Below are 57,222 nucleotides of genomic sequence, written 5' to 3' on the forward strand. Positions count from 1 at the left end.
ATGGGCAAGATCAGATCACCGGGGCGGATCACGCCCCCGACCTCGATTGTGCAGTTCAGGCCGGAGCGGTTCAGAAGCCCCTCGTAGAGACCCGGAAGCCCGAGCAACTCCTCGATATACTTGCACGGCACATTCATCCGGGCGGCCCTGAGAATCGTTTCCCCGACCCGGAAGCGTTTGCCGACAAGATGGCTAAGCGGAACGCCTCGTGTCGTCAGATTGCGCCGGTGATCTTCGGGTGCGAGCTTGGCCTTGAAGCCCGGAATTCTGGGTTCGCCCTGCGCGATGGCGTCCAGGACTTCAGCTTCGATCAGCGTCACTTCGCGAACGTCAGGACGCGCGGAATAGGTCCCCGTCCCCAGGTAGTAGCGGTCTCCGACAATGCCTTGGCCGGCAATAAGCTGCGCCTGCGCCAGCTCCTCCATTTCATAGGAGGCGGCAGGCGCGATATGGACGTGAAGCAGCTTTCCTCGCCAGGTCATCATCGCTCTCGGAAATTCGTCTCGTGGAAACCTGCTGCATAACTGGCCTGATCAACAGCGCCAGTTGCATGGCATTTTCCCGGTCCAGTTGGCTGTTTGGAAAGAAATACGGGGGGCCCTCGGACCGTTTTCAGCGCCAGCTTTCGGCGTCGCCCCGTCTCAGTTGTTCCGCGCCGGCATCGCGTCTTGCACCTGCTTGACAACCTCTCGCAGGACCTCAACGCCCTTCCCGATCTGCCGAATGCTCAAGGCGGCATAGCCCATGACAAGTCCGACGCGATCGGTGCGGCCTTCGTCCGATGGCCGTTCGTAGAGCGGCGAGATCAAGTGTAGCCCCAGGCCAGCGTCGCGGGCGGATTCGACCAAGGCCGTTTCCCGCGATCGTGGCAGGTCATTGAACCAAACGGCGACGTGCAGTCCCGCATCAGCTCCCTGGACAGTGATGCGATCCCCGAAGCTGTGCTGCAAGGCACCCAACAACGTTTCCCGACGCTCGCCGTTCAGCCTGCGCACACGGCGCACATGGCTTTCGTAGCCGCCGCTCTCGATCAACGATGCCAGCGCTTCCTGTTCAGCGACCGGCGAATGCCGGTCTGCGAATTGTTTGGCGGTTGCGAAGACCTCCTGCAATTCGGGCGGGAGGACGAGGTAGCCGATGCGCAGCATCGGCGAGAGCGTTTTGGAGATCGTGCCGAGATAGATGACAGCCCCGTGGTCCTCGAGACTGTGCAGCGGAGGGACCGGATTGATGTCGTAGCGATATTCGCTGTCGTAGTCGTCCTCGATCACATAGGCGTTGTTGTGCCGCGCCCATTCCAGAAGCTGATGGCGGCGCGCGATCGGCATGACGCCGCCCAGCGGAAACTGATGCGACGGCGTCACATAAGCCAGTCGTGCTCCGATCCCCGCCAGCAACTCGGTCCTCATCCCGTCTTCGTCGACGATGACCGGGATGGGTGAAGCACCCGTACTGGCAAAGACCTGACGCGCCATCCTGTAGCACGGATCCTCGATGATGAAGCGGTCGGCGGGATCGAGAAGCAGGCGCGCGCACAGATCAAGGCCCTGCTGCGAACCGCTGACGATGATGATCTGGTCGAGGTCGCAGCTCAGGGTCCGGGCGCGCCAGAGATATCCCTGAAGCGCCTGGCGGAGCCGGCGCGAGCCGCGAGGATCGTCATAGGCAAGACGCAGCGGGCGCTGCCCCATCGCCTCGTTCATCGCGCGTTTCCAGACCAATGAAGGGAAATCCGACGGCGCCAGGTCGCCATAGCGGAACTCGACCTTCAGCCCAGTCGGCAGATAATCTGGCCAGGGTGACGTCGCGCGCAGCCGCTCGCCATATGCGGACAGGTGGATCGGGCCGACCCGTTGCGCGTGAGTGCGCCCCGTCCCATGGCCCATCAACGAAGACGCAACGCGAGGTCGTGCGCCTTGACGGACTTCGATGAAACCCTCCGCAGCCAGTTGCTCATAGGCGACCGTCACCGTGGTTCGCGAAACGCCGAGGTCATTTGCCAGGGCCCGGGAGGATGGCAACTGACTGCCGGTTTCGTAGACGCCGCCGAGGATTTGCTCGCGAAGGGCTTCGTATATCTGGCGTGCACCCATCGCGTGCGAGCGCGCTGCAGACCCGGCACTTGAAGACTGGACCATCTCTTTCATCGCCAACTGGATATTTCACATTGGCCAGGTTGCCGTCAATCTTTCGGAACCCCAAGAGAGATCGCAGAGGCCGAATGACCAGCTCCCATCCATCCGAAACCGATGCTCCCACGGGGTCGCTCAACCGCACCAGCCCCGGATTTGCCACCCGGGCGATCCATCATGGCTACGATCCGGCCGGCTTTTCCAATGCCGTCCAGCCGCCAGTGTTCCTGACGTCAACCTATGGGTTCGAAAGCGTGGCAGCAAACGATGCCGCCGCCGCCCTTGGTGGACGGCTCTATGCGCGCGAATACAATCCCACGACCGAGATCCTCGAGCAGCGGCTCGCGAATCTGGAAGGAGCCGAGGCGGGGCTGGTTGTTGCCTCGGGGATGGCGGCCTTCGGCACTCTGATCCTGTCGCTCCTGTCCCAGGGCGATGAACTCATCGTCCACAAGACGCTTTATGCGAACACGCTTGCCATGGTCGAACAGGCGGTCCCCCGCTTCGGCATCAAGGTCGTCGCGGTCGATCTGTCAAATCCCCACAATCTCGATGCTGCGATCACCGAGCGGACGCGGCTGGTTTTCTTCGAGACGCCGGTGAATCCGCTGAGCCGCATCCTCGACATAGCGGCAATTGCCGAGCGCGCTCACGCGCGCGGTGTAAGGGTTGCAGTCGACAGCACCTTCGCCTCGCCCGCGCTCCAGCGACCGCTTGAGCACGGGGCGGACATCGTGCTCCATTCGCTGACCAAGTACATCAATGGTCATGGCGATGCCCTTGGCGGGGCGCTTCTCGGCGACGCCCAAACGCTCCGTACGCTGCATGAAACGGGCCTGCGCTACATCACCGGCGCAGCGCTCTCGCCCATGTCAGCTTTCCTAATCCTGCGCGGTCTCAAGACGCTGACGCTGCGTATGGAACGGCACAGCGCCACGGCCCTTGCACTGGCTCGGGCGCTGGAAGCGCACCCGGCGGTGGCATTTGTGAGTTATCCGTTCCTCGACTCGCACCCTGATCAGGTGACGGCGCGAAAACAGATGTCCAACGGATCGGGCATGTTGGCCTTTGGCCTCCACGCTGGATACGAAGGAGCGCGCCGGATGATGGACCGGCTCAACCTGATCATTCGCGCCGTCAGCCTCGGCGATGCCGACAGCCTCATCTATCATCCAGCAAGCCTCACCCGTGCTCGGCAGCCGATCCGCAAGGATGCCCATTTGGCCGATGGAGTCGGCGAGGATCTCATGCGTCTCTCGGTGGGGCTTGAAGACGCTGATGACCTGATCGCCGATCTGCGGCGGGCTTTGGACGTCTTGTAATGACCTGGCGTGCGGCCACCTCTGCGCTCACACATAGATCTGGAGCCTTGCCATGGCATTCCTGAGCGGTCTTTCCGCGTTCCCCATCACCCCGACCAATCGTGACGGCCGCGTCGATAGCGTTGCCCTGCGCAGGCTGATTGCTCGGCTTGGCATTGCTCAGGTCGATTCCATCGGTCTTCTCGGCAGCACCGGCACATACATCTATCTGTCGCGCGAGCAACGGCGGCGGGCGCTCTCCGAGACCTTGGACCAAACGGCGGGGCAAATGCCGGTCGTGGTGGGTGTGGGCGCGCTGCGCACCGATGAAGCCGTGGGGCTCGCGCAAGACGCCAAGGCCCTTGGAGCAGCTGCGGGTTTGCTTGCTGCCGCCTCCTACACCCCGCTTACTGATGACGAGGTGTTCGAACATTTCTCCACCGTGGCGCGCGAAAGTGGCCTGCCGATCGTCGTCTACGACAATCCAGGAACGACGCATTTCCATTTCAGTCCACCCCTTGTCAGCCGCCTGGCAAAGGTGGCTGGGATTGTCGCCATCAAGAATCCGACAGACAAAAGCGATGCGATCAAGAACCATCTGACCGCCCAGAGGCGCACACTGCCGGAAGGGTTCTCGATTGGCTACAGCGGCGACTGGAACGCCGCCGAGGCCATGATCGCCGGCGCCGACACATGGTACAGCGTCCTCGCGGGCATCCTGCCCGAGGTCTGCATGACGATCGTCACAGCGGCGCAACAGGGCGATGCGGCCGAAGCGCGACGGATCAATGCCGCGCTGGTCCCGATCTGGAGCCTCTTCAAGGAGTTCTCGAGCCTTCGCGTCGTCTATGCACTCGCTGAATTGCTCGACATTTGCAGTGCCGAACCCCCGCGTCCCATCCTGCCTCTGCCCCCAGCAGCGAAGCGCCAGATCGCCGCCGCGTTGAAAGGTTTGCCATCGGATGCCAGCCGGTGAACAGCAAACCCCGTTCGGCAAGTGAAAGGAAGTGCATGTATTTACCCGCTCATTTCGAGAATTGATCGAAAACAACGCACTCGGCGTGCTGATAGCCATGGCTGGAGCGGTCTCGACGCCAATCACACCCCCTTCGAACTCGACAATCGACTGCGGAGGTACAGACTGCGCAGGGCACTCCGCCCATGCCGCACCGTTCGCCTTCAAACTAGGAATCGGTGGTTTATCCATTGGAATGGCATCGAGCCGGCGCTTTACTTCCGGCCCGGTGCGCGCATTGAAGCCGGTGCCAATGCCGCCGGCGAACACCAGATTTCCGTCCTCGACATTCGCCAGAGCACGCTTCCCGACCGCCGTAACTGTTGCCGGGTTCGCAGCCGATGACGATGAACTCATCACTCAGCACGCATTTTGTCTCACCCATTCTTGGCGCCGGCCGGATCGATATGGACTGACACGCAGCTTGGAGACGATGCCCTCGAGGCCGAACTGGGAGACTTGCGCGAGAATGTCGCTGCCGCCGCTGATCTCGTCGCTCAGAACGATGCCGTTTGGCGGCGTCTCAGCAGGTTTAACTAGCGCTTTGCGCCGATCGACGAGTGGCCGATCTCGAAGACCCTCGCCGTCGATCTTGAGCAGGTCGAAGCCGGCAAGCAGGTCCTGACGTCTCCCGCCGCGGCCAAGAGCCCGCTGAAGACTGGGAATGCGCGACAAGCCTTCTGGTCAACGACGAACGCCTCACCGTCTATTATCGCGTCCGAGGCGCCGAGCTCGGCCACCGCCCGGGACGATAGCCGGAAACCTGAGGGTCCAGTCGTGGAGGTTGCGGGTCGAGGTAGGCCCCCATCGATAGTCGTCCCATTTCATTTCGTGTAGCCAATCAGGGCCCTGCCGGACGCGGCCGACCAGCGGTCGATGTTCGCGACGACCCGAATGTCCAGTCTCGTGTAACCCAGCCTAAAGCGGCCTGTCCGCCCAAAAAATGACATTCAGTTGCCTCCGCCTTTCCACACGACCCACTTCACGATCTCGTAACTCGCCAACCTAGCGGCTTGTTGCTTGAGCTGCGCGTTCCTAGGGTGTGGTCGCTAGGCCTCAGCAACAAGAGCTCGGTTGCCAGGCGGGCGGAGGCTCAACGAGATAGCCAGCTCAGGACAAGGAGAGCAAGCAATGGTCGCTTTTACCCTCAATGGCGAGGCGCGAACACTCGACGTCGATCCAGAGATGCCGCTGCTCTGGGCGGTCCGTGACGTCATCGGACTCACGGGAACGAAATTCGGTTGCGGGCTTGCCCAGTGCGGCGCTTGCACGGTTCACGTTAACGGCATGCCGACGCGCTCGTGCCAGACCGCAGTCGGCGACATCGAAGGAGCCTCGATCACCACCATTGAGGGTGTGTCGGGCAAGATAGGCGAAACGGTCCAGGCCGTGTGGGCCGAGTTCGACGTACCTCAATGCGGCTATTGCCAGTCTGGCCAGATCATGTCGGCCGTGGCCCTCCTTACAGAGACGCCTAAGCCGTCGGACGATGATATTGATTCGGCGATGAGCGGCAATCTCTGCCGCTGCGCCACCTATCACCGCATCCGCGCGGCCATCCACGAGACCGCCAACCGGCTGGAGACTTGAGGTATGTCGCAGTTTCTCTCGAAGCATAACTCCGTGCGGCCCACGCGCCGCCGGTTCCTCGTCGGCGCGGGCGTCACCACCGCTGGTCTCGCCGTGGGCTACCGGCTAGTGCTGGCGGCGTCCGACATCGCACAAACGACTACTGCAAAGGTTCAGGCGAACCCCTTCCAGACCTATGTCGAGATCACAAAGGAGAACCGAATCATCATCTACTCCTCGCAGTTCGAGATGGGACAAGGCTCCTATTTCGGCATCGCCACCCTGGTTATGGAAGAGCTCGACGGCGACTGGGCGCAAGTGGACGTGGTCGGCGGATATGGCAATACCGCGCTCTACGGCAATCTCGCCTGGGGCGGGGCCGCGCAGGCAACTGGTGGCTCCACGTCGATGAGTTCGTCGTGGGAACGCTACCGCAAGGCGGGTGCTGCCGCACGGGCCTTGCTGGTGGCGGCCGCGGCGCAGCGGTGGGATGTGCCAGCCGGCGAGATCAAAGTCGCTTCCGGGGTCGTGTCGCACGCCTCAGGGATGCAGGCGCGCTACGGTGACCTGGCTGAAGCCGCAGCGGGAATGCCGGTTCCCGACGACGTGCCGCTAAAGCCGCGCGACAAGTGGGCCCAGATCGGATCGGACAGCCTCAAGCGCTACGATTCCGCCGGCAAGACCAACGGCGCGCAGACCTACACGATCGACCTCATGATGGAGGGACTCCAGACGGCCGTTATGATCCATCCGCCGAAGTTCGGCGCCGAGATCGAGAGCTTCGACGCAACCAAGGCCAAGGCACTCGACGGCATTGTCGATGTCGTCCAGACGCCGCGAGGCATTGCCGTGGTTGGCAGGGACACCTGGACGGCGCTCAAGGGCCGCGACCTCGTGGAGGTGACCTGGAACGAGGAGAAGGCCGAAGGGCGCGGCACGGCCGAGATCATGGCCGAATACAACAAGGCAGCAGACGATCTGGGCGCGGCCACCGCGCGCGACGACGGTAACACTCCCGCAGCGTTCGCCAGTGCTGAGAAAATCATCGAGGGGCACTACGAATTCCCCTATCTTGTCCATGCTTCGATCGAGCCACTCAACGCGGCCGCCCGAATCAACGAAGACGGCACCATCGACGTCTGGGGCGGACACCAGATGCCCGACCTTTATCAGGCGGCTGCCGCTCAGGTAGGCGGCACCACGCCGGACAAGGTGAGGCTGCACGTGATGAAGACCGGCGGCAGTTTCGGCCGCCGCGCGGTCTTGGATGCAGATGTCATTATCGAAGCTGTTTCCACAGCGCGTGCACTGGGACGCGGCAAGCCAGTGAAGGTGCAGTGGACCCGCGAGAATGACATGCGGGGTGGGCGGTACCGGCCGGCCTATGTGCACGCAGTCAAGGCGGGGCTCGACAAGAAAGGCAATGTCGTCGCTCTCCATGACCACATCGTGGGCCAATCGGTCTTGGGCGGTTCGACCTCTGCGGCGATGATCAAGAACGGCATCGATCCAACCTCCGTAGAGGGCGCCACCAACCTGCCCTATGCGATCCCGAACCTGAAGGTCGAGCTGACCACCACGGACGTGAACATCCCAGTGCTGTGGTGGCGTTCGGTAGGCTCCACCCACACCGCTTACGCGGTGGAAACCCTGATCGATGAGCTCGCCGCCGCTGCGAACCGTGATCCGGTCGACTTCCGCTTGTCAATGCTCGGTCACCATCCACGGCATGCCGCCGTGCTTAAAGTGGCTGCTGAGAAGGCAGGCTGGGACAAGCCTCTGCCGGAAGGCCGTTTCCGCGGCGTGGCCCTGCATGAAAGCCTCTCGACCTATGTCGCCGATGTGGTGGAGATCACCCTCAACGATGAAAATGGTTTCAAGGTCGACCGCGTCGTCTGCGCGGTAGATTGCGGCACCGCGATAAATCCTGACCAGATTCGCGCTCAGATGGAGGGCGGTATCGGCTTCGGGCTAGGCGCGATCCTCCAGGAGGAGCTGACCCTGAAGGGCGGTGTCGTAGACCAAGAGAACTACGATACCTATACACCGCTCAGGATCGAGCAGATGCCGCGAGTCGAGGTGCACATTGTGCCGTCCGAGGAGCCGCCCACGGGAGTTGGTGAGCCAGGTGTGCCGCCGATCGGCCCGGCCGTCGCCAACGCGCTACGGGCGGCGACGGGCAACACTATCCGCAAGCTGCCGATTATAAAGAACATGTCAGGAATGACACCATGAAACAGCCGCGATGAAGATCGCGCCGTTTTCGAACGCCTCCTGACAGGCGCTCATCTCCATGGGTCAAATTCCGGCGGCTGCCCGCTCCAATATCCGGTTTGGAGACGGCACGCGTGTTCTGAACGACCACAGACGGGCCTTGGCGCCGGTTCCACTGAAGAACCGCTTTCGAGACGCAAATGCGTCCACTCCATGAAGAGCACAACCGTATAGCACCAGGAAGGCTAGCTACCTCCATCGCTTCGGAGACCCAGGAACCCTCAGAAAACCGAACCTCCCGAGCTCAGAGGCGCTCGTGATCACAATCGGGCTGGTGCGTGGATCATTGTTCAAGGGTTTGCCGATAGGCAGGCGAGATGGCCGATCGACATGATCTTCGCCCGATGCCCTACAAACACAATGCCAGCCGCTGTCACGGAGTCGCGAAGACGAAGGCAATGAGGGTCGACGCCGATACTTATCATTTAGTTGACAGAGCGCTTGGAATGCCATGCGCTTCACATCGGAGTAGCCATCCGGGAAGCCTGAAGCGCTTTGAAACGCATGTGCTGCGGCTACTATTCATAGCGTGGATGACTTTGATCAAAACAATCGATTTCATCACTCTTCCGGAATCGTGCATGGACAAAAAAAGAGCCTCACGCACCAATCACACGCTGCTCTATCGCGTGACGAAAGCTGCCTTAGGAATAATCCAAAGGAGAAAATCTTCGATGCGCCCTGACGTGCAGTGGAGGTCGTGCCGAGAAAGTGAGTTGCAACTGGCCGACAATGTCGGGCGGTGCGACCATGGTCGCTTCGGAGAATGAAATCGGGCCAGTTCACGGGGGCGGTACTGTTATTCGTCGACGGCCGCCCTTCCCAAGAACAGGCGGCATCGCAAGTTGGTTCTGCCGATGAAAACGACATCGCCGGATACATTTCAGCAGCCGCTCAGGATTGGATGATCCAGCCAAGCTCTCGGCGTGATGGCACTGTAGGCGTCACAGTCGAAGCATCTCATTGATCGTTTATGAGGCTCTCTTCGATGCCGCTGATGCCTGACGGGCGGTCGCAGCTGCAGGCGACAACACGGCCTATTTAGTTGGAAAAAGTCGAGGTAAGCCAATTTGGCTTCCCGTTACTATTTGGAGAAAGAAATGCTGTGCCTAGGAATCAGCGGCGGACTTGACCAAGTCCATGAAAACCGATTCGAGCGTCCGAACGCCTTTATGCACGATGGCGCCGCGGTGCTCGTCCGAGACGGAAAGGTGATAGCCGCCGTAGAAGAGGAACGCCTCAATCGAATCAAGCACTCGAACAAGCTGCCAAGTGGTTCGATTCAATACTGTCTCTCGACGGCCGGGGTTCAGCTCAGCGACATTGATCGTGTCGCGGTCTACGCCAGCGAGCCCTATGCCAACGCCATGCTTGAAGGTATGTCCGCTTCCCAACCGGACATTCTCTCCACTCCGTTGGATGCTAAAATGTTGGTGCAGAACCTGTTAGCGCGTGAGTTCGGCACTAAGTTGGACAGTTCGCGTATTTCATTCGTAGGTCATCATCAGGCGCACGCCGTGAGCGCCTTTGCAATGTCGGGCTTCGAACAAAGTCTCATTCTAGCGATTGATGGCTGTGGTGATTTCCTGTCGGGCCTTGTGGCGGTAGGGTCTGGCACAGAAATTACGCAAATCGAGGCTTTCCCGGAGGACAATTCTCTTGGGCTGTTTTATCTCGAGACGATCCGCTGTCTCGGCTACGGCATGTTCGACGAGTATAAGGTAATGGGACTCGCGCCCTATGGCGACCCCGCTCCCTATCGCGAGCTCTTCGAGCAGTTCTACGAGCTCTCCGCCAACGGTGGCTACCGTGTTCACCTCGACCGCATCGGTCCGGCGTTGCTCCGCAACATCGAGATCAGGCGAAAGGGAATGCCTTTCACCCAGCAGCATCGAGATGTGAGTGCGTCACTGCAGGAAGCGCTTGAGCGGATCGTGTTCCACATTCTCCGGCACCACCGTGAGGCCACCGGCATGAAGCGGTTGTGTCTGGCGGGAGGGGTAGCCCACAACTGCACGATGAACGGCAAGCTGCTGTATTCAGGGCTTTTCGAAGACATCTTCGTGCAACCCGCGTCTCACGACGCTGGCTGCGCATTGGGAGCTGCGCTGATAGTCTCTAACGAGATGGGCCGCCCCGCGCCGCGTGAGCGACTGCAGGAGGTCTATTGGGGTCCTGATCTCGGGAGCGACCGCGCCGTGGAACAGGAACTGAATGCATGGTCCGGACATCTCGAGGTTGAACGCTCTTATGACGTAGCGAGCAGTGCAGCCCACTGGATCACCAACGGCGCCGTGATCGGCTGGGTGCAGGGTCGTTCGGAGTTTGGGCCACGTGCGCTGGGCAACCGCAGCATTCTTGCCGACCCTCGGCCCGCTGCAAACAAGGACCGGATCAATGCCATGGTCAAGAAGCGCGAAGGCTATAGGCCTTTCGCACCATCTGTGCTGGAAGAGGATGCGAGCGAATTTTTCGACCTCCCAGACGGTAAGCACGAATTTCCATTCATGAATTTCGTCGTTCGCGTGCGTGACTCAAAGCGCGCCTTGTTGGGTGCCATTACGCACGTCGACGGTACGGCTCGGCTGCAAACAGTATCGCGCGATGCCAACCCCGCTTACTGGGAGGTCATCAATGCGTTCAAGAAGCGGACAGGCACTCCAATTCTGCTCAATACGTCCTTTAACAACAATGCTGAACCGATCGTGGATACGGTTGCAGACGCGATTGCCACATTTTTGACGACAGAGCTGGATGGACTTGTGGTCGGGCCCTTCCTGGTAAAAAAACGGGCTGCAACGCTGCAGGATTGGACTGCGCTTGCGATTTCATTGCCTCCCTCAGTCTCCCTCCATCAAACCCGTGCTTACACAGCGCGAGATCATCAGGAGACTGTCTGCGAGATTATTCCGAACCACTCCAGCATTGACAGTGTGCGAATTTCAAACGACCTGTTTAATCTGCTGATGCGGATTGAGGGCGAAGCCGTGTTAAGCGATCACCTCAATATAATTGCGCCGGATCAGGCTGAGCATGAAGCTCTGCTGGAGGACCTGCGAAGACTGTGGGAGCAGCGCCTGGTTCGGCTGCATCCCTCACAAGCTGCTCGGATGGATCATGGGTCCGATAAAACGCCGGACCAGCCTAATAGGCTATCAATGTGATAGAGATGCCGCTCAAGCTCGGCCAATCAATAGTGTTCATCGACCCCGCCTGCGAGCTCACCGCTGTGATTTGGGGGGGTCGAGGTCGCCCTGGTCAGTATGCTTAGGAATGCTTTGAATGGGTCGTGTGCCTGGGTTGGAAAGGCGGGTCTGGCCTCACCGGACTTCTGTGTCGAGAGGTCCAGCCCGCAGAACTTTAGAAACTGGCGATGATGACCGAAACGGCGAAGATCGCCGGCTTCGGCAATGACGGTCAATGCCTTGATCGGTCCGATGCCGGGATTTGTCGCAGGAGCTGATAATCCTGGCTGTGCCGCAGCAGATCGTCGGCCTGTGCTTCGATCTCATTGCGTTGCCGGATCAGGCTGCGTGCTTCGTCAATGACCATCCGGAACATGCGAATGGCAGGCGCATCAAGTGGCAGCGGCAATCCGATCGATGGGCGCGCCGTCTCGAAAATCCATTAGAATCTGATGACCTTGCGGCCGACGACATCCCAAGCTGCTGCCACAAACTCCTCCTTCGTCAGCGCCGTGATGCTTGCTGGGGTCGGAAAGGCATGGAGGAAGGCAAAGAACCAATCGCTGCGGCTGTTTCCCCGGAAGCGATCGATCTCGGGAAAATACAGCGGCAGGTAGTGTGTCAGGATGCAGTGCTGGATCTCGGTCTGGCCCTGGCGATCGCTTCATGTGTCTTCGACAGTTCCTGCACGTCGTTGATGCCGGCTCGCAGCGGATCATGGTAGACCTGCGTCGCCTGGATCCTGAGCATGTGTAGGATCACCTGGGCATCGATCTTCTTGCCGAATATGACGCCGAAGGCCTTAAGAAGCCCAGGCATCTGTTCTCGATTTTGCCTGCTAGGCTGACGAGAAGGTCGCGTGCCGACAGCAGCACCCGCACGACAGATCTGAGCAAGGCCCGCCGCTCGTGGCGGCCCGATTTGTTCGGCACCATCGAGAGGGCGGCGCTTGACACGATCGGAAGTCCGCGCTTCGTTAACTCGTTCCAGAGCCAGATCGCAAGCGGTTACGGCTCCATGCCGATCCGCTCCGTCTCCGCATTTCCACAGTCCCGCCCGCATCTCCCGGTCGGGCCCGGGTAGCCATTGCGCTGCAAGGCGGGTCTGATCGCTACGGCGGCGCCCGCCACCATCTCCATCAGTCGGTTCGGCGACATAGCCAATCATCTCCCGTAAGAGAAGTGCTTTCAGGCAAGTTCCGCAGGTTCAAGGAGATCGTTGACGGCGCCACTTGGGAGCTGCGTCGAGTGCATGGTCGAGCTTGCCGCCCAAGGTACGTGGCTTCGAAACGCGTGCGATTGCGCCTCATTCAAGACCGGTAGCGGGTGGTCGCCGACATACAACGGGGCGCAGGCGACTGAAACGAACCCGTCGGCCACTGCGGAGCAATCCTGCCGCCTGACCAGGCGCGTGGAAAAGTATCACAACGGTGACCACAGCGTCGCTTCAGGCCGTCAAAAGCTATTGCCGTGCGTCAAGGCGGGCTAGGTGACCCGTCGGAGGCCGGCACCAGCGGCTTTGTCGGGACAAGACACATGCTATTGGGATTTGGCCGCCGCAGCCGCGAGCATCGCTTCTCCCATCGCAATGGCCCCTTGGGCACGCAGCATTTCACCAGGGTTCTGAATGTCGCGCAAGTCTTTGTTCTGGCTGAGTTTTGATTTTCCAACCAGGCCGGTGATCTCGATCTCCAGGGCGACGATTGCCTTAACCATCGTGTCGATGAAGTCCTTCGGCGCGTCGCCCATCTTCCACGGGGCAGGCTGCGAGGCTTCTTGCATATGAGTGAGCTTCGCCACGTTACGGCGTACATATCGCTCATCATCCCGGACAGTGATGCGTCCGTGGGCGTGGACGACGAGATAGTTCCACGTCGGCACCTGCTTGTGGAGTTCGTGCTTGCTTGGATACCAGTTCGGCGAGATGTAAGCGTCGGCCGCACGGAAGATTACGAGAACCTCATCGCCATTGGCGACTTCCTCCCAGACTGGGTTCTTGCGAGCGACATGGCAATTGAGAACGCCCTTGTCTCCCTTCGAGCGGTCAAGCTCGAAGGGGAGGTGGTTCGCGTCCAGTGTGCCTTTGCTTTGGGTGACGAGGATACCAAGCGGGTGTTTCTCGATAAGCTCGAACAGGGCGTTCTGATCAGGGACGGCAAAATGAGGCGGAACGTACAACGGTTTATCTCCTGTCGCGAATGTGCGGTTGCTAGTAATCGGCGGAGCCTTACGGAACGGGCTCCTGAATCTTCGCTGCCGTCGACGAGTGCCCCGGATCTCGGTGTCCACCACGCTCAAGAACCGCCATCGAGAAATGGGCGGGCACATCAGATGCCGCCGCGTATGAGTGCGGTTGGTCAGTGACAAGCCGCGCACTCTCGCCTTCGCTTAAAATGACCACATGGGTACCTACCACAACGCTCAGGGCACCCTGACTGACCGAGATCAACTCGCGCGTATCCGGACTATGAGCATCTGCGGAAAACACGTCGCCCGGCATAATGACCCAGCTCCACAATTCGAACATCGTGCGCCCCGAGGTCGATGAATGAAGTTGTGCAAAGCTTCCCTTGGCGCTTGTCCAAAGCATCCTCGTCTCCGTCCGCTCAATAGGGAGGCGAACTATGGAAGGATCGTCATTCAGCAAATCGGCCACGGAGAGCGAAAACGCCCCCGCCAGTCGGCAAAGTATGCCGATACTAGGGTTCGCCTTGCCTTGCTCGAGCGAGACGACGGTTCCCTTGGACAAGCCGCTCAGTTTTGCCAGTCGATCCAGGGTCAGATTTTGGTCGCGCCTCAAGTCTCGTATTCGAACCGCTATCGCTTTGCCAAGCACCTGCTCGGAACCCATCGCTGTCGTAACATCGGTCATTATATTGACTTAGGACCTCGGCTCACCTATTGCGGTCAGTATAATGACCGGGGCGAAATTGCAACTGCCCGTTAGGAAGGAAATAACCGATGCGTTTTGAGACGAAGGCGATCCACTGCGGCCGAGGGGTCGACGCGTCCACGGGGGCCGTATCCATGCCGCTGCACACCAGCACGACGTTCGAACGCGGTGTCAACGGGTCATTTCCGTCCGGCTTCGAATACACAAGGGATGGAAATCCTACACGCAATGCGTTCGAGGCGGCCATGGCGACGCTTGAGGGAGGGGAAGACGGCATCGCCTTCGCTTCGGGCATGGCCGCAATCGCTGCAGTTTTCGAGAGCCATCCGTCGGCGGGTCGGATCGTTCTGCCGGATGACATGTATTTCGGCATTCGTTCGCTGATCGAAGAGACCGACATTGGGTCTCGCTTCGACTTTGCCCCAGTCGACATGCGCGATTTGGACGCTTTGCGCGCCGCGGTGACATCGAAGCGGACTGGCCTCGTCTGGATCGAGACGCCGTCAAACCCGATGATCCGCGTTGTCGACATTGCGGCCATCTGCGCAATCGCGCACGAGGCAAACGCCTTGGCGGTGGTGGACAATACGTGGGCCACCCCAGTGCTTCAACTGCCACTCGAAATCGGGGCAGACGCAGTGATGCACTCGGCGACAAAGTACATTGGCGGCCACTCGGATTTGATGGCCGGTGTCGTCATTGTCCCAAATGCGTCACCCCTCGGTCGCCCATTGCGGATGGTCCAGAAACACAAGGGCAGCGTCGCAGCGCCCTTCGACTGTTGGCTGGCGTTGCGGGGCCTGCAGACATTGCCGGTCCGCATGCGCGCCCATTGCGAAGGCGCCCAGAAAGTGGCCGAGGCCTTGGCGTCTCATCCGCGCGTCGAAAAAGTGCTCTTTCCTGGTCTGCAAACTGATCCGGGACACGATCTTGCTACGCGGCAAATGAGCCATTACGGAGCGATGCTATCCTTTATCGTCGAGGGCGGAGCCGATGCTGCAATGGCCGTGGCCGGCCGCCTGAAGATTGTTGTCCGGGCGACAAGCCTTGGCGGGACGCATTCTCTGATTGAGCATCGCGCATCCGTTGAAGGTGCGAAGTCCAAAGCGCCAGGCGGATTGCTGCGAATTTCTGTAGGGCTTGAACATCCTCAGGACATTATCGATGACCTGATGCAGGCCCTAGGCGAAACCTGCAAAGCGGGAGTCCAATGACGGGTGCAAGACTCTGGCGCCGCTTTATGTGGCGGCTGGCGCAGCCGACGATCGGCAGAACAATGTTCCTGCTGAGTAGAACGCACGTCCTCTGGTGAACCGCTACCGCCGTGTCGCATCGTCTCGGGCGCGTGGTCGCATGGGTGATGAACGTCTTCGGGTTTCTGGACGATGGCCACGCGCCCGACCGGAAGCGGAAATACCCAGATTTGCCGTTGACCTGCTGATGCTCAACCTCGTCGGAGATCGCGGTCAACAGATGGGATGGATGTGCTGGCACTACGGCAGTTTGACAAGCCGGCCATCGGGGCGCTAGCACCGTCCAAAGCCAAGAGTCGCAGGGCAGAACTGACCGCACCAAGCGGGCTGCGGGACCCATCAGCTAACGGCCAGGTTGGTACCTCAACGCGCATCAGCACCGTGGATGCCACATTGTCCTTGTTGCGAGCGCGATCTCGGAACTTCGTTGTGACGCAGTCAGTGCACAGAGCGCACCGCTGCAAGCAAATGAGCGGAAGAACGACACCCAGTGGAGGTGAGAAGTGATGCGGCGTCAAGATCCTCCGCGCTTTGCGGCAAACACACTGATCCCTCTTCACAACCCGGTCTTTCGTTCTATCTGGACAGCCACGCAGATATCCAGCCTTGGCTGGCTGGTGCAGAGCGTGGCTATAAGCTGGCTCATGGCCACGATTTCAGCCTCCGATCTGATGGTTGCGCTCGTACAGGCTGCATCGACACTGCCCGCGTTCTTCTTGTCGATCCTTGCTGGAGCCATTGCAGACAGCTTCAGCCGCCGTGGCGTGATGCTTGCCGGACACTGCCTGATCGCACTGGCATCCACGGCGCTGGCACTCTCTGTGGGACTGGGCTTTGCTAGTCCATGGCTAATCCTGGGACTGAGTTTCTTGGCCGGATGCGGCTTTGCCTTGAACGATCCAGCCTGGCACGCCTCGGTCGGCGATATCCTGGAAAAGCGCGACATACCCGCTGCAGTGACGCTGATGTCGGTGGGGTACAACGTGGTTCGGAGCATAGGACCGGCGCTGGGCGGTGTAATCTTAGCTTTGCTGGGCCCCCTTACGGCTTTCGCCCTCGCTGCGCTAAGTGACCTGGTCCCGTTGAGCGCTGTTCTGCGCTCACAGTGGCAAGTTCGCTCTTCGCCTCTTCCGCGCGAGCGGATGACTACGGCCATTCATGATGGCATGCGATTCACGGCGATATCCTCAGAGATCAGAGTGGCGATCGTGCGTGCAACCCTGTTCGGGCTATCAAGCATCTCGATCCTTGCTTTGCTCCCCCTCCTGGTTCGCGACCAGCTGGCGGGAGGGCCAATTGTGTACGGCGTGCTATTGGCCGGCTTCGGCACAGGCGCCTTCATCGCCGGCATTGGCAGCAGCTACTTGAGACGCATCACGTCCCAGAACCGATTGATCACGCTCGCATCCGTTGCTTGCGCAACGTGCTGCCTTTTGATGGCCCTCACATCGTCGGTGGCTGTGGCGGCGATCGCGCTTGCAATCGGTGGCGCTGGCTGGGTTGTCACCTGGACCGGAACCGACGTGTGTGTGCAGTTGGCAAGCCCAAGGTGGGTCGTTGGTCGCACCCTGTCCATTTATTACGCCCTGACCTACGGCGGCATGGCAGCGGGTAGCTGGATCTGGGGTGCTGTCGCGCAGTACTATTCGCTGACGTGGGCTTTGGAAGGTGCTGCAGCGGCACTGTTGCTGGTCGCGGCTGTGGGAAAGCTATTGCCGGTGCGGCTATGGGAGGAATCGGATCAAGCGGCCGTCGACTTCAGGCCACCAGAACTGGCCCTCCCTTTGAAGCCCAGGAGCGGTCCGATCGTGATCAAGGTGGAGTACTCGATACTCGAGGAGAGTATCGATGAATTTCTGAGCTGCATGCGCGAAAGGCGGCGCGTTCAGAGCCGCGCCGGTGCGCGGGACTGGACCCTCCAGCGAGACCTTCAGAAGTCGACGCTTTGGACCGAGACATTCCGCACGCCGACATGGACGGACTATCTTCGTCTAAACCATCGACTAACGGTGAATGACAGGGACATAGGCGAGCGCCTTGCCGCCCTGCACATGGGTGATTCTCCGCCTCGCATCTCACTTTCAATCGAGCGGTCGACAAGCCCCGCCCCCGGCAGCCAAGTCCAGCCTGTGCCTTTTGTATCGCGCCCGTGAGAAAACCAAGACTTGTCTGGGCTTGGACACGGAACGAGCTACTCCTTAATTTGTTGAGCCTGCCCGGATTGCAAATCGTTCCGGCCGGTTAGGCGAGCATGAGGATTCGCGTGGCAATTATGTCCATCACGGGTCCATGTTCAGCCCGAGACCCCCCTCTCTGCCGCCAGATCGGCTTGAGCACGGATTCAGGTCGCCTGTCCTTTGCATAGCGGCGGGCAACGAATAGCAAGGGGGCGGAGGGTATCCCGTCTGCGAAGCGGGGCAGAGGAGGAATCCGCAAGGCGGGTTGCTGGGGAGAGGGGCCGCGCGCCTCTTTCCGCCTAGTTTTCTCCGTTACAAAGTCCTCCCGGGACGGACTGCCAGTTCACGCCAGGGCCAACAGCATGGTTGCTCGCACGGGCGACCGCCGCGTCTGCCGGTCCTGCGAGTAGAATAAGATCGGGAAGTGCGCTTCATCCTCGATGCCAGAGCTCGCGTCGCCGTACCGCGGCCGCCAGAGCCCCTTGCGCTGTCACGAGTCAGCCCACCTTTCTAGCTGGCAGCCATCGGGAGCCGATCCGCAGCACCTGTCGGCGCGCCTTCCGTGTGAACGCAGAACATGATGCATATTCCCAGCGCTTTTTGACGGAGCGAACTACAAAATGCAGAACACTGACTCTCCGCCAAATGAATGCTGCGAGCAAGCAGCAGGCGGAGGAACTCCGTCTGGGCTGAGTACCTGTTTCAACGCGGACAAATAAATTGTAGCCAGTTCACGAAACGCCGGGCCCGCTCCTCTGGCGTCCGATCGTCCAGGAAATCCCCTCGGCGCGCACCACGCCAGACACCTCCTTGCCGATATGATGCTCAAGCACCGGCCGCCAAGGCACCAGCGTGAACTCGCGCGATTTCTCGATGACACCGTATTTTCCGCCGGCGAGCTCGACGCAGCAGCGCAGCGTACCGTCTATTCGATTGCCATGCTGCGCTTCAGAATACGAGAGCCCGAGTTCGTCCGAGAGCTGACTGGCAACACGGTTCAGCTCTCGTTGGCGCAGCATTGAAAGCATGTTGGCGCGATAGATGACCCGATCCTGCGCATCATGGGCAAGACCTTGCGCGATCAGCCACTGCTGTCGGCGGGCCTGGACCTGACGTACTTCGCGACCGAAGCCAGAGTCGCGCAAGGACTCAGGGTGGGCTGATACCAGCTCCTGGTCGATCCAGGTGGCGCCGTCGAAGCCTACTTGGCTCTCCAGCGGCATTGATGAGAGCTTGTCAACGACAACAGGCTGGGCCCTCGCTCGCTGACGCTCGTAATCCGCGACGCGGTTGAGATGGTCGGGCGCGACTGTCCATGTGCCGTCCGGCTCGCGCTCGACGCCACCGGTCGCACGGCGGATCGCCTCCAGTCGCCGCACGTGCGTTTCGGCAAAGCGTTCGGTGGCCGAGGGGTCATGCTTGAGATGGATATCGATGCTGTAGCGCCCGTCGTTGACCGTGGCGATGCCGGCAATTGTGCGGTCGACTTTTCTTGGCCCGGTGTCCCTCGGCCTGACCCGCACTATGCAGCCCTCTGGTGTCGGTTGGGTGGCCTCGCCTTTGCCGATATCAAAATAGTGGCTTTTGCCGTCCACGCCGTCGACGACGAGGTAATGGCGGTCAGTGATTTCGTCGGCCAGCCCGCGCCCGACGACACGTCCGACCACGGTTTGAGCCGACCCGTCGGATCGATCGTGGATAAGATGGTCGGCGGCACTGCGGACGAGCCCCTTGCCGGTCAGCTCGCGATGGATGGTCTTGACGATGTCGCCGCGCGCGCCGATGCGGCGTAGCGTGGCTTCGAGCTCATCCTCCAGGCGCCAGCGACCCGCAGGCATCTCCTCGGCGAGGCCCATCCGCTCGAGCTTGCGCAGGCGGCCCTGGTGCAGCGTTTGGCGAAAGGTGTCTCGGCTGGCCAGTGAGACACACCCCTCATCGTCGCGCATGCGCATCAGCTGCCGGTCGATGCTGGTGAAGCGTTCCTGCTCCATCTCCTGGCGCAAGCGCTGCTCGATCTCGCGGTCGGTGCGCGGGCCAAGGTCGAGGCTAACCAGTTCGGCTGCGCGCTCGCGCAAGCCAGAGGAGATGTAGTCCCGCGCTATGACGAGGTTTTCGCCGTGATCATCCCTGCCGCGCACGATGATGTGGGTGTGAGGATGGCCGGTGTTGAAATGGTCGACGGCCACCCAGTCTAGCCTGGTGCCGAGGTCTTCTTCCATTTGCGCCATGAGGCGCCGGGTGAGCGGCTTCAGGTCATCATACTCGATTCCGTCTTCAGGGGCGACGATGAAGCGGAACTGATGACGGTCACCGTTCGAGCGATCGAGAAAGGCCCTGCCGTCCGCGCGGTCATTGTCGGCAGCGTAGAGCTCGCCACGCTCGCCTTCCCGGGTGACGCCGTCGCGCTGGAGGTAGCGGAGGTGCGCACGAGCCCCGTCGACTCCCTTGCCGGCCAGCTTGACGATGCGTGCCTTGACGACTGCGCGCCGCTGCCGAAACGCCGCGTGGCGGTCGCGCGCTCTAAGAACTGTCGCAGCAGCCCCGCCGCGCCCCACCCGGCTTCCGATGAAGCGGCTGCCGCGTCCGCTCCTGCCGCCTGCTCGGTTGACCGCGGCCTGCACCTGGCCAGCGTAGCGTTTGCCCGCCTTCGAGCCGCGCCAGCCAATTTTGCCGAGCTTCGGCGTGAATTCGTCATCCTGCATGCGGCCTCCGATAACCAGCAGCGAAATCAGAGGCTTGCCCGCCAGACCCTCCTGGACCCGGAGGCAACCTCCTGGGAAAAGGATGTGCAGACAAAGACTTCGCGGCCTCCAGGAGGCGCTGCCTTTATCTTGCCTTCCGCGCACCTGCCCCCCTGGCCCCCGCCCGAACCACGGTAGCCGCTGCCCTCACCTGCGATCCGGCCGGCCTGACCTTGCTCGCTCCGATCCGAGCGGCACCAGGAGCTGGCCATTCGGGCCGGTCACGGAAACACCGTTTCGGAGAAAAAACAGCGACTGCCCGGACGGGATTCCCGGCGCGCTTTTGGAATGGGATTTGCCGGTGAGCGCGTCCATATCGGCGGCCGAAATGCCCGCCGCCTTGATCTCTTCCAGGTACGAAACCGTCTCGCTAGGCAGCGGTCGCCCGCGCTGCAAATGCTGCTCGTAGCGCTCCGGCCCGGCGTTATAGGCTGCAAACAGGCCTGGAAATCCGAAGCGGTCATACATGGCGCGCAGATAGGCAGTGCCTGCCAGAATGTTGTCGCGAGGGTCGTGCGGGGCGGCTCCCAGGCCAAGCTCTGCGCGCAACTCCTCGTAGGTGCCTGGCATCACCTGCATGAGGCCAATGGCGCCGGCGCTCGACGTGACCGGCCGCCCATTGAGCGTCGTCTGCCCCCGGCTTTCGGCATCCATGACGGCATAAATCCAGGTTTGTGGAATGCTGAAACGCCGGCTTGCTTCGGCTACGAAGGGCTGCCATCTTGCAAGCTGCGGACTATGGGAGATGACGACCGGCTTCGTGTTGGTCGCGGCGGAACAGGAGCATGGTGCGAGACACGCCATGCTCAGCATAAGGAGGGTCACTCGGTCCATAGCGGCACGAGCCTCCCGATGATGTTTTCGGTCGGCACCGGCCCGAAATAGCGGCTGTCGAACGAGCGATCTTTATCGCTGCCGAGCAGGAAAACCTCGTCGGCGGCGAGTTTTCGGCATGCATTCCACCAAGGCAGCGGACGGTGCTGCGTGTCGGTTGCAAGCCGGCGCGCGGCTATCTCGCCGCCGATGATGATGGCGTCGCCGAAGGTGCAGACATGCTCGCCGGGCAGCGCCGCAAGGCGCTTGACCAGCGGCACGTTGCTGGGCAGATAGAAGCGTTCGGCGGCGAGATCGGCGACCGGTCTTGGTGGGCGGACGAGTACGAGATCACCACGAGCGGGCGATCTGGATGCGGCGCGATAGAGGCCGACCGGCGCACTCGCCGAGGCGTTCCAGACCAGCCAGGGCGATGGTTTGCCGAAGGCGGCGAAGCCGATCAGGCCAAGGCCGATTGTGGCAACGACGATCGTCTTGCGGGCTCGAATGCGCCGCAGATGGCTGCCGATCAGACGGATGGTGGGACGCCGGCTCATGAGCGGCCTCCCTCACCGGCCGAGCCGGATTCGTGCGCGCCATCCTCGGGCGCGGTCTCCTGCGCGTGCCCCTTCGACCAGTCGTCGAGTTCGTCGATGTGATAGCGGACATAGCGGCCGTGCTTGCGGAATTGTGGGCCACCGCCTTTGAGGCGCATCTTCTCCAGCGTGCGCTGGGACAGCCCGATATAGAAGGCCGCCTGCGCGGTGTTGAGAAACGGACTGCCCTTCTTGGCGCGGGCTGCGCGTTCGTTTTCGTCGTCCATGATGATCCTCGGTTCATTACGGGCAAGCGAAGCGAGGATCGGCGAGCGAGATCGTTTTGGGGACGGGCGAAGAGTGGGGGGCGAGTTTTCGCCGCCCCTTCGGCGGCCTCACGGGTTCTGAGAGAGGCCCTGCGCCGGTTGGCGGCGCAGGGCTTTGCGGGTCGGCCGGTCAGTCGACCGGGTTCCAGATGATGGCGTAAGTGTCGTCGTCATCCTGGCCGGCGGCGCGGCCCAGATTGGCGTAGAGCTTGCGCGGGCCAAACTCGGGGGCCGCAATCGACAGGCTCACATAGTCCTTGCCGGAGGTCTCGCCGGTGCGGATCCAGGCCGCACCCACTTCGACCCCTTGCGTCAGCACCCGGAAGTCGGGATGGGTGTCGGCGCTCTTTGCCTGATTGGGCACGATGTCGATGTCGGCGCGGACGCTGAGCGTCTTGAGCTGGCCCTTGTAGCCGCCGTTTTCCTGTTTGGTGACGTATCCGATTGCGGTCATTTTCAGTCTCCTCTTGGTGCTCGCAGGGGACCATTCCCCTGCGATGGCGGACCGTGATGGGCGCGTCCGGATCGCCGGAACCGGCACGGCCGCAGCGATAGCGGAGGACCCGAGCGGGGAGTTTTTTTGCAGCGAAGCGGCGCGAGGAAGCCGCCGCAGGCGGCGGGGAAAAAAGCTGCCGGCGAGGGTTTCGGGCCGGCCGGATCCGCCCATAGGTCGTCAAGCCAGGCGCAGGGGAATGGTCCCTGAGACACAATGGAGACAGGTTGCGCGATCGGGGGCACAACGAGCAGGCGGCACTATGCAGGGGGCCGGCGGCGCGGGCTCTCTCGGCAATCGGATTGGCAATTGGACCCACGCGCCTGGCGCCTCAGCAAGCAATGCGGGCCGGTGCGGGCTGCCGAAATGGGGGCGAATTGGCGTTGGAATTTATCGCACGCGGCACTGGCTCGGCAAGACGATCAATCGGAGCCGGCGCGGCCCGGAGCGGCGCGCGCGTCCTTAGCGGCAGTACTCGAGAAAACGCCGCTCGGGCCGTGATCGACTATTCGCGCACGAACAGCGACTGCTTCCTTGCGCACAGATCGGCGAATAGGAAGGCCTCGCGGCTGGTGTAGCTTTCGGCCGGGAATTTCACCCAGCGCGGCAGCCAGGCCTCAAGCTGAGGCGGCTTCTCGATGTTCTTGCCGCCGATCTCGGTGAGCATCGAATCGGCGATTTCCTCGTCGCGCAAGCGATCGAAAAGCCATCGTCCGGTTGCCACCATATGCCCACGACGCGCACGAGATTATCGTCGCCGAGCGCCCACCTTGCGCGCGAACATGCCGGCGGCAGCAAGGGATCGCGATTGCCGCCGGCCACCACGCTATTCTCGGTCCGGTGATCCGAGCAGGGCCAACAGCTTGTGCCGCATATTGCCGAATGCGGCGTCAGCCTTGCAGCCGGCAAGGATGGCAGTCACCGTCTCGTTGGCTGCGCGCTGCGACCCGGGGCGCACCTTGGCGATGCAGATCGGCATAGTTCTGCATCGGGGCGGGTGAGTCCCGGGCGCCGTCGGGAATGGGCATCTCCTCGCTATCCGGCGTCGGCTCGGTCGTGGCCAGTTGAGCATCGGGCATCGTCATGCCGCAGTCCCTTCTTGCGCCTCGCCTTCCGCATCGGCCTGAAGGCCAAGCAGGAAATCGGCGGCCTTCGAGGCGAGGCTGGCGGCACGGAAAATGGCGCGGTTGTCCCCGCGCAGCACCTTCAGCCATGAGCCGATGTAATCGGCGTGACGCACGGTCGGCTCGATGCCGAGATTGCTGCAGACGAAGGCGGCAGTGATTTCGGCGACCAATTCTTCACGCGCGTAAGCCTTGGAGCCGAACGAGCCGGAGAGGTCGCGAGCAAGCCGCGTCGGGTGGCCGGTCCAGTGGCCAAGCTCGTGAAAGCAGGTCCGGTAATAGTCGATCTGCTGATGGAACGCCGGCTGCGGCGGCACCTGAATGTGGTCGCTGCCCGGCATGTAGAAAGCGCGATCGCCGCCGACCCTGAAATCCGCACCACTGGCGCGAATCAGCGTTTCGGCCTGCGGCACGATCTCGCACTGAGGCAGCGGCTCGGCGGGGGCATGGAGGTGTTCCGGAAGATTGTCGCACTGCGCGACATTGAAGACGGTAAAGCGCTTCAGAAAAGGCACGGCCTGTGGTGCATCGCCCTCGTGGCGTGCGCGCTCCTTCTCGTCCTTGGGGACAAAGCGGTCGGCATGCACGATGGTCGTGCCGCGCTCGCCTTTCCTGACATTGCCGCCCAGGGCAAGCGCCTGCCGGAAGGTCAGCCAATTCTGGCTGGGATAGCTGCGCTCGATGACGGCGCCCCACAGGATGAGGATATTGATGCCGGAATAGCTGCGCCCCGTGGACGCATTCCTCGGCAGGCCGAGGCCTGCTTTTGCGCTGCCCCATGGCTTGACCCATGGCACGGTACCGCGCTCCAGCTCGGCAATGATGCGGTCGGTGATCTCCTGATAGAGGCTGGCGCCCGGGCGCCTGCCCTTGCCTGCGCCAGCCTCTCCGCTGGTGGTACGCTTGCTGTTTGCACGCATGTGTTATCCCTCCGCTCACCAATCGTCGCGCCTTTCCCCGGAAGCGGGGTGGGCGGCGAGTCGCGACCGGAAGGGCCCGCCCAGTAGGCGGAACGCATCCGAAGGACCGTAACGAAGAGGAGGACCCTGAGCGGCACGCGAAGGGTTGCGGGCTGCCGCAGCGGGTCTAGAAGGGAGTGCCGCCCGCCCCGCGCCACCGGGAAAGGCCAACAGACAAACCGCGCCGCCCGCAAGGGCGGCGGCCGTCACAGCCCGAAGGGCTGCCCACGCCAAGGGGCGAAGCCGAATGGCCGAGACCGCCTGAGCTTGCCGAAGAAAAGCGGGCTCTGTTCACGAGCACCTGGTGCGCGTCGTCAGGCGCGCGGGCGCGCGCCAAGTTTTTTCGCACATGGTCAGGCGGCGCAGTTACGTCGAGAAACCCGACGGCATCGGCGCCGTGCGCGCGGCTTCCTCCGAAAACCAGCGCTCGCCTTTCAACAAATTGAGGCATTGTCCTAGACAATATTCCTGTCCGGATCATGATAGATGCGGCGCGCCCGCTAGGACCGGAGGCTGGACAGAATCTCGCACGGATCAGCGTCAATGGCCGCAGTTATGTCGAGAAACTCGATGACGTCGAGACGCCGCTCTGCGCCCTCGTACTTGGCCACGAAGGATTGGGGACGACCAAGCTTGTCAGCCAGCTGCTCCTGGGTCAGGCCTTTGGCCTTGCGCAGCGAAACCAGCTGGGCCAGAAACCGCTGGTGGCGGGGCGATCGAAGGGATTTGGGCATGGAGGCGAACCGGTCGGGTAAAGACCGGATCAGCGACTAATCCCGGTTTCGGATTATCCCATTTTGGGATATACTGCGTGCGCTCACAGGCGAGGTTCGCAGGCATGAATGGACCAATGGGAACAGATGAGACTCGAAGCTCAACTTTGAGCGATGAAGTCCCCTGGTCGGAGAACCTCACGAGCTACGACAGGGAGCATTTCACAATCTACCTGCGGATCCTGGATGCCTGCGCCGACAATGCCAGCGAAAAGGAGATGGCCGAGCGCATTCTCGGCATCGACCCGTCCATTGACCCGGTCCGCGCCCGCAAAGCTCTTCGCAGCCATATCGACCGTGCGAACTGGATGGTGACGACCGGCTACAAGGAACTGTTCGCCGGCTGATGCACAACGCCCACTGCCACGTGTTTCGAGCAGGCAAGTCTCTGTAGCCAAATTCGGCAGCGCACGGCCGCGACGGCCGGCGCGGCGGGAGCGGTCACAACTGGTTCGCGTGCTGTTTGACTGCCACTTCCAGTGCTTGCATCAAAGGCACAGCCTTGGAGAAGAGGAAGCCTTGAGCGGTTCGGCAGCCAAGCTTGTGCAGGGTTTGCCGATCCGCCTCTGTTTCGACGCCCTCGGCCATGACCTCGATCCCGAGCATGTCACCGAGTTCGATGACCGATTTGACAAGCAGTCGGTCCTCTCGGGACTTGGCCAAGCCGCGAATGAATCCCTGGTCTATTTTCACCTTGCGTATCCGACGGTCCTTGAGAGATGCCAAGGTAGAAAAGCCGGTGCCGAAGTCATCGAGCGCGATGGAAATACCGGCATGTGAAAGCCGTCCGAGCTTTTCATCCACTCTGTCCGGGTCCACCGGCGATTCTTCGGTAATCTCGATTTCGAACATCGTCGCAGGCAGGCCTCTTGCCGCCAGACCATCCAGAACCATGTCGTCGATATCGCCGGCTTCCAGTTCGCGAGGGGAAACATTCATCGCCACACGAATGTTACGACAGTCAGCTTTCACCAAGCCGTCGATAAAAGCACAACAGTCGGCGAATACGGTTTGCGTCAGCAGCTGAAGCATTCCGGTTTCGCGTGCGGCCGTGATGATTTCGGGTGGAGAGATGGCACCATGCGTCGGATGGGACCATCTCAGCAAGGCTTCAAAACCGACCACCGTCTCGGTTTCGAGTTTCACGATCGGCTGGAACCAAGGTTGCAATCTTCCCGTCTTTATCGCCGAATGAAGATCCCGTTCGATCGACTGGCGACGTTGCAGTTCCCTGTCGAGTTCGGCATCGAACAGGCAAAATTCGTTCCTGCCATGGCGCTTGGCCGTATACAGGGCGATATCCGCCCGCAACAACATTTCAGTCAGGCTCGGCGTCTGCGCCAAGTATATCCCTATCGATGCCCCGACCCGAACGGACGCGACCTCGATATAGGGGCGAGCAATTTTGGCTATGATATTGGAGGCGAGATCACTGGCAGAAAGCGAAGCTCTCGTTGAGGGAAAAACCAGCACGAATTCATCGCCGCCGATACGAGCGAGCGTTGAGCCTTCGGGTGCTTCCTGCTCTATGCGGCGGGCGATCATGACAAGCAGTTCATCACCGGTCCTGTGACCGTAGGTGTCGTTGACAGATTTGAAGCCGTCCAGATCAATCAGCATTGCCACGAAGGGGCCATCCGCGGTCTTGAACCGACCGATGGCGTGTTCAAGGCCCCGCCTGTTGAGAAGGGCGGTCAGATGGTCCTCCCTGGAGTTGCGCTCCATTTCCGACGCAAATCGCTCTGCCTCATGTCTCAGGCGGCTTGCTTCGCGGAAGCGCGCCTGCCCAACAAACGAAGCTCGGACCAAGCCGCCCATGAAGAGCAGAACGGTGAAAGCCAGAATGTAGCGTTCAAAATTGCCTTTCGCCAAAAGGCACGCCACCGTGATGAGGAGTGGAGGTGTGATGAAGCTGGTCGCCGCCGCGGCATACGAACTGCCATATGTAACCGCACCAGCTGAAATGCCCGCCAGTATGACCAGATGCATCGGTGCTTGTGGTGTTGTGTATCCAACAGTCAGCACGGCCGGGAAGGACCATGCAAACCCTGCCAGAAGGGCAAGGACGCCAAACATGCGAAGGCGCGGCAAAACGCCAAGCAAATCCTGATGGCGCCCCGTTTCCTTTAGCTGAAAACGGGCGAGTGCAAGCCGGGCGGCATTTAGCGCATTGACGACCAGGAACCAGCTGGCAGCGGCGAAGCCGCCGCCAGAAAGGGCCTGCACCGCGCAAATCAGGCCTGACAGGATCGCGCTTATCGGCATCGACACGAAGAGCCCGGCCCTCAGGTCAGCAAGCTGATCCTGACGGATTTTGGCCTCCAGCGATTCTTCTTCCTTTAGGGGTGCCATGAATGGACCAGCTTGCTTGCGTCGTTGTTCGCGAGGACCAAATCTATGCAAGCCCACTGAAGGACGGGTTAACTACCCAGCGAGGGTAACCAGTGCGCTCACCATGCTTCGGGTCACACCTTTGGCTTGCATTGCCGAATCATCAAGGCTTCGCCCGCGCGCGTGCCTTGATCCGAATCATGCCATGATCGGCAACGTCACCAGGAGACAGCCTTGCCCCGCGACGACGCGCGCCAGCAAGACAAGGAAGCCTCGCCGAGACAGCGTTCCAGAGCGGCAGCGCTCTGTGCGATTCACCGCCTGAGCATGGCCGAAATGCCATGGCGGACAAAGGGAAGATGTTGGGCAAAGCGGAGCCCAGCATGTCTTGCAAGCCGTGCCGCCGAGTGCTCGCTTGAGTAGAGACCGACAAGCATGTTGGTGGCATGATAGAGCGGCCCCGCCGACAGCCGCAGCCGGCTTTCGTATCTGCCGAGCATGTCGGGATCGGCAATGTCGCGGCGGGCGCGACATGCTGTCAGTATTTTATGAGCGAGTTGCTTCTGGCCGCTGAGGCCGATGTTAAAGCCATGCGCGGTCACCGGGTGCATGCCGATGGCAGCATCGCCGATCAGTGCCGCACTCGGAGCCGAGAACTTGTGCGCCCAGGTCGTGACCAGCGGATAGGCATGGCGGGTGCTTGCCAGGGTCATCTGCCCGAGGCGTCCTCGACACCTGTTCATCAATTCCATGCGGAACAATTCGTCATCGAGAGCAGACAGTCTGTCGGCCTCGCTTGAGCGCAAAGTCAGAAGCAGCGACGACACGCCTTCCATGAGCGGCAACATCGCTATGGTCTGATGGTGGTCGAACCATTCGACCGCGATCTGGTGATGGACGCGCTCGTGCCTCACTCGGCAAATCAGCATGGAGTGGCCAAGCGGATGGATGTTGGCGCCAATGCCGAGCAGGTCGCGCATCGGGGACAAACGCGAATCCGCTGCTACGAGCAGCCGAGCGGCCAATTGCCTGCCATCAGAAAGCGTTATGACCGCCTCGTCTTCGCTATTTGTTGCATTGACGACCGAGTTGCCGCACAGCAGCCGGGCATGATCCTGGAAGTGGACAATTTTGAACAGGGCATCGCGGATCCGACAATTTGGGACCAGAAATCCGAGTGGTTCCCCAGATCCGCTGGGAGCATCGAAGCTCAGGGCGAAAGGGCTGGATCCGTTGAGCACGCGCGCGCCATGAAGCGGTGATTTGTCCGATGCGGGGATGGCATCCCAGGCGCCGAGCTCGCGAAGGATTCTCACTGATGCGTGGGTCAGCGCGATCTCGCGACCGTCGAAAGCCGGATTCGCCAGGCTGTCGAGCGACTGCCGTTCAACCACTGCCACCTTGAGTCGGCTCCAGGCGAGCGATGCTGCGAAGGCAAGTCCGACCGGACCAGCTCCGACGACAATGATGTCGAATTTGTCGACATAGCCGGCCATCAGCGTGCCGCCATAGCGGCTATCTTCGACACGAAGCGCTCTTGAAGCATCGCAATCACCCACGGTTTGCCGCTCATCTCCCCAACTCGATAGACATGCGTTCTCCGTTGGAAGCCTGGTCAATGAAACCATGCCGATGAAGAGATAACGCTGATCTGGATCAACGAGGCTCGACAAACCCGTCAGCGGCGGGTTCACGGTCGAGTGGTCGATTGCCGTGAAAACGTCTCCATGTCTGGGCATTCTGAATGGTCGGCTTCCCAATCGCGTGCCCCTCCTGGCCAAAGGTTCGGCAACGTATTGTGGCTGATCCGTTCTTCGCACCGCGCCGATATCGTCATGACGCGGGCAATCGCCAGCAAAGATTCGGTCGACTGACGACCAGCATCCGCACAGTCGTTGGCGCCGCCAACCGGTTCAGCCTCGCGGCTCTTCCCGATCGATAAGGACCCGCTCGGCGGAGCCGTCGAGATCTTCGTATTGGCCGCTCTTCAAGATCCACAGGAAGCCCCGGTCCAAGCCCCACCAAAACGGGCAGCGGCCACCGCATTTCTGTCAGGACGGGCGTCTTGCTGCAGACAGCGTGCTCTCCGACCATAACGCGCTAGACGCCGAAGGAACTCGCCGACGGCCTCATGTCCAAATGATGTGGGAAGGGAGCAAACCAATGGGACTCTGCTTGGCGTCCCCGCTTTTTTCGCAGCTATGAAACCATCACTGAGAACGGATCCGTACTGAGGAGGAGGCGGTCCTTGACTTGCCCGACGCCGGCAACCTTCTCAGCCGCAACGATCGCTGCCTTCCGCTGACGCTCGTCGACAATCGCCCCCTTCAGTTCGACAAGGCCGTCGCTGACCCTCACATCGATCAAGTCCCACCGCTCCAGGTTTGTGGCTGCAGTTCGGCAAGGATAGCCTTGCGGATCAGTTCGTCATCGGGTGGCGTGGTTCCCTGTTTCGGCATGGCGGATCAGGACAAGCAGCAAATCAGTTCGCGTGATGATGCCGACGACCCTTTCCCGAATCGACAATCGGGACATTGTTGTGCGATGTTGCATCATCAGGTCGACAGGAGGCGCCGAGATGACGTGTGTGGTCATCACCTGATGGATGATCCGTCCATTCGAGCGCACACATAGTCATTGGCGGTTGTGCCCGGGCCAAGATCAAGCTCCAGCCAGCGCGGACGCACACGCTGGGTTCCGAGTTCCTCTCGGCGCAAGAAGTCGCTTTTGCTTACAATGCCAACCAAGGTGCCGTCGCTGGTCGTTACCGGCAGGCAGCTGACTTTGCTTGAAAGCATGACCGCTTCGGCGATCGTCGCGTTCGCATGCGTCGTGATGACTGGCTTTGTCATTAAGGATTCGGCTTGCATCCTCACCCTCCTGATCTTTCGTCGGACGACGATAGGACATCCCGACCCGCGGCGCGTTGATCTGAGTCACTTGGAACGAGTGGCATTCTCCGCGCCGTCGTCGCTGTCGATGAGAATGCGCTCCGCCGCGCCATCGAGATCCTCGTACTGGCCGCTTCTCAACGCCCAAAGGAAGCCGGACAGGCCGAGTGCGCCAAGGAATAGCGCTACGGGGATGAGGTAGACGAGCGTCGTCATGACGATTGAGCCATGGCGCCGGCGCGCGCGGGCCTGTCTTGCCGCGCAATTGCGGACGACGCACCCGTTGCGAAGCCTTGCAGACGCATGGCATTTCCAACCACGAGCAATGACGAGGCTGACATCGCGACCGCGGCGATAAGAGGCGTAACATGGCCCAGAATGGCGATCGGCACGGCAACAGCATTATAAACGATCGCAATTGTTATGTTCTGTCGGATCAGGCTTCCCGCCTTGCGCGATACGTCAACAGCCAGCGGGACCGCCAAGAGGCTTTCGCGCAGGAAAACGAAGTCGGCTGCATTGCGGCCAATGTCGGCGGCGGTGGCGGGTGCGATCGAGACATGCGCAGCGCTCAGCGCCGGCGTATCGTTGAGCCCGTCGCCAACCATCAGAACCTTGTGCCCGTCCCTCGCCAGCGTCTCGATGCGTTCAACCTTGCCGGACGGCAGCAGGCAGGGAACGAAATCATCGACACCAAGCCCGTCCGCAACCTCGGCGCAGGCTTTCGCGGTGTCGCCCGACAGCATCTCCACGCACATACCAGCGTTGTGCAGTTGATCGATGGCTGCCCTGGCGTCGACGCGCAGCGCATCCTCGAAATCGAAGGTCGCGACAATGATCCCGTCTTTCGTCAGAACCGTCCCGCCATAGCCATGTCTGCCTTCGCGGCCGGTGCGGGCTTTCCATCCAGCCCATCCGCGCCGGCCCAGCCGCCAGGTGCTACCGGCGGCTGTGGCCTCGATCCCGAAACCCGGGTGCTCGGTGACGGCATCGAATTTGTGCTGCCCGCCAAGGCGGGCAAAACCGGCTATGGCCTTTGAAAACGGGTGACGCGAGTGCGCAGCCATGTCTCCCGCGATTGCCAGCATGGCCGGATCAATCGAGTCCGCATTGACCAGCCGGGGCTGGCCGAGGGTGAGCGTTCCGGTCTTGTCGAACACCGCTCTATCAATCGTCGCCAGGCGCTCCATGGCCGAACCGTCCTTGACCATGATGCCGTTCTCGAACAGGCGCCGCGCCGCGACCACCTGGACGATCGGTACGGCGAGGCCGAGCGCGCACGGGCATGTGATGATGAGAACGGCAATGGCGATGGTTATCGCCCGGTGCCAGTCACCGGTCGCCGCCATCCAGCCAAGGAACGTCGCGAAGGCTGTGAGATGAACCACCGGGGCATAGAGCGCTGAAACACGATCGGCGATCCGGCGATAATGCGCGCGGCCGCCCTCTGCGGACTCCATCAGCCGAACCATTTCCGCCAGAAACGAATCTTTCGCGGCGGCGGTCGCCTCGATCGTCAGCGGGCCGGTTAGGTTGAGGACACCGGCCTGCACGGCTTCGCCTGCCGCTACGTTTCGAGGCGTGCTCTCGCCGGACACCAACGAGCAGTCCAGATCCGAGGCCCCTTGAATGATCTTGCCGTCGACGGGGATTCTCTCGCCGGCAGCGATCAACAGCAGCATGCCAAGTTCGATCTCGCCAACCGGCAGATAGTCGCGTGCACCATCGCCGCGCAGCACCATGGCGCCACGCGCCGCGAGCTGTGACAGGCCTTTGACGGCGGTGCGGGCGCGTTCGCGCATCACGTGATCGAGCGTGCGGCCGATCAGGAGGAAGAACAGCAGTGACACCGATGCATCGAAATAAGCGTGGTCGCCATGGGTGATCGTCTCATAGAGGCTCATGGCGTAGGCGAGGGATACCCCGACCGCGATCGGCACATCCATGTTCATGCGGCCGTGACGCAGCGCATTCCAGGCCGAGCGGAAGAAGATGCCGCCGGCGAAGGCGAGTGCAGGGATGGCGATAAGCGCCGAGACCCAGTGGAACAGGTCGCGGGTAGCGCCTTCAGCACCGGACCAGACAGAGACCGAAAGCAGCATGATGTTGCCCGCCGCAAAGCCAGCGACAGCAACGGCGCGGATCAGCTCCGAAAGCGTCTTGTCCTTGTTGTCGACCTCGGGGTCGAACAGATGCGCCTCGTAGCCCAGCCGTCCCAGCGCGGCGACGAATGGTGGTACCTGGTTTCCACGCCAGCGGACCGCGACCCGCTTCGTCGACAGGTTGACACGAGCGCTCTCCACTTGATCGAGCTTTCCCAGTGCTGTCTCGATCGCCTGGATGCAGGCCGCGCAATGAACCGTGGGGACCGAAAGATCGGTCTGGCGGAGATCATCGCCAAGCGATCGGCTCGCCAGCCTGATCTCCTGGCTGGACGGCAGGACCGATCCGGTGTTGACCAGATCAAGCGCCATTTCGGCGCCCGGTGCACAACAACTCATTGCAGCGCTCCATTGGAAATCATGATCCTGCGGACGTCGCGGTACGGTTTATGCAGACCGGCGTCGGCGTCGACTTCGACAATCCAGACGCCATCCTTCGGCATGTGCTGCGCGGCGAACTCCTGGCCGGAGGTGAGGGCGAGCGTGACGGACTTGTCCTCTTTCTCGTATGCGGGATGGCGAAACAGCACCTTGACGCCATGCAAGGGAACCGGCTTGCCGCCGGCGTCGGTGAGGCCGTAGCGGACTTCGCCCCATGCGATGGTCAGCTTGCCGGTCCAGCCAAGGGCTGCCTGCGCGCGACCCTCCTCGGCCTGCTTGTTGAATTGCTGGCTCGCCACATAGGTGTTTTCGACGACAAGGCCGGTCCAACTTGTGTTGGCGAGCGTGGCCATCGTCAGATTGACCGCGATGACCACACCGAAGAAGGCAAGGATGGTGAACAGCATGTGCCTGCCGGTGAATTCGCGGGTTTTTTGTGTTCTGGCGCTCATCTGGCAGTCTCCGGCGCGTTGAAGGTGGCGGTGTATTCGTCCGACTCGAAGCTCGCCTTGTCCTCGACACGGAACGTGAAGGTCTGCGCTGTGTCCTGGATTTGACCCGCTGGCTGGCGCACGAAGACCTTCAGCATTTTCAGGCGGTCGGGTTCGACCGGAATGGCGAAAGAACGGCCTGCCGGGATGTCGTCGCCGACGACGACCATGTCAGCGCCCTGCAAGCCCTGCATCGTGACGACGATCGTCCGTGGCTCGGGGATCATGTTGAGCAGCTTGACGGTGTAGCCGTTGCGGATCGAGCCGTCGGAGAGCGTGACGAATTGCGGATTGCGGTCATGCAGCACGTTGACTTCGAGCCGATCGCGCGTCAGCAGCGAATAGAGCAGGCCGAGGCCGATCAGCGACCACAAACCCATGTAGACATAGGTCCGTGGCCGGAAGATCTTGCTGACATGGAAATGCGCCACCTTGTCGGAGAACAGGCCACCAGCAGTCCTGACCAGCGACGGGTTGACTGAACTGGAGCCGCCCGCGGTCGCCAGAATCATGTTGGCGTTGTAATCGGAGAGCGTCGCGTAGGAAATCAGCCCACGCTCCCTGCCGAGCTTGTCCATGACGCCGTCGCAGGCATCGATGCAAAGCGCGCAGGTGATGCATTCGAGTTGCTGGCCGTCGCGAATGTCGATCCCCATCGGGCAGACCGCGACACAGGCATTGCAGTCGACGCAGTCGCCGACGGACTGCCCTGCAGCTTGCACCTTCTTCGCATGACGCGAACGCGGTTCGCCGCGCCAGTCATTGTAGGTGACGGTGAGCGAACTTTCGTCGAGCATCGCTGCCTGGATGCGCGGCCATGGGCACATATAGGTGCAGACCTGCTCGCGCATCAGCCCGCCGAACGTGTAGGTCGTTGCCGCCAGAACCGCGACGGTGATGTAGGCGACAGGCGCTGCCGTGCCGGTGAAGAGTTCGCCGAGCAGCGTCGGCGCGTCAGCGAAATAGAAGATCCAGGCGCCGCCCGTCAGCGCGCCTATGGCCAGCCAGATGGCGTGTTTCGATACCCGCAGCACGAGTTTGCGGGGGGTCCAGAAACCGGCATCAAGCTTGATACGAGCGTTGCGGTCGCCCTCTATCGCGCGCTCGACGACCAGGAACAGGTCGACCCATACGGTCTGCGGGCATGTGTAGCCACACCAGGCACGGCCGACAGTCGACGTGATCAGGAAAAGACCGACGCCGGCCATGACCAGAAGGCCGGCGACATAGTAGAATTCCTGCGGCCATATCTCGATGAAGAAGAAATAGAAACGCCGGTTAGCGACATCAAGCAGCACGGCCTGGTCCGGGCTAAACGAGCCCCGATCCCAGCGCAGCCACGGCGTCAGATAGTAGATGCCGAGCGTGACCGCCATCACCAGCCATTTGAACTGGCGAAAGCTGCCCGAGGCCCGCTTCGGGAAGATCTTCTTGCGCGCAGCGTACATTGGCTGACGCACCTTGGCGGAGTTGACCGGCGTGGGTTCGATCCTTTCTATTTGCGTGTTATCAAGCACGAGAAGCTCCAGTCACCAGCGACGATTTCGCCGGAAACCGACTCATCGGTTCTGGATGATGCCGAGGCCCGGCTTGCGCCGGGCCTCGTCGCTTGGCGGGAGGGGGAGGACGAGAATAGGCTTCTGCTCCTATTCTCCGCCGCCAAGCGAATGGATGTAGACCGCCAGTTCCTTGACCTTGGTCTCGCCGAGGCGCGCGCCCCAGGCCGGCATCACGCCCTGTTTCGGCGCGGTGACCTGGGCGGCGATGGCCGCTTCGCCTGACCCGTAGAGCCAGATGGCGTCGGTCAGATCTGGAGCGCCGAGTTCCTTGTTGCCTTTTGCATTGTCGCCGTGACAGGCCACGCAATTTTCGGCGAAGACCTTGGCGCCGGGCGCGACCAACGATTGATCGCCGACAGTGCCGGACAGGCTGGCAACGTAGGTGCTGACCTGTTTGATCTGATCGGCGGTGATGATGTCGCCAAAGGCCGGCATTTCCGACAGGCGCGTAGCCGGGTCGGAGGCGAAGCGGATGCCATGAGCGATCGTCTGCTGGATCTGGTCCACCTCGCCGCCCCACAGCCAGTCGTCGTCATTTAGGTTCGGAAAGCCCTTGGACCCCTGGGCGCCGGAACCGTGGCACTGCACGCAATTGACCTTGAACGCGGCGGCGCCGGCAGCGACGGCGAATCCGCGCAGCGTGTCATCCGCAGCAATCTCCGAAACACTTTTCGACTCTATTGCGGCGACATAATTGCCCTTTGCCGCTTCGGCCGCGGATAACTCGTTCTTGACTTCGTTGCGGCTGGAATAGCCAAGTACGCCCTTTGTCGCGGAGTGCAACAGCGGCCATGCCGGGTAGGCAATTGTGTAACCGATCGCCCAGACTATGGTCATGTAGAAGGTGATGACCCACCAGCGCGGGAGCGGGTTGTTGAGCTCGCGAATGCCGTCCCACTCATGACCGGTCGTCGAGATGCCGGAAACCTCGTCAATGTGATCGCTGCTCATGATCAGTCCTCCTTCAGAGGAATTTGAGCTGCTTCGCCGGCTTGCCTGCGGCTGCCGGGGCGAAGTGCAAAGGCAACGGATCCGATGAAGAAAAGAGCGATGGCAAGCAGGCCCCAGCTGTCAGCAAACTCCCGCATGAAATTGTACGTCATCGCCATTGTCCTCAGCGGTAGCCGGCGGTCTCATCGTAGTTCTTGAAATCGACAAGCGTGCCGAGCATCTGGAGATAAGAAACCAGGGCGTCCATTTCGGTGACTTGCTGCGGATCACCGTCGAAATCGCCGATCCTGGCCTTGGGGTAGCGGGCCTCGAGGCCGGACGTGTCGGCATTGGGATCAGCCTGCGCCATCAAATCAGCATTGGCGTTAGCGACCATGTCGTCGGAGTAGGGAACGCCGACGCGCCTGTTGGCAACCAGATGCGTCGAGAAATCCTTCACCGCGATCGGCGTATCCTTCAGAAAGCCATAGCTCGGCATGATGGATTCCGGCACCACGGAACGAGGGTCCGTGAGGTGCTCGACATGCCAAAGATTTGAGTAGCGATCGCCAACCCGAGCGAGGTCCGGTCCGGTGCGCTTCGATCCCCACTGGAAGGGATGATCATACATCGACTCGGCCGCCAGGCTGTAATGCCCATAGCGCTCGACCTCGTCACGGAACGGGCGGATCATCTGGCTATGGCATAGATAGCATCCCTCACGCACATAGATGTTGCGCCCGACGAGTTCGAGCGGCGAGTAGGGCCGCATGCCTTCGACCTTCTCGATCGTGTTGTCGAGATAGAAGAGCGGCGCGATCTCGACGATGCCGCCGATTGTCACGACCAGAAGGGAGCCAACGAGAAGAAGTGTAGCGTTCTTCTCGATGACCGCGTGTCTGTTCATCAACCTCATTTTCTGTCTCATCATCGCGCAAGCTGGAGGGCGGGAACGGAGCCGGGCATCGGATCCTCCTCGCGCCGGTAGCCAAGGATGGTCATGGCGATGTTCCAGGCCATGATCAGGGCGCCGGACAGGTACATGGCTCCGCCGATGGCGCGCATGATGTAGTAGGGGTGCATGGCGGCCACGGTTTCGGCGAAGGAGTAGACCAGGAAGCCCTGCTCGTCGTATTCGCGCCACATCAGGCCCTGCATGATGCCGGACACCCACATGACCGACGCGTAGACAACGATGCCAAGCGTCGCCAGCCAGAAGTGCCAGGTAACGAGGCGCAGCGAGTAGAGCCGTTCACGGTTCCACAGCTTCGGCACCATGTAATAAAGCGCGCCGAACGAGATCATGCCGACCCAGCCGAGTGCGCCCGAATGGACGTGTCCGATGGTCCAGTCGGTATAGTGCGACAGCGAGTTGACCGTCTTGATCGACATCATCGGGCCCTCGAAGGTGGACATGCCGTAGAAGGCGATGGCCATCACCATCATGCGGATGATCGGATCGGTGCGGAGCTTGTCCCAGGCGCCCGACAGCGTCATCAGGCCATTGATCATGCCGCCCCATGACGGCATCCACAGCATGATCGAGAACACCATGCCGAGCGTCTGCGCCCAATCGGGCAAGGCGGTGTAGTGCAAATGATGGGGTCCAGCCCAGATGTAGAGAAAGATGATTGCCCAGAAATGGACGATCGACAGCCGGTAGGAATAGACCGGCCGGTTCGCCTGCTTGGGTACGAAATAATACATCATGCCGAGAAAGCCGGCGGTCAGAAAGAAGCCCACGGCGTTGTGGCCATACCACCATTGCGTCAGAGCGTCCTGGACCCCGGAGAAAGCCGAATAGCTCTTCGAGCCCAGGAAGGAGGCGGGCATGGAGAGGTTGTTGACCACATGCAGCATCGCGATGGTGACGATGAAGGACAGGTAGAACCAGTTAGCGACGTAGATGTGGGGTTCCTTGCGCTTCAGGATCGTGCCGAGGAACAGGATGAGATAGGCGACCCAGACAATGGTCAGCCAGATGTCCACATACCATTCGGGCTCGGCGTATTCGCGGCTCTCGGTGATGCCGAGCAGGTAGCCAGTCGCTGCCATGACGATGAAGAGCTGGTAGCCCCAGAACACGAACCAGCCGAGATCGCCGCCGAACAGCCGGGCGCGGCAGGTGCGTTGCACGACATAGAGAGACGTGCAAAGCAGCGCGTTGCCGCCGAAGGCGAAGACGACTCCCGACGTATGCAGTGGCCGCAAACGGCCAAAGTTGAACCAGGGCTGGATGTTGAGATCGGGATAGGCAAGCTGCAGCGCGATGACCACGCCGACAAGCATGCCGATGACACCCCAGAACATGGTGGCGATGGCGCCATAGCGGATTGGCCCGTCCATGTAAGCGGACGGGTCGATCGGCGCGGCAGGCTTGAACTCAGTGTTGCGCAACAGGATCGCAGTGAAGCCAGCCAAGGCGAAGAACAAGACCCACATATGCTGGCGAAAGGGTTCATCCACCCCAGCGCCAGCGGCCACCAAAGCCGCGAATGCGAACAGGCTTAGAAGCACGATTTCTTTGCCGAATTTCATCGCAAGCCCCGATTTCCAATTCCGGCGGATGCCAAACCGCGGTGCCTTATTGCGCAGCCGTCGCCTGCTCGCCCTGATCCATGTCAGAGCCGCACCATTTTGCTTCGAGCAGCATCGAGTTCGGTGCGATCAGACTGTGCCGAATGTGGAAGTGCAGCAGCGGCCGCCGGTTCATGGACAGGCCCGGCGTCCCCAGTTGGGGCCCGGGTATGGAGGCGATCGCGGGCGTGTGGGCAAGCGCACCTTCTGTGACGCTGGTAAGCAGGCCGATGCCTTACCGAACGTCGATCGTTTCAATGCCTTGGAACAGCCAGCGCCAGCGTTGCGCTGCCTTCGTTACATTTATGGTTTGGACGGCGATTTTCGCCTGCGTATGAGGCATATTGACTTCGGCCAAGTGTGGATGCTTCGCCGACGAGCCCAAACGCAACTGGCGTATACGATCGGAATTAGAACGGGCTGTCGCTACGCGATGTCTTCTGAGCCCAACGCGAGCATGCCCTGCCCCGAATGAAGTAAGTGGCGTGGGCCATGCAGCTTCGTGTCATTCAAACGGCTATTGCGCCTCGGCCGCCGCAGCGCCGTTCCAGCCGGCTCATGCTGTCCACGGTGACGCGGCGGTTGTTCTCGATCCGAATCACGCCGTCCATTCTCAGGCTGGTCAGCTGACGGCTCACGGTCTCGTTAGTGATTCCAAGGAAATCAGAGATGTCGGCACGCGTCATCGGCAGCTCGAAGCACGCCGACATAGCCGCCGGGTCAACATTGGAGTCGATGTTCCGGGCAATCATGAGGAGAAAGCTCGCCACCTTCTCTGGTGCGGTCTTGCGCCCCAGAGTCACCATCCATTCGCGGGCCTCGTCAAGTTCGTTCAGCGCCTGCTTGAGCAGGCGATGCACAAATTCGGGTGACTGCTTCATCATCCGTTCGATGGCCGCTCTCGGAAACGAGCACAGCGAGACAGCTGTTGCCGCTTCCGCATTGATCGCACTTTTCATCTTGAAGGGCCGTCCCAGAAAATCCGGCGCGAACTGGAGACCGACGATCTGCTGGCGGCCGTCCGAAAGGCTCTTCGTGAGCTTCACCACGCCTGAAAGCACGTTTGAATAACAGTCGACCGCCTCGGCGTCGCCGATCAGTTCGACCCCCGGCTCGATATTGTGCCGCGACGACGTCTTGGCGAGCTGAGCCAAATCGTCTGGCTCGAGCGCGCCACAGACACCGCGGCGCCGTGCCTCGCAAGGCAGGCAAAGAACGGGAATGCCGGAACTGTGAATATCCTGCCGTAATGTCATTCGATCGCTCTACCGGTCCAGTGCGGGCAGGATAGCAATCCACGGTAGAAAAATCCTTGCGGCAGTTTGTCCGTGCTGAAGGTTGATCGAAATCAGGGCTTAGGCTCATCCAAGCATCCACAGTTCGGGCGACGCAAACACGGTGGACCACGACATGCGACAAAAGCTAGCTGCCAGACTTGGCGAGAACGTCCCGCGCTATACCAGTTATCCGACTGCGCCCCATTTCCATGCGGGCGTCGATGCCGTCGTTTACCGAGGCTGGTTGGAGGCGCTCGAAGGTGGTGACGAGATATCGCTTTACCTGCATATTCCCTATTGCGACAGGCTCTGCTGGTTCTGCGCGTGCCATACCAAACAGACCCGCCACTACGAGCCGGTGGCCGCTTATCTGCGCTCGCTGTATGCGGAGATCGCCACGGTTGGCGGCCTTGTTACCGGCAAGGGCCGAGTTCGCGCGGTTCATTTCGGCGGCGGTTCCCCGACGATGCTGGAACCTGAGGATATTGTGGCGCTGGGAAGCGTCCTGCGCAACAGCTTCGCCTTTCTTCCCGGCGCCAAGATCAGCGTTGAAATCGAACCCAATGATATGGACGATGCCCGCCTCGATGCGCTTGCCGAAATCGGCACGACCCGTGCGAGCCTCGGCGTCCAGGACTTCGATCCGAAGGTTCAGAAGGCAATCAACCGCGAGCAGAGCTTTTTGCAGACCAAAGCGGTAGTCGACGGTGTTCGTTCGCGCGGCGTCGAATCGGTCAATCTAGACCTGCTCTACGGCTTGCCGCACCAGACGAGGGAGAGCGTCTCCTCCACCGTCGCGCAGGCGCTGACCTTGGAACCCGACAGGATAGCGCTTTTTGGCTACGCCCATGTGCCGTGGTTCAAGAAACATCAGACCATGATAGACGAGGCATGGCTGCCCGGTCCCGCGGAGAGATTTGCTCAATTGCAACTGGCGGCGCGGGCGATCGTGGACCAGGGGTACGAAGCAATCGGCCTCGACCATTTCGCCAAACCCGGCGATGCCCTGGCCCTTGCCGCCCGCGCCGGAACACTGCACCGGAACTTTCAGGGTTACACCGACGATTGCTGCGAAACCTTGATTGGGCTAGGCCCATCGTCCATCAGCCAGTTTCGGCAGGGCTATGCGCAGAACATGCCTTCGACCAGCGAATATCGATGCACGGTTGATGACGGCGGGCTGGCCGCTGTTCGGGGTATCGCACTTTCCGACGACGACCGCGTTCGCGGCTGGATCATCGAACGTTTGATGTGCGACTTCGCCTTCTCGGCCATCGATCTGGTGGAACGCTTCGGCGAAGCCGGCCAGAGGCTCCTCCTTCAGTCGAGTTCCATGGCCCTACACGATCCGGTTCGATTGCTTGAACTTGATGGCGACAGATTCGTTGTGCCGGCTGAAAGTCGCCCTTTCGTCCGAAGCATCGCGGCCAGGTTCGACAAATATTTCGAAACTGGAACGGCCAGGCACTCGGCGGCAGTCTGAGCACCGCAGAGGAACGGTCATGGCTCTCACTCGATCGTGAACCGATTGCGATCGTTTTCCACTGTTGACCGGCGACCGTCGGCCGAGACGGTTCGAAGCGGACCAGACGCGTCTTGGCATAGGGACGATATCGCCCGCTCATGCCCTGCCTGTCAGATCATGGTTGTCGGCGACAGCTCCCTTCGACCTTGCAAGGAGAATGCAAGGTGCCGTGCAAGCGGCTGACAACACTTGGGCCGGTGGCAGAAGTCCGCAAGCACCCCGGCAGCGCGGTCAACGTTGAACCACCCGTTCACCCGAATATGCCGGTGCAGTTCCGGTGGAAAGGGCTTGGCCTAGACGGCTCTCTTGTTACCCCAGAGCATAACGTGCAGCTGCGGTAGCACGCGGGCTTCGAACCATTTGTCGCGGGTCACGCTGTCAACCAGCCACTCCATGCGCTTCAATATTCCGTCAAGGTCGACGGGCGCGTCATCATTTGCCGGGTGTGGCGGCGAGTGATTGCCGGGTTGCAGATAGATCGGAAGTTGCGGAAATTGCGCAGCGGCGTCTTTCGCGTAGGCGTAGTCCCTTTCGTCGAAAACAATGAGCTTGAGCACGATTTGGGGCTTGCCTTGTGCCGCCTGGAGGCACGCCTCGACAGCGGCCCAATCTGTCGTCATTTGGCTTGACGGCGGCTTTGGGCTGAGGATCAGCACGTCAAGGTGCGCAAACCAGTCCCTGGCAAGCGAACCTTGGGTTTCCAGCGCAAAACGGTAACCGTCACCATGGCCTCGGTCGATGAGCGCGCCGAGCGGCTGGATGGCCGGATTGCCGCCTGACAGTGACACCATAAGCGGGCGGCCACCGGAAAGCGCAAGCACATTTTTCCACACCGCGCCGACGGACATCATCTCCCATTCATGGCGGAATTGATTGTCCACAGCATGCAGGCTGTCGCACCAGGAACAGCGAAAGTCACACCCGCCGGTTCTGACGAAGATCGTCGGCAAACCTATGAGCACGCCCTCGCCCTGGATCGTCGGCCCGAAAATCTCGCTAACGCGGATTGCGGGATGCGTATTGGTCATGGCCGGTATTCCGCCCAGGTTTTCGGCGTTTCGCTCACCCGCACGGCCGCGGTTTCGCTCAGGCGTGCCTTGCACCAGTCGTAGAAATGTCTGGCCAGATATTCCGCCGTGACTTGCTCGTGTCCCAGCACGTCGTTGAGATGTCGGTGGTCGAAGCTCTCGTCGATGTAGCGTTTGAATGGCGCCAAATCGTGGTAGTCGCGCACGAAGCCGTGATCGTCCAGTCCATCCGCTGAAAGCTCCACTTCGACGATGTAGTTATGTCCGTGCAGGCGCGCGCATTGGTGATCGGGTGGCAATGAGGTGAGCTGATGCGAGGCTGAGAAGTGGAATTCCTTGGTGATGCGGAACATTACGCGGTGGTCCTTCGCAGCGCTCCGAGCCAGAAGTCGGAGTCCTCGTACTCGGTTGGGTCCGGGTGCCCGGCGATGTGGAACGCCTCACGCCGCTCGACGCAGGTCCCGCACCTCCCGCAATGACGCTCGGCGCCCTTGTAACAGGACCAGGTCTGCGCAAAGGGCGTGCCGTATGTGGCTCCATCCCTAACAATGTCCGCCTTCGTCAGGTTCACATAGGGTGCATAAAGGCGAATCTGCGCGTAGCCGTCGAGCGCGTGGTCCTGCATCATCTGGAAAGCATCGATGAAGGCCGGACGGCAATCGGGATAGACAATATGATCCCCACCATGCACGGCCGTCGCCACCGCGTCAGCGTCTTGCGCTGCGGCGAGACCGAAGGCAATGGCCAACATGATGGCGTTCCGGTTGGGCACCACCGTTACCTTCATCGTATCTTCGGCATAGTGCCCATCGGGCACGTCCACATTGTCGGTCAGCGCGGAGCCGGAAAGGCCGCCGCCGATCTCGTGGATATCGATGATTCGCTGCGGGACGCCCAGGCGCTCCGCGCAAAGGGTGGCGAAGCCCAATTCCTTCCTATGCCGTTGGCCGTAATCGAACGATAGCAGGCCGGTAAGCTGGTGCTCCGCTGCCACCTTGTGAGCAAGAGTAACGGAATCCAATCCGCCGGAGCAGACGACGAGAGTCTTCATCGTTGGGTCCTTGTTTTAACCGGGTAGGCTGCGACCGGAGATTTCTCTGCGCTCCAGTACTTCAGGAAAACCATTTTGTGAAGTGAACGGAGACCAGTTTCGTGCGCTTGCGTGCGGTGCGCAAAACGCCCTCGCGGTGAGCTGGAAGGACACGGACTGGTGAGACGTCACGCTTCAGCGGAATGCTCAAGCGAACGCTGCTCGCGGACAAAGTTCTCGACGAGCAGAGCCTGGCGGTTCCGAGCGCCGAGGGACGCCACTGCAACGGTTGCAGGGTACAAGGAGCCCGGACGGCTTGCCGCAAAGATGACCGGCAAACCCTGAATAACCGGTGATGAGCCGACATCTGTGAACAAGCGGTGTGGTCGATTGCAATCACCCATGTCTTGCGCACAGGTACCTTATGTCAGTGGATGAACTGAACTTGATGGTTTTACAGATGGCAGTCGAAAGCGTCCGCTCGCTCTCGTTGAGCTTCGCTGAAAAAGCCGCCGAGATAGCCACCAGGAGCCGCGGCATCCTGCTTTTCGACGTGCGGATCGACGGTGACGCGCAGGTCCAGCGGGTCGCAGCCATCCGATATCACGGCGGCCAATTCGGCGTGCTGGCGTTGGATGTACACGGCCTAGTTACCCACTATTGCATCGTTAACGGTATGTTCTCACATTACATTGCGTCCTTGGAGAGCTGGCACAGGATGCCCCTGTCGATGCAGGCCAAGATGGATGCCAACGGCAATGCCCGTCTCTTCGTAGCCGCGTTGCGGGATGCCGGACATATGCTGGGCACCTAGCATTGGGCGAGAATGCATCTGTGAATTTTGCATGTGCGTCACTGCGATGGCGCCGGCATGATCGTCATGCTCCAAAACGGCTGCGGCCCCCGCGAAGCGGTCGCCGCGACGATGGTGATCAACGGCGTTGCATCGATGCGAGCGTAGACAGAGGTCTCCTCCTGGCATCGAGCGCATGCAAGGAGCTACGCAAGCGCAGCTGCATCAAGTATTTTGAAGGGACGACCTCATGCATGGAGCTTGCGCTGCATACGGGCGGCGCGAGCCGCGTTGCCATCCAGCAGAGAGGGTGCTTGCGGTACTCTCAATGACCCGAGATCGCAAATGGACGTGGGTAAGCACCAGAACTGCAACACCCATGGTGGTCCGCTGGACTCGCTGGAGGAAGCACAAGGTGTCGGCGGGCAGAGCGCAGCGAGTGCCTACCTCGATCTTTCTAGAAGCGCGCCGGCAGCCTGGGCGGGGGGGCTTGGGGTTAGACTGCCGGCGCACGCCACTCACGAAGAGCGGCCCCTTTTCGTGGTTCGAACACCCATAGTCAACCCGGAAACGTCAGGATGCCCGCCATGTTATTTTCAGAGCGGCGCGATGCCGGCCATGTTGGCCGATTCAGCCTAGGAGTAGCCACTCTCGTAGGCCGAGTTGATGCTCAAGCGCCAGCATCGCCTCGCCGAACTACCAAGAGTTCGCCGTTACAATCCTTCGTCGCGAGCCGATGCCCTCGTGCACGTTTCGTAGCACTCCGGGCGGCTATATCGCGTTGTTGTTCGCGAGCCCATGTGAAGGGTTCCTGCATCGGAAAGTTGACGAGATTCTCTTGGCGGTACTGCGCCAGAGGCATCCCAACGGAATCAGCGTCTACAATCAGCCGCAAGCTTCACATCACAAGAGCGGTAGTCCACCCATTGCGGATCATCCGACTGATCAGGCGGCGTCCGAAATGTGCGACTCTGCCTCAAGGATTCCCACAGGTATGGAAAGCGATCTCGCTATCCGATCCCGATATCCCTTGTTGTACCTCAGACCTCGCTCGATGTTTTGAATTTCCTCAGCGGCAAGCCCGCTCGCGACCGTCAGGTCCTCGATCGAATACCCAAGGTGCTCACGATAAGCGCGGACGATGTGGGTCCCCTGCGACATAGCCGTCAAGACTGGTTCGGGAATGCGCGAATCGTTCATAAACATCTCCAAGAACATGGGAGCTCCCTCGGGAGATACCCCCCCGGCGGTGCAGACCAAGCAAATCAAAAAATGGACGTCCATTCAGCCGGACCGGCCTCATCCATGGAATGGGCCGCCTGAATTAGGAGCTGGGTCGGAATATGGCGGCTCACCTCCTTCTAATCAAGAAAGCCAACGGCGAGAGTTATTCGCGAAGGATCGCAGGTCGGATGCGCTACAGCCGATCAGGCCATCTCAGGAGGGGGCCCTGGAACTCTGAACATCAACTCGAACTCCCGGTACGGACACTGCTTCCTTCGGCCAATCTCCACCGGCGGGGGAGCGAAAGACCCACTCTTGAAAGCCCCGGCTGCGTGCTGACGTCGGCTCTAGGAAGCTCGATCGCCCTGTGCCCCGATCGACCGGCTGAAAAAAGAGATTCCAAATTCCAGCAAACACTGGTCATCTGGTTTTCATCCGGATCCAGACAAAGGGTAGCTTTCCATCGAGAGCTTCGCCATCTGTACAGGTTCACAATCATTCGACCGTGACCGATTTTGCGAGATTGCGCGGCTGGTCTACATCTGTCCCCATGAAGAGCGCCGTGTGGTAGGCAAGAAGCTGTATCGGCAGCGAGAAGATCATTGGCGCGATAATCTCGTCGACTACCGGCAGCACGAGCGTGTGCATGGTGTCGAGTTTCGATGCGGCTGCCCCATTTTTATCGGTGATGAGGATAATCCGCCCTCCACGGGCAGCCACTTCCTGCATGTTGGAGACGGTCTTGTCGAAAAAGCGGTCATGGGGCGCGATGACGATCACCGGCATGTTCTCGTCTATCAATGCGATTGGCCCGTGCTTCAATTCACCCGCTGCATAGCCTTCGGCATGGATGTAGGAAATCTCCTTGAGCTTCAGCGCTCCTTCCATCGCTAGCGGGAAACTGGTGCCACGGCCGAGATACAGGACGTCACGATACTTTGACAGTTCGCGCGACAAGAACTCGATCTCCGGCTGGATGCTGTTGAGTACCTGGCCCATGACGCGCGGCAATTCGGCGAGGCTCCTGACGAGCGCCTGCAGCTCGCCTTCGGGGACGGTCCCGCGGGCTCTGGCGGCGCTGATGGCGAGTGCGGCTAGAACGGCAAGCTGGCAGGTAAAAGCCTTGGTAGAGGCGACGCCGATCTCCGGTCCGGCAAGGATCGGGAAGACCGTATCGGCCTCCCGAGCGATGGTCGATTCGCAGGCATTGACGATAGCGCCAATTTTCAGCCCACGCTCCTTGCAGTACCTCAACGATGCAAGCGTATCGGCGGTTTCGCCGGACTGCGAAATGAAAAGAGCCGCGGACTGCGGCGGCAAAGGGATCTCGCGGTAACGGAATTCAGACGCAACGTCGATTTCAACTGTCAGGCGCGCATAGCGCTCGAACCAGTATTTTCCGATCAGTCCGGCGAGATAGGCGGTCCCGCAGGCAGAGATCGCCAAGCTCGGAACCTTGGCGAAATCGATGCCAGGAACCATGTCGCGGCCCTCTATGATGTTGATGTAACGACGAAGAGCATGGGCGACGACCTCGGGCTGCTCGTATATTTCCTTCTCCATGAAATGGCGATGGCTGCCCTTGTTGGCCAGATCGGCCGCGGCCGTGGAGATATGGCGCGGACGCTCGACGGGATGGCCGTCGATATCGAAGATATGGGCGCCCGAATTGCCGACAATGGCCCAGTCGCCGTCCATGAGATAGGTAATTTCATTGGTGAAGGGCGCAAGAGCGATCGCGTCGGAGCCCAGGAACATCTCGCCGTCGCCGTGACCGATCGCCAGCGGTGGTCCGTTGCGCGCCGCCGTGATGGTCGACGGTTCATCTTCGAAGAGGATGGCAAGCGCATAGGCGCCCCTGACGCGTTTCAGCATGGCACGCGTGGCCTCTTGCGGCCTCATGCCCTCGCGGCGGTATCTTGCCAAGAGATGCCCAACGACCTCGGTGTCGGTGTCGGTCTGGAACTCGGCGCCATCCGCCGCCAATTCGTCCTTCAGCTCGGTGAAATTCTCGATGATGCCGTTATGGACGACGGCGACACCGTCGGTAAAGTGCGGGTGCGCATTGCGTTCCGTCGAGGCCCCGTGGGTTGCCCAACGCGTGTGGCCGATGCCGACTTTGCCGCTCAGCGGCTCTTCCTTCAGTCGCCTCTCAAGATTGACAAGCTTGCCCTCGGCGCGCCGGCGGTGCAAGGCACCGTCGATGATCGTCGCAACGCCGGCGGAATCATAGCCGCGATATTCCAAACCCTTCAACGCGCCGATCAACCGATCCGACACCGGCTGTTGCCCAACGATGCCAACAATCCCGCACATGTTCGTCTCCGCATTTTTGCGAGCAGCATCAGCCCACGCGAGACGGATACCCATCCGGCCGCTTTAAGTGGCGGCCTTGTAGTAGTATTCCATGATATTGGTACAATTGATTGTAGTGATCACTACCATCCACCCCATGGATAGGTCGGCTGCTGTGGGGGCCTAAAGTTCTATTCGCGCCTGACGCTCTTATGAGAATCGCAGACTCACCCGCGGCAGGATCACGGCCTCAGAAAGGCCAGCAGGCCTTGGACAGTGGACGGACGACCGGCCTGCGAGCCCTAGTCAGGCAGTCCGGCATGTAGAAGCATTGTGCCGCCGACTTCGGGATCGGCGATGGTCTGTCTCGGCGACAGCCTGAGTTCGCTTCGCGGGCCGCGCGGCTCGCCCAGGACCGTCGTCGTCTCGCGCGGCGCCGGTGTCAGTTGACGATGGCATAATGCCCGCCGGGGGCGAGCGCCTCGCGCACGGCACGTGCCAGCCGCGGTCGGTCCGGGACGCCATGGAAAGCGTTGGCCATGAAGACGAGGTCGGCGGGGCGTGACACCAGAGTAGCGAGTTCATAGGCGTCGCCGGCGACGAATTTGCAATTGGTCACGCCGGCGGTCGACCACCTCCATGCCCGGCTTCAGCCCGGTTGCAACCAGCGCCATCTTCGCTGCGGTCCGGTTTGTCAGTGCTCGTTCCTGGCCTTGGCAAGAACACGAACTTCGGCTTCGGTCCGGAATGGCAATGTACCCCGATGGCGAAGGGCGGCCCGATCTGCGTCAAGCGCATCGCCGGGGAAGAGACGAAGTGATGGGCAACCCTCTCACAGTCAATTCGCGGTTGACTTATTTGTTCTCCGGCGAAGTGCGACAGCTGCTCGTATCCGGCAGCGTGAGCGATAGTTGATCAAATGCTGCCAATGAGTTTTGATACTGCAATCTTTAGACAGCCGCCTACCATGAATGTGCCATCGCGTTTCCGCGATCGAAGGAGCGAAGCCGGGTGTCCAGTCGTCACTACATATTCCCGGAGAACAGCGAACCTCTGCGGCTATCGCGGCGGCTTGTGGAGGGAATGATCTTCGGAAAGGACGCTCTCACGCAATACGCCGGCACACGCCAGCGGGTCGTCTCGGTGATAGTTGAGAACGAAGGCACCGCGCCGAATCGGATTCTAGATGCCCAAGGAGCCTATTGGGTTTTCGATGCTGCGGGCGATATCCGAAAAGGCCTCACACGGTCGACTAGCGACATTATGAGCGCCACCTTCAATGATTCCGACAACAAGGGAACGGTGGTGGCACTTCAGCCAAAGCTCTCCAAGAAGAGGGCTGAGGAGGAGCACCGCTGGGTAGTGGGCAAGGCCGAACTCGACAGGATTGCCGCAGACATCTGGCCGAAGGTGAAGTCGGACAAGATGAGATCCGCGCAGGGGGTTTCGGTGAAGCGACCGCCGCTTACCTATGATGCTCGGCTCGCACTCGACGAGGCTACCGCAAATCTGTGGAAGATTTCGCACGCAGACTGACCTTGAATGGCAGGGCAGGCTCCGTGAAGTGGTGTCCTGGGCTCTTTGCGACCTTCGGACCGGCTTTGCACCACGCCAGTGCATTCTCCGTGCCGGCATGGTGCGCGCCAACATGAACATGGGCCACGCCGGGTTCTCGCGAATATTCGACAGGTAGGTCGGAATGCGTACGGCTATGCGACGCAGCATGCTGCCGTTTCGCGCGATAGTCTCAAGGCTTGCCGCGCCGGCTTTGTCGGGGTTCATAACGGTCATCGGGATCCTCAAGGCATGAATGCACTCATCGACGAAGGTTGGGTCCCAGTGCTTCGCCGCGATTCGCCGCGGAAGAACTAGGCGCTTGCCACGTTTTGTGCAACGCACAATTGCACTCAGAAATGGAGGTTGCGCGTTCGAATAAGACAATCGCAACCACCCCAATTACCTCAGGAACTGTCTGTAGCCGCCGCCCATCAGGTAGCGGCCACGTTGGATGGCGCGACGTACCTGATCGCGAAGATGGCCACCTGGATGACGCCAATCTTCTTCGACGCGGCGTGTCCCGAACAAGGCAATGGCGACCTCCTGATGAGATGCTCCGGCAAGCGAGCCATCCAAAGCCTGGAGTACGATACGCAGACGCGCTCCGCGGTGTTCCGGCGGAAAGCAAGCAGCTGACAGGCGGGCGCAACCATTGACGTGGTTCAAGAACTGAAGGGCAGCGACATGGAACTTGAGGTGCTGCGGCTGAACGATCGCGTCAACATATAGCCGCAACGGGCGGAGGACGGACGCACCGGAAACGGCGATCTGCAGACTCCGGCAGTTCTCCCTCAGCAGCACGTGCTGCACGCCCGCAGCTGTCAGCAGGATGTCCTTGCAGCATGAGAGCGAATAAAGGTGAAGCGGTTCAAAATCGTGGTCGAGCCCAAGCGGCTCCGCGGCCGCTCGTAGAATACAGGCGCAATCGCGCGGATCCCAAAAGACCCTTGCCGATGTAGCGTCCGAAAGTGGCGCGTCGGCGAAAAAGAAGGCTCCATTGTCTTAGGAGAGCTGATCCTGTCGTCAACTCGATTATCTGCATGTCGCCTTGGGGTCCGACAATGCAGGCGTACGGTGCCATTTTGGCGTGGTCGCGCTGGAATTGTGGATTGCGCCGAAGAAACTCCCAGGCCCAGCCAGTGCGTGGCAATCGTCTAGCATAGTGGTAAGCGTCGTGGCGACGCCAGTCCGGCCAGCATACAAGGCCGACCGTCGCTTCCTTGGACAGACCAGCATCCTTCATGGCTCAGGTGTCCACTATGGCGCTATGCCGACGGGCCTAGAACCGGTTGCCACAGTACCGGTCCAATCAGACGTCCCCTGCTGCGGATGCGCAAAAGGCTCGCGTGGGAAATCTCGAGAAACCCAGCCACCGCCTCCGTTTTGCCGACGCATTTGGGTTCTCCGATGCGCGACAATGGCCACGTAGCCAGGCGGAGGATCCGCTCCATGCGCGTATCCGTCACCGTTACTATCCGGGTCAGATCCTTGGCCAAGCCGAACTCGATCATGCCCGCGAAGAGCTCGTAGGTCGCCTGGGCCAGCCCGCCCGCAGCCTTGGGCGCCGACGGAGGAAGATCGAGCGCGAAACGACTGCTCTCCCATATGTCGGTGGTCGAGGGCACGACGTCAGCACCCAGCAGCACCGGGAACGTGTCGCGCAACATTGTGGGTCCGGTGCTGGGCAGAAGACGCACGCAACCGCGAATTCGCCAGTCGGATCCTTTGAGGAGCAGATAGACGGGCTTCAGAGCATCAAACGAATCGGATTCCATCTGGTCTTCGGTATCAACTTCCCAATCGAGCCTTTCCTTGAACACCCGAAACCTGAGCCCGTGCATCTCTTTGAGTTCGCCTGCAAACTCGTTGTAAAAGTCTGGTGTTATCAGTTGCATCATGGTCGCCTCCATGTGGGATGTGTTCCCGCCATCGAAAGGCAAAGCTGACAGCGATGCAGCCTGTAGAGGTTTACAGGTATCGTGGCTGAAGAATCAGGATCTCGTCTGGCCGGAGGCAGCCATGCGTGCAACGGCCTGGTTGATCGTTCGAACGCCAAACTTTGCCTTGGCGTTTTCCAAGTGAAAAGTCACGGTGCGCTTTGAGACGCCGAGAAGCTGGCTGATATCCCAAGCCGACTTGCCGCGCGCCGCCCATTTCAGGCACTCGAACTCCCGCGGGGTGAGCGTTACACCATCCACCACGCGATCATCGGCGAGCCTGCGCCGGACATGGATATGAAAGTTGATGGCCACCAGCTGCAATGCTTTTTCGTAACGTGCCAGTGACCGCAACAGAAGCGGACGGGACTCGTCGGAAGCAAAGGTCAGGGCAGCAAACCGGCCGAGATGATCATGCATGGACATCGTCAGGCCGCCGCAGATGCCAAACTCAGCCGCACTCTCCAGAATTTGTTGCTGCGAATTCGGCAGACAGTGTCGAGCGCGGTCCACACCCCAATCGAATGTATCCCAGCCTTGCAGCCCGCGCAGGATGACCGGATCAAGACTGTGGTACCGCTGTTGCAGATAACGTGATGTCCAGGATGAAGGATAGTTTGAAATCAATTGGGGGGCGTCGCCGGAGGCCGACGGGTAAGTGAAATAGGCGAATAGCGGGAAGTCGAAGCCGGCTGCAGCGGAGGCCATTGCCTCACAGAGATCGGCAGCATCAACACTTGCAGACAGTTGCTCGACGAAGTTCTCAAACACGCGATGCATTTGCCCTGTGCGTAACCTCCGTTCGCTCAATGCCAGGCAGAGACCTTGTTTTAAACGATCCCGGACGGATACAGCGCGTGCCGAGAACGTGGCTAATCTGTTGAACCAATCCGAAATAGTCTGACGTTGTCTATGAGACGTGTGCCGCCGAGCCAGGCCGCGGCAAGCAACCGTGCCGGTCGATCAAGGCTTGGCATCGGGTGCAGATCTGCCTCTTCGCGAAGTTCCAGGTATTCGACCTCGCGATAGCCTGCAGCCAGAATTGCTGCGCGAGATTCTGCAAGCGTTGGCAGGACGGGTGAGCCGCGCCCAAGCCGCTCAGCCGTCTTGAGCAGGACCGATGATAGCTTGGGAGCAACAGCGCGTTGCGCTGGCGAGAGCCGCACATTGCGCGATGATAGCGCAAGACCGTCGGCTTCACGGACTGTCGGACAGGCAACAATGGTGATTGGAATATCCAAATCCCGGGCCATGCGCCTGACCAGGTGAATTTGCTGAAAGTCCTTTTCGCCAAAGAAGCCGAAGTCAGCGCTGGTTTGCAGGAAGAGCTTGGCGACGACGGTCGCCACGCCATCGAAATGTCCCGGCCGGAAGGCACCGCACAGGCCCTCGCTGACACCGGACACCGAAACGGTGGTGGCGAAGCCCGCCGGATACATCTCCTCTGCATCTGGCGCATAAAGCAGGTGCGCGCCAACCGGTGCCAGCTTGGCGGCATCCTCGTCCTCGGTGCGCGGATACGCGGCAAGATCGGCCTGGCTATTGAATTGCTTCGGGTTGACGAAGAGCGTCACGATCACACGGTCTGCCTTCTCGAGTGCAGCGCGCACCAGGCTGAGATGGCCCTCATGCAGGACGCCCATCGTTGGCACCACGGCAATCCTCACGCCCTCGCGGCGCCATGCGGCGACGGTTTCGCGAAGCTGGTCAGCGCTCCTGACGATCGGCACGCTCACGCTGCTTCTCCGCATTTGGTGGCGCCCGTGTCGGCGGGCTTGGGCGCATCGGCAAACACGTGCTCGGCGGCCGGAAACTGGCGCTCCTTCACCTCGTGCGCATAGGAAGCGATCGCAGCCGCAGCCGCCTCCCCCAGTTCAGCATAGCGCTTGACGAATTTGGGTCGGAAGTCGCCGAAGAGGCCCAGCATGTCGTCGACGACGAGAATCTGGCCGTCACAGGCTGCTGAGGCACCGATGCCAATGGTCGGGGCCGCCACCTCCCCCGTGATCCGGCGGGCGAGCGCCTCAGGAACCTTCTCCAGGACGACCGCAAAGGCGCCCGCTTCGCTCACGGCAAGTGCGTCGCGCCTGATGCGCTCGGCATCCCCGCCCCTGCCCTGCACGCGGTAGCCACCGATGGTGTTGATAGCCTGCGGCGTCAAGCCGACATGAGCCATGACCGGCACGCCGCGTGCGGCGAGGAAGCCGATCGTCTCTGCCATCGTTTCGCCGCCTTCGAGCTTGACGGCAGTGCAGCCGGTCTCCGACATGACGCGCGCAGCATTTCGGAAAGCCTGCTCTGGGCTTTCCTCGTAGGAACCGAACGGCAGGTCGACGACCATCAGCGCCTGCTTGATGCCACGGCGAACCGCCTGGCCATGCGTGATCATCATCTCCAGCGTGACACCGAGCGTCGAGGGCAGACCGTGGAGAACCATGCCGACGCTGTCGCCGACGAGCACCACATCACAATGGGGATCGACAAGCCGCGCGACTGGGGTGGTATAGGCGGTAAGGCAGACGAGCGGCGTCCCACCTTTGCGCGAACGAATATCCGGCGGTGTGATCGCCTTGGTATCACCAAACGCGCTCAATGGATCCTCCTTCCCCTACGTTACCGCGGGTGTCGCCTTTCGCACATTTTTGTGCAGGTGCGAAGAGCTAAAAAATGGCCGTGCAGCTGTGGGGGTGTTGACGTGCCGACAGGCGCGCTTACACTAAATCGATTAAGGTGCCCCCCGAGCTGGCAGACCAATTCGCGAACATGGACGATCAGGCAATACGACTCAGGAAAGACAGAGCCGCCGTGAATGCCGACGACGTCAAAGTGGACCTGATCGCCTTTGTGGTCGCCGTAAACGACAGTGAACCCTGTGTGCTCACCATCGGCCAGGCGGACACCTTGCCCTCCGGTCCCTTTGCGCTTGAGCACCGATCGCTGCAATCCGGCTTGAGGGGGTGGGTCGAGCAGCAGACCGGCCATCGGCTGGGGTACATTGAGCAACTCTACACGTTCGCTGATCGGGATCGCATCGGCGCCGAGCGCCAGCAGCGCGTCATCTCCATCAGCTATCTTGCATTGACCCGCAAGGAACAGGCAGCGGGCCCGCCCAAGTGCGGATGGCAGAGTTGGTATGAATATTTTCCATGGGAGGACCATCGCTCCGGCACGCCTCCGGTCGTGCTGGATGTTCTGCGACCACGCCTGATTGAATGGGCAAACGGCGTCCGCGATGCGGCCACGCGACGTGAACGCTGGCAGCGGGCGACGATAGCCTTTGGCTTCGACGACCGCCTTTGGAACGAGGAACTCACGCTGCAACGCTATGAGTTAGTTTACGAAGCAGGCTTGGTCCAAGAGGCCGTAAGAGGGCGGGACGGGGCGCCCCCTCCGCTGGTGCCCAGCAAGTCCATGGTCGCCGATCATCGCCGCATCGTGGCGACCGGCATTGCGCGGCTGCGCTCCAAGATCAAATACCGGCCGGTCGTCTTTGAGCTGATGCCGACGGTCTTCACGCTTTTGCAGCTGCAGCGAACCGTGGAGGCGCTCGCCGGCAGGCTCATCCACAAGCCGAACTTTCGCCGACTGATCGAACAGCAGGAACTGGTCGAGGAGACCGGAGAGGCCACCACTGAGACCGGCGGCCGGCCAGCGAAGCTTTTCCGTTTCCGCCACGCCGTTCTCGACGATAGGCTCATCGCCGGGACAAAATTGCCGCTGGCGCGGGGTTGACATCCCTTATACTCACAGCAAGTATATGCTGGTTATTTTCAATTAGAGTATAAGCGGGAGAGGGTTGATGAGCGCCATGCTGCCTGCGGCCGCGTTGCTCTACGAGCGCGTCCGGCGAGTGATCCCGCCGATCGAATGGCCGGCTTTCGTCGACGATATCGAGGCGATCCTTGCACTGAAGCGCGAGCGCAACGCCATCATCCTGGCGCACAACTATCAGACGCCCGAGATTTTCCATTGCGTGGCCGACATCGTCGGCGACAGCTTGGCATTAGCCCGCACGGCTGCGACGATCGAGGCGCAAGTCATCGTGCTGGCCGGCGTCCATTTCATGGCCGAAACGGCCAAGCTCCTCAATCCGGACAAGACCGTGCTCATTCCGGATCTCAGCGCCGGTTGCTCGTTGGCGGAATCAATCACGGCAGAAGACGTGCGCTTGATGCGCCAGCGTTATCCCGGCGTTCCGATCATTACTTATGTAAACACGTCGGCCGAAGTGAAAGCCGAGTCGGATATCTGCTGTACATCCGGCAACGCCAAGGCGGTCGTCGAATCCCTTGGGGTTCTCCGGGTGATCATGCTGCCGGACGAATATCTGGCCCAGAATATCGCCGCCCAGACCGATGTACAGATCATCGCCTGGAAAGGGCATTGCGAGGTGCATGAGCGCTTTACACCGGCCGACATCCGCGAGTTGCGCGAAAGCCATCCCGGCGTGGTCGTGCTCGCCCATCCCGAATGCCCGCCCGACGTCGTGGCTGAAGCAGATTTTTCCGGCTCGACGGCTGCCATGTCCGACTATGTCGAAAGGCAAAGGCCGCCACGTGTCGTGCTGATGACGGAATGCTCGATGAGCGACAACGTCGCGTTAGCGCACCCAGAGGTCGAGTTCATCCGGCCCTGCAATTTGTGCCCGCACATGAAGCGGATCACGCTTGCCAACATCCGCACGGCGCTCGAGCAGAACCAACATGTCGTAACCATCGAACCCGGGATCGCCGGGTGCGCGCGGCTTGCGGTCGAACGGATGCTGGCAGTTTGAGCGCCGACCTCCGCAGCTTCTTCGGGCGTCCCATCATCATCGGCGGCGGCATCGCCGGACTGATGACCGCGCTTCAACTGTCGCCGGAGCCGGTGCTTCTTCTGTCAAGGTCGCTGCTGGGAGCTGACAATTCGAGCACCTGGGCACAGGGCGGTCTGGCTGCAAGTTTCGGCGAAGACGACGATCCGGCAATGCACCTGGCCGATACGCTTGCTGCCGGGGATGGTCTCTGCGACAGAGACGTGGCGAGCCGCATCCTCCAAGCCGCGCCCAAGGCCATAGAGGGGCTTGCGGCCTTTGGGGTTCCCTTTGACCGCACGCCGAAAGGATCACTGTGCCTCGGATTGGAGGCCGCACACAGCCGACGTCGCATCGTTCATGCGCATGGGGACGGCACCGGGCGTGAGATCATGCGTGCCCTGATCGCGGCTGTGCGTTCCACTCCGTCGATAGTTGTCGTGGAGGGCGTGGAAGCGCGCCGGCTGGCCGTGCGAGAGAATGCGATCCGGGGCGTCTGGGCGAGCTGTTCGATCGGACCTTTCTTCTTCGGCTCACGGCGGGTCGTCCTCGCCACCGGTGGCATCGGGGGACTGTTTCTCGACACCACGAACCCTTGGGGAAGTTGCGGACAAGGCCTTGCACTTGCGGCCCGCGCTGGAGCTGTCCTAGCCGACCTCGAATTCATCCAGTTCCACCCGACCGCGCTTGACGGCCCGGAACGCCCTATGGCGCTGGTCAGCGAGGCTGTCCGAGGCGAAGGTGCTGCCCTGATCGATGAAACCGGCCAGGCTTTTCTCCAGAGCGTGCCAGGGGCGGAACTTGCGCCTCGCGATGTCTTGGCCCGGGCCGTGTGGAACCATCTTGCGGACGGCCACCGTGTTTTTCTCGACGCCCGAC

At 60.9% G+C, this 57,222-nt stretch carries 53 protein-coding genes and 3 pseudogenes (2 of these 56 only partly in view); 14 read left to right on the forward strand and 42 right to left on the reverse strand.

Annotation, left to right across the window (positions count from 1 at the left end):
* Together NKH06_RS16550 and pdxR are read right to left on the reverse strand one after the other, a co-directional pair.
* Positions 1–482, reverse strand: the 5' portion of a protein-coding gene (locus NKH06_RS16550) for an MOSC domain-containing protein (RefSeq protein ID WP_023758446.1). 10 nt of this gene lie to the left of the window's left edge; only the first 482 of its 492 coding nucleotides appear in the window; it begins with the start codon at positions 480–482; its stop codon lies beyond the left edge, outside the window.
* Between the two features lie 159 nt (positions 483–641).
* Positions 642–2,147: a MocR-like pyridoxine biosynthesis transcription factor PdxR gene (gene pdxR / locus NKH06_RS16555; RefSeq protein WP_352672612.1), complete on the reverse strand. Its 1,506-nt coding sequence runs from the start codon at positions 2,145–2,147 to the stop codon at positions 642–644.
* Positions 2,148–2,221: 74 nt separating this feature from the next.
* Between pdxR and NKH06_RS16560 the strand changes: the two genes are divergently transcribed.
* Together NKH06_RS16560 and NKH06_RS16565 are read left to right on the forward strand one after the other, a co-directional pair.
* Positions 2,222–3,454 carry a trans-sulfuration enzyme family protein gene (locus tag NKH06_RS16560; protein ID WP_352893437.1) on the forward strand — a complete coding sequence of 411 codons (1,233 nt, stop codon included), beginning with the start codon at positions 2,222–2,224 and terminating at the stop codon, positions 3,452–3,454.
* Positions 3,455–3,506: 52 nt separating this feature from the next.
* Positions 3,507–4,409: a dihydrodipicolinate synthase family protein gene (locus NKH06_RS16565; RefSeq protein ID WP_352546074.1), complete on the forward strand. Its 903-nt coding sequence runs from the start codon at positions 3,507–3,509 to the stop codon at positions 4,407–4,409.
* 399 nt (positions 4,410–4,808) lie between these two features.
* Here the strand turns inward: NKH06_RS16565 and NKH06_RS16570 are convergent, their stop codons facing one another.
* A complete protein-coding gene (locus NKH06_RS16570; protein ID WP_352893438.1) occupies positions 4,809–5,123 on the reverse strand; it encodes an ATP-dependent DNA ligase in 315 nt (104 codons plus the stop codon).
* A gap of 456 nt (positions 5,124–5,579) precedes the next feature.
* Between NKH06_RS16570 and NKH06_RS16575 the strand changes: the two genes are divergently transcribed.
* The 3 genes from NKH06_RS16575 (at position 5,580) to NKH06_RS16585 (ending at position 11,455) form a co-directional block, all read left to right on the forward strand.
* Positions 5,580–6,038, forward strand: coding sequence for a (2Fe-2S)-binding protein (locus tag NKH06_RS16575; protein ID WP_023708041.1), 459 nt, complete (start codon positions 5,580–5,582; stop codon positions 6,036–6,038).
* A gap of 3 nt (positions 6,039–6,041) precedes the next feature.
* Positions 6,042–8,252, forward strand: coding sequence for a xanthine dehydrogenase family protein molybdopterin-binding subunit (locus NKH06_RS16580; protein WP_352893440.1), 2,211 nt, complete (start codon positions 6,042–6,044; stop codon positions 8,250–8,252).
* Between the two features lie 1,139 nt (positions 8,253–9,391).
* Entirely contained in the window at positions 9,392–11,455 is a 2,064-nt protein-coding gene (locus NKH06_RS16585; RefSeq protein ID WP_023796259.1) for a carbamoyltransferase family protein, read from the forward strand.
* Between the two features lie 149 nt (positions 11,456–11,604).
* Here the strand turns inward: NKH06_RS16585 and NKH06_RS16590 are convergent.
* From NKH06_RS16590 to NKH06_RS16600, 3 genes and pseudogenes are all read right to left on the reverse strand, one after another.
* Positions 11,605–12,247, reverse strand: a pseudogene (locus tag NKH06_RS16590) (transposase); the annotation flags it as partial.
* Positions 12,248–13,014: 767 nt separating this feature from the next.
* Positions 13,015–13,653 carry an FMN-binding negative transcriptional regulator gene (locus NKH06_RS16595; RefSeq protein WP_023783766.1) on the reverse strand — a complete coding sequence of 213 codons (639 nt, stop codon included), beginning with the start codon at positions 13,651–13,653 and terminating at the stop codon, positions 13,015–13,017.
* Positions 13,654–13,702: 49 nt separating this feature from the next.
* A complete protein-coding gene (locus NKH06_RS16600) occupies positions 13,703–14,347 on the reverse strand; it encodes a helix-turn-helix domain-containing protein (RefSeq protein WP_352676170.1) in 645 nt (214 codons plus the stop codon).
* An 89-nt stretch (positions 14,348–14,436) separates the two neighbouring features.
* On the opposite strand from NKH06_RS16600, the gene NKH06_RS16605 reads away from it, so the two are divergent.
* Together NKH06_RS16605 and NKH06_RS16610 are read left to right on the forward strand one after the other, a co-directional pair.
* A complete protein-coding gene (locus NKH06_RS16605; RefSeq protein ID WP_023740430.1) occupies positions 14,437–15,582 on the forward strand; it encodes a trans-sulfuration enzyme family protein in 1,146 nt (381 codons plus the stop codon).
* 545 nt (positions 15,583–16,127) lie between these two features.
* The gene (locus NKH06_RS16610; protein ID WP_031203413.1) at positions 16,128–17,774 is read left to right on the forward strand and encodes an MFS transporter; all 1,647 of its coding nucleotides are present in this window, start codon (positions 16,128–16,130) and stop codon (positions 17,772–17,774) included.
* A 755-nt stretch (positions 17,775–18,529) separates the two neighbouring features.
* Here the strand turns inward: NKH06_RS16610 and rlxS are convergent.
* The 9 genes from rlxS to NKH06_RS16655 form a co-directional block, all read right to left on the reverse strand.
* Positions 18,530–20,500, reverse strand: a complete 1,971-nt coding sequence (gene rlxS, locus NKH06_RS16615) for a relaxase/mobilization nuclease RlxS (RefSeq protein WP_352893442.1) — start codon at positions 20,498–20,500, stop codon at positions 18,530–18,532.
* A gap of 186 nt (positions 20,501–20,686) precedes the next feature.
* Entirely contained in the window at positions 20,687–21,373 is a 687-nt protein-coding gene (locus tag NKH06_RS16620; RefSeq protein WP_352487489.1) for a lytic transglycosylase domain-containing protein, read from the reverse strand.
* The gene (locus tag NKH06_RS16625) at positions 21,361–21,909 is read right to left on the reverse strand and encodes a S26 family signal peptidase (protein WP_352893444.1); all 549 of its coding nucleotides are present in this window, start codon (positions 21,907–21,909) and stop codon (positions 21,361–21,363) included. Before NKH06_RS16625 ends, NKH06_RS16620 begins: the two co-directional genes overlap by 13 nt.
* Positions 21,906–22,175: a helix-turn-helix transcriptional regulator gene (locus tag NKH06_RS16630; protein WP_023735797.1), complete on the reverse strand. Its 270-nt coding sequence runs from the start codon at positions 22,173–22,175 to the stop codon at positions 21,906–21,908. Before NKH06_RS16630 ends, NKH06_RS16625 begins: the two co-directional genes overlap by 4 nt.
* 169 nt (positions 22,176–22,344) lie before the next feature.
* Entirely contained in the window at positions 22,345–22,668 is a 324-nt protein-coding gene (locus tag NKH06_RS16635) for a DUF736 domain-containing protein (protein ID WP_023762782.1), read from the reverse strand.
* 544 nt (positions 22,669–23,212) lie between these two features.
* Positions 23,213–23,374: a hypothetical protein gene (locus tag NKH06_RS16640; protein ID WP_352893445.1), complete on the reverse strand. Its 162-nt coding sequence runs from the start codon at positions 23,372–23,374 to the stop codon at positions 23,213–23,215.
* 223 nt (positions 23,375–23,597) lie between these two features.
* Positions 23,598–23,792, reverse strand: coding sequence for a hypothetical protein (locus NKH06_RS16645; protein ID WP_155930546.1), 195 nt, complete (start codon positions 23,790–23,792; stop codon positions 23,598–23,600).
* Positions 23,789–24,751, reverse strand: coding sequence for an ArdC family protein (locus NKH06_RS16650; RefSeq protein WP_352752674.1), 963 nt, complete (start codon positions 24,749–24,751; stop codon positions 23,789–23,791). Before NKH06_RS16650 ends, NKH06_RS16645 begins: the two co-directional genes overlap by 4 nt.
* Before the next feature lie 539 nt (positions 24,752–25,290).
* On the reverse strand, positions 25,291–25,524 hold the full coding sequence (locus NKH06_RS16655) for a helix-turn-helix domain-containing protein (protein WP_023735803.1): 234 nt from the start codon (positions 25,522–25,524) through the stop codon (positions 25,291–25,293).
* 104 nt (positions 25,525–25,628) lie between these two features.
* Here NKH06_RS16655 and NKH06_RS16660 point away from each other — a divergent pair, with 104 nt between their 5' ends.
* A complete protein-coding gene (locus NKH06_RS16660) occupies positions 25,629–25,910 on the forward strand; it encodes a DNA -binding domain-containing protein (RefSeq protein ID WP_081731037.1) in 282 nt (93 codons plus the stop codon).
* Between the two features lie 94 nt (positions 25,911–26,004).
* Here NKH06_RS16660 and NKH06_RS16665 read toward each other — a convergent pair whose 3' ends face one another.
* The 14 genes and pseudogenes from NKH06_RS16665 to NKH06_RS16730 form a co-directional block, all read right to left on the reverse strand.
* Positions 26,005–27,915, reverse strand: coding sequence for a putative bifunctional diguanylate cyclase/phosphodiesterase (locus NKH06_RS16665; protein ID WP_352866307.1), 1,911 nt, complete (start codon positions 27,913–27,915; stop codon positions 26,005–26,007).
* 293 nt (positions 27,916–28,208) lie between these two features.
* Positions 28,209–29,390, reverse strand: a complete 1,182-nt coding sequence (gene ubiM, locus NKH06_RS16670; protein ID WP_352809079.1) for a 5-demethoxyubiquinol-8 5-hydroxylase UbiM — start codon at positions 29,388–29,390, stop codon at positions 28,209–28,211.
* A 417-nt stretch (positions 29,391–29,807) separates the two neighbouring features.
* A pseudogene (gene ccoS, locus NKH06_RS16675) lies at positions 29,808–29,900 on the reverse strand (cbb3-type cytochrome oxidase assembly protein CcoS); the annotation flags it as partial.
* A 193-nt stretch (positions 29,901–30,093) separates the two neighbouring features.
* Complete coding sequence (locus NKH06_RS16680) at positions 30,094–30,252, reverse strand: BON domain-containing protein (protein WP_245273072.1); 159 nt, start codon at positions 30,250–30,252, stop codon at positions 30,094–30,096.
* A gap of 236 nt (positions 30,253–30,488) precedes the next feature.
* Positions 30,489–30,764: a CBS domain-containing protein gene (locus NKH06_RS16685; protein WP_245272648.1), complete on the reverse strand. Its 276-nt coding sequence runs from the start codon at positions 30,762–30,764 to the stop codon at positions 30,489–30,491.
* Positions 30,765–30,830: 66 nt separating this feature from the next.
* Complete coding sequence (gene ccoS / locus NKH06_RS16690) at positions 30,831–31,001, reverse strand: cbb3-type cytochrome oxidase assembly protein CcoS (RefSeq protein WP_023762793.1); 171 nt, start codon at positions 30,999–31,001, stop codon at positions 30,831–30,833.
* Entirely contained in the window at positions 30,998–33,286 is a 2,289-nt protein-coding gene (locus tag NKH06_RS16695) for a cation-translocating P-type ATPase (protein WP_352893448.1), read from the reverse strand. Before NKH06_RS16695 ends, ccoS (NKH06_RS16690) begins: the two co-directional genes overlap by 4 nt.
* The gene (locus NKH06_RS16700) at positions 33,283–33,780 is read right to left on the reverse strand and encodes a FixH family protein (RefSeq protein WP_352799352.1); all 498 of its coding nucleotides are present in this window, start codon (positions 33,778–33,780) and stop codon (positions 33,283–33,285) included. The genes NKH06_RS16695 and NKH06_RS16700 overlap by 4 nt, the downstream gene beginning before the upstream one ends.
* Complete coding sequence (ccoG, locus tag NKH06_RS16705; RefSeq protein WP_352893450.1) at positions 33,777–35,336, reverse strand: cytochrome c oxidase accessory protein CcoG; 1,560 nt, start codon at positions 35,334–35,336, stop codon at positions 33,777–33,779. The genes NKH06_RS16700 and ccoG overlap by 4 nt, the downstream gene beginning before the upstream one ends.
* Before the next feature lie 129 nt (positions 35,337–35,465).
* A complete protein-coding gene (gene ccoP / locus NKH06_RS16710) occupies positions 35,466–36,329 on the reverse strand; it encodes a cytochrome-c oxidase, cbb3-type subunit III (RefSeq protein WP_352893451.1) in 864 nt (287 codons plus the stop codon).
* A 2-nt stretch (positions 36,330–36,331) separates the two neighbouring features.
* On the reverse strand, positions 36,332–36,481 hold the full coding sequence (locus tag NKH06_RS16715; protein ID WP_023735812.1) for a CcoQ/FixQ family Cbb3-type cytochrome c oxidase assembly chaperone: 150 nt from the start codon (positions 36,479–36,481) through the stop codon (positions 36,332–36,334).
* 11 nt (positions 36,482–36,492) lie between these two features.
* A complete protein-coding gene (ccoO, locus tag NKH06_RS16720; protein WP_352656855.1) occupies positions 36,493–37,224 on the reverse strand; it encodes a cytochrome-c oxidase, cbb3-type subunit II in 732 nt (243 codons plus the stop codon).
* 11 nt (positions 37,225–37,235) lie between these two features.
* A complete protein-coding gene (gene ccoN, locus NKH06_RS16725) occupies positions 37,236–38,846 on the reverse strand; it encodes a cytochrome-c oxidase, cbb3-type subunit I (protein WP_352441140.1) in 1,611 nt (536 codons plus the stop codon).
* A 548-nt stretch (positions 38,847–39,394) separates the two neighbouring features.
* Entirely contained in the window at positions 39,395–40,141 is a 747-nt protein-coding gene (locus NKH06_RS16730; RefSeq protein ID WP_023735815.1) for a Crp/Fnr family transcriptional regulator, read from the reverse strand.
* 154 nt (positions 40,142–40,295) lie between these two features.
* On the opposite strand from NKH06_RS16730, the gene hemN reads away from it, so the two are divergent.
* Positions 40,296–41,645, forward strand: coding sequence for an oxygen-independent coproporphyrinogen III oxidase (hemN, locus tag NKH06_RS16735; RefSeq protein WP_352893452.1), 1,350 nt, complete (start codon positions 40,296–40,298; stop codon positions 41,643–41,645).
* A gap of 335 nt (positions 41,646–41,980) precedes the next feature.
* Here hemN and queE read toward each other — a convergent pair whose 3' ends face one another.
* The 3 genes from queE to queC are packed head-to-tail and all read right to left on the reverse strand — an operon-like array spanning position 41,981 to position 43,766.
* Positions 41,981–42,715, reverse strand: a complete 735-nt coding sequence (queE, locus tag NKH06_RS16740) for a 7-carboxy-7-deazaguanine synthase QueE (protein WP_352893453.1) — start codon at positions 42,713–42,715, stop codon at positions 41,981–41,983.
* Positions 42,712–43,068, reverse strand: coding sequence for a 6-carboxytetrahydropterin synthase QueD (gene queD, locus NKH06_RS16745; protein ID WP_023673552.1), 357 nt, complete (start codon positions 43,066–43,068; stop codon positions 42,712–42,714). The genes queE and queD overlap by 4 nt, the downstream gene beginning before the upstream one ends.
* On the reverse strand, positions 43,068–43,766 hold the full coding sequence (queC, locus tag NKH06_RS16750; RefSeq protein ID WP_023766604.1) for a 7-cyano-7-deazaguanine synthase QueC: 699 nt from the start codon (positions 43,764–43,766) through the stop codon (positions 43,068–43,070). The genes queD and queC overlap by 1 nt, the downstream gene beginning before the upstream one ends.
* A gap of 403 nt (positions 43,767–44,169) precedes the next feature.
* Here queC and NKH06_RS16755 point away from each other — a divergent pair, with 403 nt between their 5' ends.
* The gene (locus NKH06_RS16755) at positions 44,170–44,559 is read left to right on the forward strand and encodes a hypothetical protein (RefSeq protein ID WP_023735820.1); all 390 of its coding nucleotides are present in this window, start codon (positions 44,170–44,172) and stop codon (positions 44,557–44,559) included.
* Positions 44,560–45,483: 924 nt separating this feature from the next.
* On the opposite strand, the gene NKH06_RS16760 is transcribed toward NKH06_RS16755, so the two are convergent.
* The 3 genes from NKH06_RS16760 to NKH06_RS16770 form a co-directional block, all read right to left on the reverse strand.
* Positions 45,484–45,738, reverse strand: a complete 255-nt coding sequence (locus NKH06_RS16760; RefSeq protein ID WP_023735822.1) for a helix-turn-helix domain-containing protein — start codon at positions 45,736–45,738, stop codon at positions 45,484–45,486.
* Positions 45,739–46,257: 519 nt separating this feature from the next.
* The gene (gene glmS, locus NKH06_RS16765; protein ID WP_352799363.1) at positions 46,258–48,078 is read right to left on the reverse strand and encodes a glutamine--fructose-6-phosphate transaminase (isomerizing); all 1,821 of its coding nucleotides are present in this window, start codon (positions 48,076–48,078) and stop codon (positions 46,258–46,260) included.
* Between the two features lie 421 nt (positions 48,079–48,499).
* On the reverse strand, positions 48,500–48,676 hold the full coding sequence (locus NKH06_RS16770; protein WP_352799365.1) for a class I SAM-dependent methyltransferase: 177 nt from the start codon (positions 48,674–48,676) through the stop codon (positions 48,500–48,502).
* A 464-nt stretch (positions 48,677–49,140) separates the two neighbouring features.
* Here NKH06_RS16770 and NKH06_RS16775 point away from each other — a divergent pair, with 464 nt between their 5' ends.
* The gene (locus tag NKH06_RS16775; RefSeq protein ID WP_352893465.1) at positions 49,141–49,593 is read left to right on the forward strand and encodes a hypothetical protein; all 453 of its coding nucleotides are present in this window, start codon (positions 49,141–49,143) and stop codon (positions 49,591–49,593) included.
* 30 nt (positions 49,594–49,623) lie between these two features.
* Here the strand turns inward: NKH06_RS16775 and NKH06_RS16780 are convergent.
* The 7 genes and pseudogenes from NKH06_RS16780 to panB all read right to left on the reverse strand — a co-directional run.
* Positions 49,624–49,848, reverse strand: a pseudogene (locus NKH06_RS16780) (hypothetical protein); the annotation flags it as partial.
* Positions 49,849–50,013: 165 nt separating this feature from the next.
* Positions 50,014–50,415, reverse strand: coding sequence for a DUF2285 domain-containing protein (locus NKH06_RS16785; protein ID WP_245264243.1), 402 nt, complete (start codon positions 50,413–50,415; stop codon positions 50,014–50,016).
* Between the two features lie 67 nt (positions 50,416–50,482).
* Entirely contained in the window at positions 50,483–50,857 is a 375-nt protein-coding gene (locus NKH06_RS16790) for a transcriptional regulator domain-containing protein (protein ID WP_352799372.1), read from the reverse strand.
* 22 nt (positions 50,858–50,879) lie between these two features.
* Positions 50,880–51,512: an acyl-homoserine-lactone synthase gene (locus tag NKH06_RS16795; RefSeq protein ID WP_023766595.1), complete on the reverse strand. Its 633-nt coding sequence runs from the start codon at positions 51,510–51,512 to the stop codon at positions 50,880–50,882.
* Between the two features lie 93 nt (positions 51,513–51,605).
* Complete coding sequence (locus NKH06_RS16800) at positions 51,606–52,331, reverse strand: LuxR family transcriptional regulator (protein ID WP_023735835.1); 726 nt, start codon at positions 52,329–52,331, stop codon at positions 51,606–51,608.
* Between the two features lie 92 nt (positions 52,332–52,423).
* Complete coding sequence (gene panC / locus NKH06_RS16805; protein WP_352893455.1) at positions 52,424–53,287, reverse strand: pantoate--beta-alanine ligase; 864 nt, start codon at positions 53,285–53,287, stop codon at positions 52,424–52,426.
* Positions 53,284–54,144 carry a 3-methyl-2-oxobutanoate hydroxymethyltransferase gene (gene panB / locus NKH06_RS16810; protein WP_352893457.1) on the reverse strand — a complete coding sequence of 287 codons (861 nt, stop codon included), beginning with the start codon at positions 54,142–54,144 and terminating at the stop codon, positions 53,284–53,286. The genes panC and panB overlap by 4 nt, the downstream gene beginning before the upstream one ends.
* A 170-nt stretch (positions 54,145–54,314) precedes the next feature.
* Here panB and NKH06_RS16815 point away from each other — a divergent pair, with 170 nt between their 5' ends.
* The 3 genes from NKH06_RS16815 to NKH06_RS16825 form a co-directional block, all read left to right on the forward strand.
* Positions 54,315–55,283, forward strand: a complete 969-nt coding sequence (locus NKH06_RS16815) for an NUDIX hydrolase (protein WP_023735838.1) — start codon at positions 54,315–54,317, stop codon at positions 55,281–55,283.
* Positions 55,284–55,350: 67 nt separating this feature from the next.
* Positions 55,351–56,325: a quinolinate synthase NadA gene (gene nadA / locus NKH06_RS16820; protein WP_352893459.1), complete on the forward strand. Its 975-nt coding sequence runs from the start codon at positions 55,351–55,353 to the stop codon at positions 56,323–56,325.
* Positions 56,322–57,222, forward strand: partial view of an L-aspartate oxidase gene (locus tag NKH06_RS16825; RefSeq protein WP_352799393.1) — the 5' portion only. The gene runs 641 nt beyond the window's last position; 901 of the gene's 1,542 nt are visible here — the first part of the coding sequence; the start codon lies at positions 56,322–56,324; its stop codon lies off the right edge, out of view. The genes nadA and NKH06_RS16825 overlap by 4 nt, the downstream gene beginning before the upstream one ends.

The organism is Mesorhizobium sp. M1342 (assembly GCF_040317955.1).
GTDB lineage: Bacteria > Pseudomonadota > Alphaproteobacteria > Rhizobiales > Rhizobiaceae > Mesorhizobium.

Bases quoted from the DNA above. Each gene is read 5' to 3' on its own strand.
- NKH06_RS16565 (WP_352546074.1), top strand. From the start codon at position 3,507: ATGGCATTCCTGAGCGGTCTTTCCGCGTTCCCCATCACCCCGACCAAT.
- nadA (WP_352893459.1), top strand. From the start codon at position 55,351: ATGAGCGCCATGCTGCCTGCGGCCGCGTTGCTCTACGAGCGCGTCCGG.
- NKH06_RS16760 (WP_023735822.1), bottom strand. From the start codon at position 45,738: ATGAACGATTCGCGCATTCCCGAACCAGTCTTGACGGCTATGTCGCAG.
- NKH06_RS16575 (WP_023708041.1), top strand. From the start codon at position 5,580: ATGGTCGCTTTTACCCTCAATGGCGAGGCGCGAACACTCGACGTCGAT.
- ccoO (WP_352656855.1), bottom strand. From the start codon at position 37,224: ATGAGGTTGATGAACAGACACGCGGTCATCGAGAAGAACGCTACACTT.
- NKH06_RS16755 (WP_023735820.1), top strand. From the start codon at position 44,170: ATGTCAGTGGATGAACTGAACTTGATGGTTTTACAGATGGCAGTCGAA.
- NKH06_RS16660 (WP_081731037.1), top strand. From the start codon at position 25,629: ATGAATGGACCAATGGGAACAGATGAGACTCGAAGCTCAACTTTGAGC.
- NKH06_RS16700 (WP_352799352.1), bottom strand. From the start codon at position 33,780: ATGAGCGCCAGAACACAAAAAACCCGCGAATTCACCGGCAGGCACATG.
- queE (WP_352893453.1), bottom strand. From the start codon at position 42,715: ATGACCAATACGCATCCCGCAATCCGCGTTAGCGAGATTTTCGGGCCG.
- NKH06_RS16625 (WP_352893444.1), bottom strand. From the start codon at position 21,909: ATGAGCCGGCGTCCCACCATCCGTCTGATCGGCAGCCATCTGCGGCGC.
- NKH06_RS16665 (WP_352866307.1), bottom strand. From the start codon at position 27,915: ATGGCACCCCTAAAGGAAGAAGAATCGCTGGAGGCCAAAATCCGTCAG.
- glmS (WP_352799363.1), bottom strand. From the start codon at position 48,078: ATGTGCGGGATTGTTGGCATCGTTGGGCAACAGCCGGTGTCGGATCGG.
- hemN (WP_352893452.1), top strand. From the start codon at position 40,296: ATGCGACAAAAGCTAGCTGCCAGACTTGGCGAGAACGTCCCGCGCTAT.
- NKH06_RS16630 (WP_023735797.1), bottom strand. From the start codon at position 22,175: ATGGACGACGAAAACGAACGCGCAGCCCGCGCCAAGAAGGGCAGTCCG.
- rlxS (WP_352893442.1), bottom strand. From the start codon at position 20,500: ATGCAGGATGACGAATTCACGCCGAAGCTCGGCAAAATTGGCTGGCGC.
- NKH06_RS16640 (WP_352893445.1), bottom strand. From the start codon at position 23,374: ATGCTCACCGAGATCGGCGGCAAGAACATCGAGAAGCCGCCTCAGCTT.
- ccoP (WP_352893451.1), bottom strand. From the start codon at position 36,329: ATGAGCAGCGATCACATTGACGAGGTTTCCGGCATCTCGACGACCGGT.
- NKH06_RS16580 (WP_352893440.1), top strand. From the start codon at position 6,042: ATGTCGCAGTTTCTCTCGAAGCATAACTCCGTGCGGCCCACGCGCCGC.
- NKH06_RS16695 (WP_352893448.1), bottom strand. From the start codon at position 33,286: ATGAGTTGTTGTGCACCGGGCGCCGAAATGGCGCTTGATCTGGTCAAC.
- queD (WP_023673552.1), bottom strand. From the start codon at position 43,068: ATGTTCCGCATCACCAAGGAATTCCACTTCTCAGCCTCGCATCAGCTC.
- NKH06_RS16650 (WP_352752674.1), bottom strand. From the start codon at position 24,751: ATGCGTGCAAACAGCAAGCGTACCACCAGCGGAGAGGCTGGCGCAGGC.
- NKH06_RS16715 (WP_023735812.1), bottom strand. From the start codon at position 36,481: ATGACGTACAATTTCATGCGGGAGTTTGCTGACAGCTGGGGCCTGCTT.
- NKH06_RS16635 (WP_023762782.1), bottom strand. From the start codon at position 22,668: ATGACCGCAATCGGATACGTCACCAAACAGGAAAACGGCGGCTACAAG.
- NKH06_RS16730 (WP_023735815.1), bottom strand. From the start codon at position 40,141: ATGACATTACGGCAGGATATTCACAGTTCCGGCATTCCCGTTCTTTGC.
- NKH06_RS16645 (WP_155930546.1), bottom strand. From the start codon at position 23,792: ATGACGATGCCCGATGCTCAACTGGCCACGACCGAGCCGACGCCGGAT.
- NKH06_RS16600 (WP_352676170.1), bottom strand. From the start codon at position 14,347: ATGACCGATGTTACGACAGCGATGGGTTCCGAGCAGGTGCTTGGCAAA.
- NKH06_RS16560 (WP_352893437.1), top strand. From the start codon at position 2,222: ATGACCAGCTCCCATCCATCCGAAACCGATGCTCCCACGGGGTCGCTC.
- NKH06_RS16585 (WP_023796259.1), top strand. From the start codon at position 9,392: ATGCTGTGCCTAGGAATCAGCGGCGGACTTGACCAAGTCCATGAAAAC.
- NKH06_RS16775 (WP_352893465.1), top strand. From the start codon at position 49,141: ATGATCTTCGGAAAGGACGCTCTCACGCAATACGCCGGCACACGCCAG.
- NKH06_RS16815 (WP_023735838.1), top strand. From the start codon at position 54,315: ATGGACGATCAGGCAATACGACTCAGGAAAGACAGAGCCGCCGTGAAT.
- NKH06_RS16800 (WP_023735835.1), bottom strand. From the start codon at position 52,331: ATGCATCGCGTGTTTGAGAACTTCGTCGAGCAACTGTCTGCAAGTGTT.
- NKH06_RS16795 (WP_023766595.1), bottom strand. From the start codon at position 51,512: ATGATGCAACTGATAACACCAGACTTTTACAACGAGTTTGCAGGCGAA.
- NKH06_RS16685 (WP_245272648.1), bottom strand. From the start codon at position 30,764: ATGCAAGCCGAATCCTTAATGACAAAGCCAGTCATCACGACGCATGCG.
- NKH06_RS16605 (WP_023740430.1), top strand. From the start codon at position 14,437: ATGCGTTTTGAGACGAAGGCGATCCACTGCGGCCGAGGGGTCGACGCG.
- ccoN (WP_352441140.1), bottom strand. From the start codon at position 38,846: ATGAAATTCGGCAAAGAAATCGTGCTTCTAAGCCTGTTCGCATTCGCG.
- NKH06_RS16610 (WP_031203413.1), top strand. From the start codon at position 16,128: ATGCGGCGTCAAGATCCTCCGCGCTTTGCGGCAAACACACTGATCCCT.
- NKH06_RS16790 (WP_352799372.1), bottom strand. From the start codon at position 50,857: ATGAAGGATGCTGGTCTGTCCAAGGAAGCGACGGTCGGCCTTGTATGC.
- pdxR (WP_352672612.1), bottom strand. From the start codon at position 2,147: ATGAAAGAGATGGTCCAGTCTTCAAGTGCCGGGTCTGCAGCGCGCTCG.
- queC (WP_023766604.1), bottom strand. From the start codon at position 43,766: ATGAAGACTCTCGTCGTCTGCTCCGGCGGATTGGATTCCGTTACTCTT.
- ccoS (WP_023762793.1), bottom strand. From the start codon at position 31,001: ATGACGACGCTCGTCTACCTCATCCCCGTAGCGCTATTCCTTGGCGCA.
- NKH06_RS16655 (WP_023735803.1), bottom strand. From the start codon at position 25,524: ATGCCCAAATCCCTTCGATCGCCCCGCCACCAGCGGTTTCTGGCCCAG.
- ubiM (WP_352809079.1), bottom strand. From the start codon at position 29,390: ATGGCCGGCTATGTCGACAAATTCGACATCATTGTCGTCGGAGCTGGT.
- NKH06_RS16620 (WP_352487489.1), bottom strand. From the start codon at position 21,373: ATGGACCGAGTGACCCTCCTTATGCTGAGCATGGCGTGTCTCGCACCA.